Here is a 56564-nt window from a genome sequence, read left to right as displayed (position 1 = left end):
TCTACCGCTGGCGCGGCGCGAACGTGGACAACATCCTGAACTTCCCCATGCAGTATCCCGGGGCCCGGGTGGTGAAGCTGGAGCAGAACTACCGCTCGGATCAGATCATCCTGGAGGCGGCGCACTCGGTCATCGAGAAGAACGAGCGCCGCATGCCCAAGAAGCTCTGGAGCGAGCGGCCTCGGGGCGAGACGCTGACGCTGCTGCTCAACCGGGACGAGCGCGCGGAGGCGCAGGAGGTCGCGCGCCGCATCCTCGCCGTGCAGCGCGAGGGCTTCATCAAGTTCTCCAGCATGGCGGTCTTCTACCGGACCAACGCGCAGAGCCGCGTGCTGGAAGAGGCGCTGCGGCTGGCGCGTGTGCCCTACACGCTGGTGAGCGGACGCAGCTTCTATGACCGCGCCGAAGTACGGGACGCCTCCGCGTACATGCGGTTGATGGTGAACCCGCGCTCGGATGCGGACCTGCTGCGCATCATCAACACGCCGGCGCGCGGCATTGGCGACACCACGGTGGAGCGGTTGACGGACTGGGCGAACACCCGCGGGGTGAGCGTCTACGAGGCCCTGGCGACCCCGTCCGAGATTCCTTCGCTGAACTCCACCGCGGTGAAGCGTCTGGCCGGCGTGCGCCGGCTGTTGGAGTCGCTCCATCACTTCGCGCAGACCGCCAAGGACGCGGCGAGCGCGGTGGACCAGATGCTCCAGGAGACGAAGCTCGTGGAGACGCTCGTCGCCGAGGGCAGCGATGAGTCCGAGACCCGAGCGGAGAACCTCCGCGAGTTCCTGGGCGCCGCGCAGGAGTTCGACCTGAACCGGGCGGCGGCGATGGTGGCGCTGGCGGAGGCGGCTCAGGCCGCGGATGCGCAGCCGGTGCCGCCGGAGTTGGACGCGGCCCCGCTGACCGCGGACGTGCCCGCGCTCCAGGCCTTCCTCGAGCAGATCAGCCTCGTGGGCGAGGCGGACGCCGAAGTGGGCGAAGGGCGCGTGGCCCTCATGACGCTGCATGCGGCGAAGGGCCTGGAGTTCGATGCCGTGTTCCTCACCGGCATGGAGGACGGGGTCTTTCCTCACTCGCGCGCGCTCAACAGCGAGGACCCGGAGACCGGCGAGGAGATGGCCGAGGAGCGGCGGCTCTGCTACGTGGGCTTCACCCGCGCGCGCAAGCGGCTCTTCGTGAGCCTGGCGCAGTGCCGCTCCCTCTTCGGTGAGCTGCGCTACAACCCGCCCAGCCGCTTCCTTCGCGACGTGCCCCAGGCCTTGTTCGGCATGGAGGAGCGCGAGATTCCTCAGCCTCCGCGCGCGGTGCCGGTCGCGCCGCGCAAGCGCTCGTGGGACGAGGACGACGGGCCTCGCGTGGATCGCTCCTACTCGCAGACCTCGGACATGGATGGCATTGGGGGCGACGTGCGCGGGATGCGCGTGCGCCATGAACAGTTCGGCTCAGGCCGAATCGTGTCCGCCGAGGGCAGTGGCCCCAACGCGAAGGTCACCGTGGAGTTCGGCGGCAGCGTGGGCCTCAAGCGCGTCATTGCCCGGTTCCTGATGCCGGGGTAGCGGCGCGGGGGCGTGAGGCCGTCATCCACACGCCCGGCCTCGGGCGCAGGGTGATGGCCGGTGCCGGCACGAACGGGTGGCCGGGGGCGAGGTCCAACCTCAGCCTCGACACCAGCGTGGCCAGCACGAGCACCATCTCCATCAGCGAGAACTGGTTGCCGATGCACTGGCGCGGTCCACCGCCGAACGGGAAATAGGTGAATCGGGACCGCTCGCGCTCCAACTCGGGGAGGAAGCGGTCCGGGTCGAAGCCCTCCGGGTTCTCCCACAGCCGCGGATGCCGGTGCGTCACCCACGGGCTGACGAGCACGAAGCTGCCCGCCGGGATGTGGTAGCCGCCAATCACGTCGTCTTGGAGGGCCGCGCGCGAGCTGATCCACGCCGGGGGAAACAGCCGCATGGACTCGTCAATGATGCGGCGGGTGAGAGCCAGCTTGGGGAGGTCCTCCACCGTGGGGCTGCGTCCCTGAAGCACTTGGGCCAGCTCGGTCTCCAGGCGGCGGCGGACGTCGGGGTGGCGAGACAGCAGCACCATCGTCCACGACAGCGCGCTGGCGGTCGTCTCATGGCCCGCGACCATCAGGGTCATGACTTCGTCGCGCAGCTGGGTGTCGCTCATGCGCTCCTGGGTGTCTTCGTCGCGCGCCTCCATGAGCATGGCGAGCAGGTCGTGGTGCGTCCCCGTGTCCGCGCGACGGCGCTCGATGAGTTCGCGCACCACGCGGTCGAGCATGTCGAGGTCCCGGCGCATGCGCAGGTGCGAGGGCAAGGGCAGGGCGCGGGGAAGTGGCAGGAGTTGGGTGAGCCGCGCGTTGGCGAACGCCTGCACCCGCGCGAGCGCCTCGCCGATGTCTCGCGACACCGAGGCGCCGATGTCCGAGCCGAAGAGCGTGCGGCTGGTGACGCTCAAGGTCAGGTGGTTGAACTCCTCCGCCACGTCGAAGGCGGCTCCTGGTGCACACCGCGCGTCGAGCCGCGTGGCCAGCTCCTCCGCGGCCTCCACCATGGTGCTCGCGAAGCTGGCGAGCCGCTGGCGATGAAACGCGGGCTGCGCGAGCCGACGCTGCCGCAGCCAGAAGTCCCCCTCGCTGGTCAGCAGGCCCTGGCCGAGCAGCTCGCGCACCACGGCGAAGCCTCGCGTCTGCTTGTTGTAGTTGCGCACGTTGTCTTGGAGGACGTGGCGCACGCCGTCCGGATGGGCCACCAGCGTGACGGGCTTGGGGCCCAGCCAGAAGCGCACCACATCGCCATGCTCGCGCACCTGGGCGAGGAAGTAGTCGAGCGGCGCTCGCCGCAGCGCGCGCATGTTGCCGAGCAGGGGCTCCGTGCGGGGCCCGGGCGGAGGGGGAGCAACGGACGCGGCGGGAGCGTGGGCGGAGGCGGTGGACATGGAGGAGTCCCATCCTCCGCCTCGGGCTTGCCCGGGAGCCAGGGCCACCCGGTGCGCCCCCGCACGATTGCTTATGTGAGCCGTCGCTCCATCTCCAGTTGGTCCAACCCCGTGCGCGTGAAGCCGAGGTTCGGGAGGACCGGGAGGGCGAAGTCCTCGGGGACCAACGGGGGCACGTAGAGCCGTCGTCCCGGGTGGAGTGCCTGGAGCGCGTCCACCATGCGCCGCCCCCACCCATGACGGCGGGCCTCGGGGCTGACGAAGAGCATGCGCAGGGACAGTGTCTCCGGTGCGCTCGCGTCCACCATCGCCCACGCCTGGGCGGGCGTGCCGAGCGCGTACGGCACCAGGGTCTCGTTCGTGGAGATGAGGCTCTCGGGCGTGAGTTGCCAGGGCCACTCGCGCTCGGGCTCCGCGCTCAAGGCGCGCGCGAGCTGGCCTGCGTGCATGGCCGTCAGCGCCATCGTGGACTCCGCGGCCCGCGGGGTCCGCTCCCAGCCCGCGAGGCGCCGCAGGACCTGGAAGCCCGCGCGCTCGTACAGGCGGCGCGCGGCCTCGTTGCGCTCGAAGACCTCCAGTCGCAGCCGGTCGGCGCCCCACGCTCGCGCGGCGACGATGGCCGCGTCCATCAGCGCGCGCCCCATCCCCGTGCCGCGAGCCTCGCGCACGAGGCCCATCGCGGCCACGCGCGCGGTGTCTCCTCGGCGGGCCAACAGGCAGAGTCCTTGCGGCGTCCCGTCCCGCATCATGATGAGGCTCCGCGCCAGGTCGATTTGCTCGCTGCGAACACGCGTCGCGAGCTGGGCCGGGGGGACGCGGATGGGGATGAGGTAGCCCTCGAAGGACGCCTCGAAGAGGGCCGCGAGAGGGGCCAGGGCCAGCGAGCCCGCGTCACGGGTCGTTACGTTCATGGATGGTGCTCCAGGGCGGGCGTGTGGATGTGCTCGGGGCGGATGCCCATGCCGACGAGCCGGGCGGGGACACGCCGCAGGGGAGGAATATGACGCAGCAACCACAGAGGCCAGGGGAGTCTTCCCGTGGCCTCACCCTTCAGCACCGGGCCGATGACTCGGTCCTGGATGAGAACCTGGGCCCGTTGCGTGAGCCGCGCGGGGAGTTCCCGGCGGAGCTGGACCTGGCGCAAATGCTCCACGCGCATGGCGCGGTCGCGCAGCGGCGTCGCGAGCAGGTTCGCGGTGGCGACCGCGTCCTGCACCGCGAGGTTGACGCCCACTCCGCCCACCGGAGACATGGCGTGGGCCGCGTCCCCGATGCACAGCAGCCCCGGCTGGTACCACGTGGACAGCCGGTTCACCTGGACCGTGAGCAGCTTCACGTCGTCCCAGGTCCGAAGCTCGTCCACGCGGTCCGCGAGAAAGGGCGCGAGCCGCGCGAGCTCGGCGCGGAACGGCTCCAGCCCGCGTGCGCGAAGCTGCTCGGCCGTGCCCTTCGCGATGACCCGGCCACACTGCCATTGGTCCGTGCGGTTGATCAGGATGAAGAACTGTCCTCCCTCGAAGCGTCCCGCGGGGTCGACGGGGTCGCTGGGCCGGCGCGAGACGCGGAACCACAGGACGTCCATGGGCGCGCCCAGTTCTTCCACGGCAAGGCCCGCCGCTTCGCGCACCAGGGAGCCCCGGCCATCCGCCGCGACGACGAGGTCCGCGCGAACCTCCATCGGACCTGTTGGCGTGGTGGCGCGCACGCCCACGACCGCGTCACCCTGGCGCATGAGTCCGGTGGCTTCCGCTCGCAGGCGCAAGTGAAAGCCCGGGTACGCCGCGGCCTTGTGCGCGAGGAAGTTCAAGAAGTCCCACTGGGGCATGAAGGCGATGAAGCGCGCGTGCGTGGGCAGGTGCGTGAAGTCGCCAATCGCGATGTCGTGCGGACCACTCTGGAATCGCAGGGTGGTGGCCTGTTGGTGGGGCAGGGCGAGGAACTCCTCGAGCCAGCCCAGCTCGTGCATCAACTCCAACGTGGAGGGATGGATGGTGTCGCCGCGGAAGTCGCGGAGGAAGTCCGCGTGCTTCTCCAGCACCACCACGTCGACGCCAGCGCGCGCGAGCAGCAGGCCCAGCATCATCCCCGCGGGGCCTCCACCCACGATGCAGCACCGGGCCTCCGTCGTCTCGGTGGTCATGTCCTCGCCCCCTTGTGCGTGTGCCCGGCACCATCCCACGGGTGAGGCGCGGTCACGGCTCGGGTACGCGCAGCTTCCAGGACAGCACGCGCCCGTCCTGTCCGAGTTGGAACACTTGCGCGCCCTGCACCACGGGGCGCGTGCGCAGCGCCGTGTCCGTGCGGAGGCTGAGCGCCACGTCCCACGCGGGCGCCTTGAGCACGACGAGCCGGCCCTCCCGGTCGTTCGTGGGCACCAGCAGCAGCGTCCCGAACGCAGTTCCCACCTGCGTGACGAGCGGAGCGGGCAGCGCCACCCGCGCCACCTCGTGCCCGTCCGAGGGCGCCATGCCTACGAGCTGCGCCGGGCCCGCGCCCACCCAGACCGTGCTCAAGAGCCGCGTGGGTGGGCCGGTGAGCGACTCCGCCACCTGCCGAGTCCAGCGCGTGCTTCCGTCCCGAAGCGACAGCGCCACCACCTGTCCGGCGCGGGTGCTCACGTAGAGCCCGCCGGGCTCCACCTCCAGCCCCAGGACACCAGTGAGCGGTTGCTTCCAGCGGACCGCGCCATCCTGGGCGGACAGGGCCACGAGGCCCGCATCGCCGAGCGCGAGGAGGAGCCGTCCCTCGGCCATCACTGGGGCGGGAAGTCCACGCGTGGGGTCCAGTCTGGCCTCTTCGGCCTTGGGCGCGGGGATTCGCCACCGCAGCTGGCCCGTCTCCACGGCCAAGGCCCGCACGGCGCCGTCCGGGGCGACGAGATACACGGTGCTACCTGCCTCGTCCGTTGCCGGGGCGGTGAGGACGGGGGGCTCCCCCGTGAGGCGCCAGCGCTCCGCGCCATCCGCGAGGGCCAGCCGCACCACGTCCCCGCTCACCGTTCCCACGATGACACTGTCTTGCGCGAGCACCGGACGGGTTGCCACCTCCCGACCCAGGGCCACCCGCCATCGCACGGCCCCGGCTCGGTCCAGGCGGACCACGGCGCCGGCCTCGTTGGCGGCGATGACGCCGTCCTCCACGGGGAGGAGCCCCGCGCGGGAGGAGGCATCGGTGGAGGCCCGAAAGACCGGCTCCGCGGGCTGCTGGCAGGCCATGACGGCCAGCGTCAGGGCCAGCGCGAAGTGCCGGGGTGTGCATGGACAGACGCGGGGCGACATGGTTTGGAGGATGGCGCAAGGAAGGAACTTCGACCATGCCCACCATTCGCGACGACGACATCCCCAACGCCACCGGAATCCCCTCCTCCGCCCGGCGGACCGACATCACCCCGCCCCCCACGCTGGCGGTGACCGAGGAGCTGCTGCACGCGCTGCCCAAGACGGACCTGCACTGCCACCTCGATGGGTCCATGCGCCTGAAGACCATCCTGGAGCTGGCCGAGCAGCAGAAGGTCCGGCTGCCCGCGGACACCGAGGACAGCCTCGCGCGCGCCATCCACATGGGCCAGGTCTGCAAGAGCCTGGAGGAGTACCTGGTCGCGTTCGACGTGACGCTGTCGGTGCTCCAGACGGCCGATGCGCTCTACCGCGCGGCCTATGAGCTGGCGGTGGACGCGGCGGCGGAGAACGTCCGCTGGTTGGAGGTCCGCTACTCGCCCGCGCTGCACCTGCAGAAGGGCCTGAAGATGACCACCGTCATCGACTCCGTGCTGGAGGGGCTGCGCCAGGCGAAGAAGGAGACCGGCATCAAGTGCGGCGTCATCGTCTGCGGCATTCGCCACATCAATCCGCAGACGTCCATGCGGCTGGCGGAGCTGGCGGTGGCGTACAAGAACCGGGGCGTCATCGGCTTCGACCTCGCGGGCGCCGAGGCGAGCTTCCCCGCGAAGGACCACCTGGACGCCTTCCGCCTCATCCTCAAGAACAACGTCAACTGCACGGCGCACGCGGGCGAGGCCTACGGGCCCGAGTCCATCTCCCAGGCCATCCACTCGCTGGGCGCGCACCGCATTGGCCACGGTACGCGGCTGCGTGAGGACGGGGACCTGCTCAACTATGTGAACGACCACCGCATCCCCATGGAGGTGTGCCCCACCTCCAACGTGCAGACCGGCACCGTGCCGAGCCTGGATGCGCACCCGCTGAAGTTCTATTTCGACTACGGCCTGCGGGTGACCATCAACACGGACAACCGCCTCATCACCGACACCACCGTGACGAAGGAGCTGTGGGTCGCGCACAAGTCGCTGGGCCTGTCGCTGGAGGACCTGGCCACCATCATCGTCTCCGGCTTCAAGAGCGCGTTCCTCCCGTTCCGAGAGAAGCAGGACATGCTCCGCATGGTGAACCAGGAGATTGCCGCGACGTTGGCCGCCTTCGAGAAGCGCCCGAAGTCCGTGAAGCAGCCGGCGTGATGACCTAGCGTGTCCGTCCAGGCGGGCCGGGTGGGGCGCTTCATTCCGGAGCGCGCACCCCGGCCCCGATGGGGAGGGACACGAGATGGACCTGGAGCTGAGCGGTCGAGTCGTGTTGGTGACGGGAGGCTCGGATGGGCTGGGCGCGGCGACGGCCCACCGGCTCGTTCAAGAGGGCGCGAAGGTGGCGCTCTGTGCCCGAGGGGTCGAGCGGCTGGAGGCCACGGCCGCCGCGCTGCGAGCCCAGGGCGGAGAGGTGCTGGCGGTCCCCGCGGACGTGGCGCGCGCCGAGGACATCGCGCGCTTCGTGGACGCCGCGCACGCGCGCTGGGGCCGCGTGGATGGGCTGGTGAACAACGCGGGCACGGCGGAGGCGAAGCCCTTCGTGGCGGTCAGCGACGCCGAGTGGGAGGCGGATCTCCAGCTCAAGTTGTTCGGGGCGAGCCGCGCCGCGCGCGCGGTGCTGCCTCACCTGCAGGCTGCGGGAGGTGGGGCCATCGTCAACGTGCTGTCCATCAAGGCGAAGGCGCCCGGCCAGCACAGCGCGCCGTCGTCCGTCACGCGCGCGGCGGGCATGTCGTTGACCAAGGTATTGTCCAAGGAGCTGGGCGCGCAGGGCGTTCGCGTGAACGCGGTGCTGGTGGGGATGATCGCCAGCGCTCAGTGGGAGCGACGCGCGCAGAAGGCGGGTCAGCCCCTGGCGGTGTTCGGAGCGGAGAAGGCGCGCGAGGCGGGCGTGCCGCTGGGACGACTCGGGCGCTCGGAGGAGTTCGCGGACGTGGTCGCGTTCCTGTTGTCCGCGCGAGCCAGTTACATCAGCGGCGTGGCCCTCAACGTGGACGGGGGGCTGTCTCCGGTGGTGTGACTCGGGGCGGGCGGCGGCGCGGTCGGCCCGAGTCCGCGTGCCACTCGGTGGCGACCTCGCGCAGGCGGGCGATGGCGTCGCGCAGTCGGTGCAGTCGCTCGGTGGGGGCGTACGTCACCTCGGGGGGAACCACGTCCTCCACGAGGCGATGCACGAAGCCTTCGGATTCCAGCATGCGCAGCCGCTCGGTCAGTACGCGCGCGGAGATGCCCGAGACGCGGCGCCTCAGCGCGCCGAAGCGCTGCGGGCCTTCGTCGAGCAGCGTCCATAGGATGTACATGGTCCAGGGGCCACCCAGCATCGACATCAGCAGGTTGACCGGGCACGCCTGCTCGGGCGGCGCGAGGTTCTTGAACACCGCGGGCATGCCGTTACTTTAACGTGCCTGCTTCCCCGGCACCGCGCGCGTGCGCGACACCCGGGAGATGAACGCACACGCAACATCGGAAGCCCTCGTCGCGGTCGTCACCGGAGCCAGTCGCGGAATCGGGAAGGGCGTGGCCCTCGCGCTCGGAGCCGTGGGCGCCACGGTCTACGTCACCGGTCGCCCGCGCGAAGCAGGAGGCGCCGCGCCGCCCGGCGCGCTTCAGGAGACGGCCGAGGCGGTGACCGCCGCGGGTGGGCGTGGCATCGCCGTGGGGTGTGATCATTCCGACGACGCCCAGGTTCTCGCGCTGTTCTCGCGGGTGGGGGAGGAGTCGGGTCGGCTCGACATCCTGGTGAACAACGCCACGGCCCTGCCCGAGTCGCTCTTCTCGCCCGAGCCCTTCTGGCAGAAGCCACTGGATGTCCTGGCGGTGCTCGATGTGGGGCTGCGCTCTCACTATGTGGCCAGTGCGCTGGCCGCGCCCTTCATGGTTCGCCAACGCGGCGGGCTCATCGTGAATGTGTCCGCGTATGGCTCGGTGAATTATCTGTACGGGCCGGCCTACGGCGCGGGCAAGGCCGGGCTGGACAAGATGGCGGCGGACATGGCCGTCGAGCTGCGCCCGCATGACGTGGTGGCCGTGTCGCTGTGGCCGGGGCTCGTCGCGACGGAGCGCTACACGCGGCTCGTGGAGGACAACCCTCACGCGTTCCCGCCGGAGCTCCGCCCCGAGTCGCCTGAGTACACGGGCCGCGTCGTCCACGCGCTGTTCCGCGACCCGGCTCGGATGACCCTCTCGGGCCAGACGCTCATCGGCGCCGAGCTGGGGCGACGCTATGGCGTGTCCGACGTCCAGGGTGGGCAGCCACCGTCCTACCGGGAGTTGCTCGGCGCGCCGTGGACGAAGCCTTCGCGTCAGACTCCGGACTGAGCTGCGTCCCTGCGCGCCGACGACGGCCCCGTGCCGTCCGGCGACCGCGGCTGCTGACCCGAGGTCCTCCTTCTCATTCGCCACGTCCCCCCGAAGCCCGTCCGCGGGCGCCGGGGTCAAACCTGAGCAGGGTCATGCAGCCGAATCTCCGTCGGCTTCTCCGGGCACTCGCCCGCGAGGGGCTCGAGGTGACCTATGACGGCCACCTCTATTCCGTCCGTCTTCTCGGCGACGCGCACGCGCCTCCCGCCGAGGTCCTTCTTCCTCCGGACCTGCCCGTCGAGGGCAAGGCCTTCAAACAGCTCGCGCAGCTCGCCGCCCTGAAGCATCCCGGCGGCGGCGAAGTGCTGCGCGTGCGCGCCACGCCGGACTTCCATCCCGGTGACTCGGGCGTGGCCATTGGCTCCGTCCTGCACACGCGCGGCCTGGTGGTGCCGGGCGCGGTGGGTACCGACATCAACTGCGGCATGCGGCTGCACGTCGCGGACGTCTCCGTGGAGGACTTCCTCGCGGAGCGCGACGCGTTCGTGGAGCGCATGAAGGGGCACTACTTCTTCGGGACGCGGGACGTGGCCATGTCCTCGCGTGCCTCCGAGGCGCTCCTGCGCGAGGGGCTCCCGGGCTGGCTCGTGGAGACGCTGGACGCGCCGCTGGGGTGCGCGGGCCGCGCGGACCTCTCGCAGCTCGACCAGGAGCTGGCGCGCGTCCACCTGGGCGGTGCCCTGCGCGGAGACCCCGCATGGGCGCCGGATGCGCTCACCCGTGAGGGCATCGTCCGCGACGCGGGCCTCGCCACCGTGGGTGGGGGCAATCACTTCGTGGAGGTCCAGCGGGTGGAGGCCGTGGAGGACCGAGCGCGCGCGTGGCGGTGGGGTGTGCGCGAGGGACAGCTCGCGTTCATGATCCACTCGGGCAGCCGGGACGTGGGCCGCCACGTGGGCATCGCGTGGCAGGAGCGGGCGCGCCGCGCGTGGCCCACGGGAGTGCCCTTGCCGGACAGCGGCATCCTCCCGCTCGCGGACGAGGCGCAGGTGGCCGCGTACCTGACGGCCGAGGCCACCGCCGCCAACTACGCGTTCCTCAACCGCCTGCTCCTGGCCGAGCTGCTGCGCCAGACGCTGCGCGAGCTGTTCGGTGAGGTGGAGGCGCCGCTCGTCTATGACGTGCCGCACAACCTCACGTTGCCGCACGAGGGCGGCTGGCTGGCGCGCAAGGGCGCGTGTCCTGCCGGGCTGGAGCAGCCGGTCATCATCCCGGGCTCCATGGGCGCGACGTCCTACCTCATGGTGGGGCGGGGCAATGCCCCGGCGCTGGAGTCCGCGTCGCATGGCGCGGGCCGGGCGCGCTCGCGCTTCGAGATGGCGCGGGGGGGCGCGGACCACAGCGAGTCGGCGCTGGGCCTCACGGGCGTGGACTGCATCTCGCTGCGCGCCGAGCGCCGCGTGGAGGAGGCCCCCGCTGCGTACAAGCCCATTGGTCCGGTGGTCGCCTCGCAGGTCGAGGCGGACATCGTGGGAGAGGTGGCTCGACTGCGGCCGCTGCTGACATTCAAGGCCTGAGTCATCGGGGACGCGTCTATTTGCTTGGCGCGTCCCCACCTTCGCGGTCTTGAATGGTGCGCCGCTCGGACCCTTCCTGTCCGACGCGCGCCTGCACTGGATGCAGCGGAGGACGCATGACGGACAACTTCGGGGCGCCCGTGGAGCCTGAGATGGGGCCGTCGCGCCTGGATGCGAGCAACGCGGTATCCATCCCCGCCATCCTGCTCATGGTGCTCTCGGGCCTCACCATCCTCTGGTCACTGACGACGCTGCTGCACCCCACGAACCCCGCACAGGTGGATGACATCCTCCGGAACGCGCCCAACATGACGCCGGAGGGCGAGCGTGTGCTTCGCGCCATGCTGGGAAAAGGGCTCCAGCTGCTCTCGGTGGCGTTCTGGGCGGGACTCAACGGGCTCGTCTTCTTCGGGGCCCTGAAGATGAAGAACCTCCAGAGCTACGGGCTCGCGATGACGTCCGCCATCCTCGCGTGTGTCCCGTGCTGCGGGCCCTGCGGCTGTCTGGGCCTCATCCCGGGCATCTGGGCCCTCGTCGTGCTCAACAAGAATGAAGTGAAGGCCTGTTTCAGCTGAGGCTCGTCTCGGGGGCGCGCGGCGTCATCGCGCGCGTCTCCTGTGGGAGCGCGGCACGCGGCCGAGGCTTGTGCATGCGCACGCACGCCAGCCGCACCTCGGCCGTGAGGATCCGCCGCGCCGCGCACAGCGGCGTGTAGCCGCGGTGCTGGTAGAAACCTTCCGCGTTGAGGCTCGCGTCCAACCGCAGCTCGGCCACGCCCGCGAGCCACGCGGTTCGCTCGAGCGAGCCCAGGAGCAGGGTGCCCACGCCGCGCCCGGATTCCTCCGGGGTGACGTACAGCGCCTCCAACTCGCCGGACACGACGTCGAGCTGACCGAAGCCCACGGGCTGTTCGCCTCGCTCCGCCACCAGCACCGTGCGGTGGCCCTCGGGGAGCAGGTAGCCCTCGGGCTTGAGCTGCCCCACCCACGTGCTCACTTCCCGTGGGGAGTAGGCATCGCAGCATCGCAGCACCACGGCTCGGGTGTGGATGCGCCACAGCGCGCGCCGGTCCTCCTCGCGCGCCAGCCTCAGGTGGATCCTCGACATGCCCACGGCGCGCCTCAGGCCACCTTCATGCCCTTGGGGATGACGACCACGCCGCCCGGTGTGACGTGGAAGCGCCGCTTGTCCTCCGCCAGGTCGTAGCCAATGGTCATCCCGGGCGGAATCTCCACGTTCTTGTCGATGATGGCGCGGCGGATGCGGCAGCGCCGCCCGATGGTGACGTTCTCGAAGAGGATGCTGTCCTCCACCTCCGAGTAGGAGTTGACGCGCACCTTGGGGGACAGCACCGAGCGGTTCACCTCGCCGCCCGAGATGATGCAGCCCTCCGCCACCAGCGAGTCCATCGCGTGGCCCACGCGCTTGTTGGCGCGGTCCGCGAACACGAACTTCGCGGGCGGATAGTTGTGGGACTGCGTGTGGATGGGCCAGCGGTCGTTGTAGAGGTTGAAGATGGGGTCCACCTCCACCAGGTCCATGTTGGACTGGAAGTAGACGTCGATGTTCCCCACGTCGCGCCAGTAGCCGCGCTCCTTGGCCTCCTGGCCCCGCACCTCGTTCTGCGCGAAGTCGTACACGTAGACGGGCGCGCGCTTGTACAGCTCGCTGATGATGGACTTGCCGAAGTCGTGCGCGCTCGTCTCGTCCGCGGCGTCGCGCACCACCTCCTGCACCAGCACCTCGGTGGTGAAGAGGTAGTTGCCCATGGAGGCCAGGCACATCTTCGGGTTGCCCGGCATGGGCGGCGGCGTGCGCGGCTTCTCCAGGAACTGGCGCATGCGGCCGTCGGGGCCCACGTCGATGATGCCGAACTCGCTGCCCTGCTCGATGGGCACGGGAATGGCGGCCACCGTGCACGCGGCCTTCTTGGCCAGGTGGAAGTCGAGCATCTGGCGCATGTCCATGCGGTACACATGGTCCGCGCCGAAGACGAAGATGACGTCCGGTTCCTCGTCCGTGATGATGTTGAGATTCTGATAGATGGCGTCGGCGCTGCCCTTGTACCAATCCAGCCCCGTCCGCATCTGCGCCGGCACCGCCTCCACGTAGTGCCCGAGGAAGGCCGTCATCCGCCACGCGCGTGACAGGTGGTTGTTGAGCGAGTCGCTCTTGTACTGCGTCAACACCTTCATCCGGTACACGCCGGAGTTGGCGAAGTTGGAGAGGACGAAGTCGATGATGCGGTAGCGCCCTCCGAACGGGACGGCCGGCTTCGCGCGCTCGCGGGTGAGCGGCTCCAGGCGCGTGCCCGCGCCCCCCGCCAGAATCATGGCCAGCTGCTTGGACATAGGGGCGGGCACGTTAGCCGCGCGCTTTCGGGCGACAACAGGCACGCCCGCTTCCTTGGAAACCTTCGTTGAGTGTCCAACCGCGACCCTGCGTGGGCCCTACCCATGTGGGAGGAGGAAGGCATGGGAGGCGCGCCGGGCTTGCATGGCTTCCCTGGACACACCCGTGGTAGCGTGCCGGCCGATGTCTGGCGACCAAACGCGAGTCACCAAGATCAGCAGCCTCGGTGTTCCCAGTGAGCGCACCGACAGCTGCCTCGTGCAGATCCACGGACCGGAGCTCGGGAAGAAGTACGTCCTGGAGGACGCCGAGTTCACGATTGGCCGAGACCAACAGAACAACATCGTGGTGGAGCTGGACAACGTGTCCCGCCGCCACGCCCGCATCCTGGGCCGCGGGGGGCGGATGTTCGTGGAGGACCTGGGCTCCACCAACGGCACCTACCTGAATGACCAGGAGGTGTTGCAAGCCCACCCGTTGCGCAGTGGCGACCTCATCAAGGTGGGGGGCTCCATCTTCAAGTTCCTCGATGGTGACAACATCGAGACCCAGTACCACGAGACCATCTACACGCTGACCATCGCGGATGGCCTCACGGGCATCAACAACAAGCGCTACTTCCTGGAGTACCTGGAGCGGGAGATGGGCCGCTCGCACCGGTACCAGCGCACGCTGTCGTTGATGATGTTCGACATCGACCACTTCAAGCGCATCAACGACGTCCACGGGCACCTGGCCGGGGACTACGTGCTGCGCGAGATGGCCCAGTCCATCAAGCGACTGGTGCGTCGCGAGCAGTGCTTCGCGCGCTACGGCGGCGAGGAGTTCGCGGTGGTGATGCCCGAGGACGGGCCGGACAAGGCGCGCCTGTTCGCGGAGAAGATCCGCCGCCTCGTGGAAGAGAAGGTCTTCATCTTCGAGGACAAGGAGATCCCCGTCACCATCTCCATCGGCATCGCGGAGATGTCCGGTGACATGAACGAGCCCACGCCGTTCATCAAGGTGGCGGACACCAACCTGTACAAGGCCAAGAAGTCGGGCCGCAATCGGGTGGTGGGGTGAGCGTGGCCGCGTCGGATGCAGGCCCCTCGGTGATGGCGCGGCTCCTGCTCGTCGTGTTGGGCGTGGTGTTCCTGGGCGCCGCGTGGGCCTGGAGCCAGCGCGAGCACAACCCCACGGCGGGCCGTCTGGTGGAAGCGGCCCGCCGCTGGTCGCCGTAGCGCCTCAGGTGCCGTCGCGCAGGTCGCCCAGCCGGCCCTTGGTGCCCGGCAGGCTCTGCGGCGGCATCTTCCCGTAGATGTACTGGACGGTGTCGAGCAGCGTCTCGTGCGTGTCGCGCGCGCGGAAGCCCAGCTCGCGCTCGGCCTTGGCGGCGTCCAGGTAGAACCAGTGCTCGCCGATCTCGATCTCCTGCGGATCCAACGTGGGCTTCGCGCCGCGCAGCTTCGCCCACTGCTCCAGGAGCTGCCCGCCCAGCACGTTGACGCGTGAGGGCAGCTTCAGCCGAGGCGCGGCCACGCCCGTGAGGCGCTCCAGCCGGTGGAAGAAGTCCGTCATCGTCATGTTCACGCCCATCAGGTGGCGGCCGTACACCTCGCCCTGGGTGAGCGCGGCGACGAAGCCCTCGGCCGCGTCGCGCGCATCCACGAAGGAGATGCCGCCGCCCGGCATGGCCGGAATCTCGCGGTTGAGGAACTTCACCACCGTCCACGTGGAGGACAGCCGGTCATCTCCCGGCCCCATCAGCAGGCTCGGGTTGAGCACCACCAAGGGGATGGCGTGCTTGCGGCAGTACTCCAGCGCCAGCTTCTCCTCGTAGATTTTGGAGAGGTAGTACGGCCACCGCGCCACCACGGTGATGGGGTAGTCGTCCTCCTCGTTGCGCACGCACTCGTCCTCGGACACCGCGATGGTGCCGGAGGTGGAGCCGAGGATGACGCGCTGGATGCCCGCCTCGCGCACGTCGCGCAACAGCTCGCGCGTGCAGTCCACGTGCAGCTCGAACATCTTGCGCGCGTCCTTGGCCTGGAACGAGACGAGCCCCGCCAGGTGATAGACGCCCTCCACGCCGGCCAGCGCGCGGCGCACGGCGTCGCGGTCCTTCAAGTCACCCGGCACGAACTCCGTGCCCGCGAACGCCGGGCCCGTGGGCCGCGTGCGCCCGATGAGCCGCACCTGATGCCCCGCGGCCACCAGCCTGGGCACCAGGTGAACGCCCAGGAACCCCGTGCCTCCCGTTACCAGCAGCTTCACGAGTCCTGTCCCTCCGTCATCGAGCGCGAGTCCACGCGCTCCAGGTTCAGCACGCGGCCATCCCGCAGCGACCGCACCGCCTCCTCCGCGATGCGCGTCACGTACCGGTAGCCCTCCGAGCGCGCCATGCCCACCGTGCGCGCCTTCAGGCCCGCGTGATCCAACGCCGGCCCCACGTGCACCTCCAGCTCCTTGGCCTTGGGGAACATGGAGCCCTTGGGCAGGGCCTCATACGAGCCCTTGATGTAGAGCGGCAGCACGTCCACGCCGTACGTCAGCGCCAGGTAGCCCAGGGTGGGCTTGAACTCGAGCAGCTCACCGGTGGGCGAGCGCGTGCCCTCCGGGAAGATGAGGACGTTGTAGCCCTGGCGCAGCGCCTCGCCCGCCACGCGCAGCGACTCGCGCAGCGAGCCCTGCCGGTCCATGGGGATGAGGTTGGTGAAGTTCTCGAACCACGCGCGCTTGAGGGGCGTGTCGAAGAAGTAGTCGCGCGCGGCGAGCGACACCACGCGCTCGCCCTGCTCGCCGAGCACCACGCGCACGAGCCCCGCGTCCAGGTGGCTGGCGTGGTTGGCGATGACGAGGAAGTTGCGGTTCTGCGGGATGAAGGGCTTGCCCGTCACCTTCACGTCGAACACGCCGCCGTAGAGCACCTTCTGCCCGAAGGAGAGCAGCTGCCGGCCCACCGTGGCCACGGCCTCGGGGACAGGAATCTCCACGTCCTCCGCGCGCTCGTTCTCCTGGCGGATGTCCTTGGCGCGCACTTCCTTGGCCGGGCGCCGGCCGGAGCTGACGACGAGCTTGCGCAGGTCCTCCACCGTCTGCACCTGGGTGAGGTCCTCCACCGCGGGCAGCGGCACGCCCGCGCCCTCGAGCGCCACGGACAGCTCCGTGAGCATGAGCGAGTCGAAGCCCAGGTCGCCCATGAGCTGCGCGTCCGGGCGCACGTCGCCCACCGGCTTGTGGCAGACCTCGGCGATGAGCGGGAACAGCCAGTCCGCCACGCCGCCCGTCGCCGCCTGCGCCTTCTCGCGCGCCTTGCCCGCGCTGGCCGCCATGCGGTCCAGCCGCTGCAACTCCTCCACCACCAGCTTGCGCTTCACCTTGCGCGTGGAGGTGCGAGGCAGCTCGCCATCCCAGAAGCGCAGCACCTTCACGCGGCGGTGGAACGGCATGCCGCCGCTCACCTTGCGGAAGTGCTCGTCCAGCTCGCGCCGCACCTCCTCGCGCGGACGCTCGCCGTAGTCCGGCACGCACAGGCACGCCACCTTCTCGCCGCCGGCCTCGTCGGGCAGGCCCACGATGGACAGCTCCTTGATGTGCGCGTGCTCCTGGTACAGGTCCTCCAACTCGTCCGGGTAGACGTTCTTGCCGTTGGCGTCGACGATGACGTCCTTGGCGCGGCCCACCAGGTACAGGCGCCCGTCGTCATCCAGGCGGCCCAGGTCACCGGTGTGCAGCCAGCCTTCCTTCACCACGGCCTCGGTGGCCTCGCGGTCTCCGAAGTAGCCCGCCATCACGTTGGGGCCCTTGGCGAGCACCTCGCCAATGCCGTCGGTGTCTGGGTTGAGCAGCTTCACCTCGATGCCGGACAGCGGCTTGCCCACGCTCCCGGGCGTGCGCTTGTTGCCGGGCTCGGAGACGGACAGCACCGGCGCGGCCTCGGTGAGGCCATAGCCCTCGCGCATCGTGAAGCCCAGCTCGTGGAAGGCCTTGTGCACTTCCTCCGACAGCGCCGAGCCGCCCGACACCAGCACCTTCATGCGCCCGCCGAACTTGCGGTGCACCGGCCAGAACAAGAGCTTGCCCAGGTTCAACGAGCTGCGGTTGCGCAGCTCGCCGTTGGCCGCCATCAACGCCTTGAGCGCCTGCTCCACCACGGGCGGGCGGCTGGCCATCTCCTGCGTAATCTTCCGGTGCAACAGCTGCCACAGCGCCGGCACGCCAATCATCGCGGTGACGCGGCCCGTCTCGAACACCTCGCCCAGCCGGTCCGACGTCAGCTCGTCGATGTACGTGATTTCGGCGCCGCGCGAGAACGGCGTGAGGAAGCCCGCCGAGAACTCGAACGTGTGGTGCAGCGGGAGCACGGACAGCACGCCGTCGCCCACGCCCACGTTGAACTGGCCCGCGAGCTTCGCCACCAGCGAGGCGAAGTTGCGGTGCGTGAGCATCACGCCCTTGGGCGTGCCCGTGGTGCCAGACGTGAAGATGATGCTGGCCACGTCATCCGCGGACGCGGACTTCTTCACCGGCCCGATGCGATCCGGATGCGCCGGATCTCCCGTCATGGCCTCCGCGAGGCTCGCCACCGCGACGCCATCCCCCAGCGCCGCGAACAGGCCGGGGAAGTCCTCCGCCGTCTGCTCGGACACGAGGCACAGCTTCGCCTGCGCGCGCTTCGCGATGTTGACGACCTCGGCCTCCGTGAGGGCCGGATCCACCGGCACCACGGTGGCGCCGGCGCGCAGGATGCCGAAGTAGCTGATGGCCCACTCGGGCCGGTTCTCGGACAACAGGAGCACGCGGTCGCCGTGCTTCACGCCATGGGCCAGCAGGTAGCTGCCCACGCGCGCCGCATAGCGGTGCACCTCGCCGAAGGTGAAGCGCTCCTCCTTCTCGTTCGCCGCCATGCGGAACGCCACGCGGTGGCGGTACGCGTGCACCGTGGCCTCGAACAGCTCCAAGAGGTCGCGGTGGGCGTGGATGACGGTGCGCTTCTCCAGCTCGTCCTCCAGGCCGGGGAACACCCACTTCTCCAGGCCGGGCAGGTGCGTGCCCAGGAAGTACTCGCGCCAGTCGATGCGGTCCGGGCTCCAGCCAATCCGCGCGCGGTCCGCGCCGACCATGTTCTCGTAGACGGAGCGCGTGTTGTCGCAGCGGAAGACGTACCGGTTCTCCCACAGGAAGGGGAGGAACAGGTCGATGAGGCCCGTGAGGCTGGTGGCTTGCTCCTCCACGTCGTCCAGGGCGACCTTCGCCTTGTCCAGGAGCGCGTTCACCGTGGGCGCGCCCCACGTCGGGCGCAGCTCATCGATGGACTTCTTCAGGAAGCGGGCGCCCTTGGCCAGCATGGGCGCGCTGAGCAGCTGGAACTCCTGCTTGCTCACGGGCTGCGGCTCGATGCGCGCGCGCAGCGCGTTCATCAGCGAGTTGCCCGTCTCCTTGTTCCGGTAGAAGCGGCGGCGGTACAGGCCCACCAGCTCCACGGAGCGGCTCGCGTAGAACGGGTTCACGTCACCCGAGGCGAGCTGGTACACGCGCCGCTCCTCAACCTGGAGCGAGTGCGCGGTGATGCCCAACGTGGCGCCCGCCACCTGATCCACCGGGATGATGTCCAGGATGGTGTGGTCGCCGGCGGGGATGCCGCGCTGGCCCTTGATGCCCGCGAAGGCCAGCGGCGCGGAGGTGGTGAAGCCCTCGTTCCACCCGGGGAAGGGGAAGTGCGCCGCGCTCTCCACGATGGAGGGCCGCACGATGGCGTAGCGCAGGCCCGGAGTGCCGGCCATCACCTGCTCGCCCAGGGACTTCGTGTACGTGTACGTGTTGGGCCAGCCCCAGTGCTGCGCGCGCTCCATGCCGGCGCGCACCAGCTCGCCCGTCAGCCACAGCTTGCGCTCGCGGCCCACCGCCAGCCGCAGCGTCTTCTCGTCGGTGGCGTCGCGGCCTTCCTGCTCCAGCCGGTCCAGCGCCTTCTTGCGGAAGGTGGACGTGAGGGCGCGGTCATCGGCCTGCTCGCGCAGCCGCGCGACGATCTTCTCCGCGTCCGCCAGCTCCTGCTCCAGGCTGAAGTCGCGCCCGTCCAGCTCGCCCCGCTTGGGGAAGTAGCCGCGCACTTCCTCGTCCTCGAAGACGAGCCCGTCGCGGTTGCCCGCCACGAAGGCGGTGGACATGTGGATGAGCGGCACCGCCCACTTGAGCGCCAGCTCCACCGCGTTCTTCACGCCGTGGGTGTTGACGTTGAGACCGACTTCCAGCGACGGGTTGAAGGACACCAGGCCCGCGCAGTTGACGATGGCGTGCACCTTGCCGTGCAGCTCCGTCACCTGGGTCTCGGTGAGGCCGACCCAGGGGTCGGTGATGTCGCCGTCGATGACCTCGCACTTGGCGCGGATGAACTCCAGCGCGCCCGCGTCGCCCAGGGCGTCGCGCAGCGGCTGGAAGGGCTCGCTGGGAGCCACCTTGTCGAAGAAGCGGCGCTCCGCGGACGCGGCGCTGCCCTTGCGGACGAGGACGTAGACCTTGTCGAGCACCTGGCCGTAGTGGGACAGCAACATGGACAAGGTGACCTTGCCCACGAAGCCCGTGGTGCCCACGAACACCAGCCGCTTGCCGGTGAACGCCTCGGTGACGTTGAGTTCGGGAAGGGGGGAGCCCATGACCGTGCGCGACTCCCTCACTTCACGTCCACCATCACCGTGGGCGCGATGCGCAGCAGGCTGATGGTGGCCGAGCGACCCATGAAGCCGCGGGCCTCTTCAATGGCCTCGGCGAGGGTGTCCGTGCGGTCCATGCCCATGAGGGCAGGGACGTGGTTGTTCTCCGCGCCCGCGACGATGACCTTGCCGGCCTGCTGGCGCCCGTTCTCGCCCCAGTACCACATGTAGAAGGGGTGCACGCCGTGGTAGGCGTTGCCCTTGCGGTACAGGTGCACGTAGCTGGGGTTCTCCGCGAACTCCTTCTCGTACTTGTGCTCCAGCTTCATGGAGTCCCGCGTCTCCGGCAGCAGCCGGTGGAAGAACTCGATGTAGCTGGGGTGCTGCACGGGGTCGAACTCGTCGTAGGCCGGGTGCAGGAGGATGAGCACGCCGCCCTTCTTCAAGAGGGGCACGCCGCGGTTGAGGTTGTAGAAGTAGCCCAGCCCCATCACCTGCACGAGCAGCGGGTTGAGCAGCGAGTTGACGCTGTACGGGCTGATGAACGGGATGGGGAAGATGACGATGTCGCTCTGCCCCTCCACCGGCACCACGTACTGCTTCCAGCTCGTCTCCAGCGTCTTGGCGTGGGTGGGCTCGGTGGCGCCGGCGTACACGCCCGTGACGTCATAGGGCGCGGGGATGGCGTTGAGCACCTTGCGCGCGGCCGCGCGCGGCAGCTTGGACAGCGTGTAGCGCAGGGCCTGGAACTTCAGCCGGTCCGCCTCGGTGTAGTCCTCCTCGCGCTTGGCGAGGAAGTCCGTGGGCGCGCCGAACATGCGGTTGTTCAGCGTGGTCTCGATGTGGAAGACCTTGAGGGTCTGGTCGATGACCGTCCCGATGCGCGAGTTCTTCGTGTACAGCGCGCTGGCCTTCGGCTCCATGTAGCTGTCGGAGTCGCGGATGGTCTTCGGGTTGTGGTGGTGCCGGAGCGACGCGTAGTTCGTCACGCCGGTGCCCATGGACTTGTGCCCGCCGTTCATGGGCACGAAGTTCACGTTCACGTAGACGATGAGGTCGCTCTCCGCCACGCGGCGGTTCACCGCCACCACCTCGCCGTGCGACGTGCGCTCCAGCTCGGTGATGCCGTCGGGGTCCTCGGCGTCGTGGTTGTAGTAGCGGTCCGGGTAGTAGGCGTCGAAGATCTTCTCGCCCACCATGCGCTTCATCTCGCCCTCGGTCATCCGGCGATGGAGCGCGTTGGCGATGACCAGGTGCACGTCATCCACGCCGCTGTCCGCGCACAGCTCCAGCACCACCTCGAGGATGGACTGGCGCACGTCCGGGGTGACCATGGGGGGCAGGGGGACGCTGATGTCGTCGATGACGCACGTCAGGCGCATGCCCGGGCGGAGCAGCGCGTGCAGCGGCTCCATGCCCTCGGGGTGGTTGATGGCCCAGCGGATGGCGGCCTTCACGTTGGGCACGCCGGCCATGGGCGGGCGCGGGAAGATGACCCGCGTTCCCACGGGCAAATCCTCCTGGAGGAAGCCTTCGCCGTAGAAGAGCGCCCGAGGGGGGCTGCCCTTCTCCGTGATGACCACCTGGCTTTCCTCGTCGTACAGCTTCTGGAGCGTCTTGAGCGGGCGCATGAAAAGAGGGGGAAAGGGGGAGGTGTTACTTCAGGTCCAGGATGGGCCAGTTGTAGGCGCGCGCGAGCGAGCGCAGCCGCAGGTCCGGATTCACCGCGGTGGGGCGACCCACCACCGCGAGCATGGCGTAATCGGAGGCGCTGTCCGAATAGCCATGGCACTTGTTGAGGGCCAGGCCCTCGCGCTCGCAATACGCGCGGATGGCGTTGGCCTTGTTGGCGCCTTCGATGATGGGCGGAATCACCTTGCCGGTGGCCTTGCCGCCCACGTACTGCATCTTGTTGGCGATGACGTCATCGCAGCCCAGGTGGCGGGCCAACGGGCGCATGGTGAAGTCCAGCGCTCCGGTGACGAGCACCACCTTGCAGCCGCTGCGACGCGCCTCGTCGATGAGGTCCTGGGACTGCTCGAAGAGGGCGGGCTTGAGGACGTCCTCGAACATGTCCTCGGCGATGGTGACCAGGCGGTCCTCGCTCAACCCGGCGTAGTACCGGTAGAAGAACTCGTTGAACGCCTTTCGGTTGACCATGTCCATCACCCCGAAGAGCGGCGCGCTGAGCGCCGTCGACAGGGTGCGGCCCGCGATGCCTCGCAGCGAACCGCGGTTCATCGCGTAGTACGCGTAGACATGGACGACGTTCGTCCGGACGAGCGTCCCGTCGACATCGAAGAAAGCTGCTTTGGCGGGCACTTTGGCGAGCATGTGGCGTCGGGCTTCCTCCCATCCCCGGGGGGGTGAGGTCAACGACGCCGGCAGGGCACGGGCCCCCGTGGTGCCCCACGGCGACTCGGACTACAGCCATCCCTGCGCGCGGTACCACTCGGCGCTGCGGCGGATGGAGTCCGCCAAATCGCGCCGAGGCCGAAACCCGAGCAGGCGCTCGGCCTTGGCGCCGGAGCACGTCCAGGCAGGGGCCGTGAGCTGGCGCGCCAGCTTGCGGTTCAAGGGGAGCTTGCGCCCCGTCACCCGAGTGATGCCGTCCGCGGCCGCGGCCAGGGCCTTGAGGACCGCGGGGCTCATCCGCACCGTCCGCGGCGTGACGCCCAGCGCCTGGGCGCCCAGGTCCTCCACCTTCTCCAGGGACAGGGCCTCGGGGCCCGCGCAGAAGAAGGCCTCGCCCAGCGCCTCGGGCCGCTCGCCCAGGAGCAGCAGCTGGTCCACCACATCCTCCACGTCCACCATGGTGAGCGGCCGGGGCCCCCCGGTCAGCTCCAGCCGGATGCCCCGCTGGACGAGCTTGAAGAAGGCGAGGTTCTCCTTGTCACCGGGGCCCAGGATGCGCGGCGGGCGCGTGGCCGTCACGGGCAGGCGGTCCGAGTAGGAGAAGGCGATGCGCTCGCCCTCGGCCTTGCTCTCGCCGTACCACTCATAGGGCTGGAAGGGGTCCTCCTCCACGTGGGGCCGGCTGGAGGTGGAGGGGCCGTGCGCGGCGAGGGAGCCGCAGAACACCAGCCGGGGGCGCGTGCCGGTGGCCACCATGGCGTCGCAGAGCAGGCGTGTGGCGTCCGCGTTGACGCGCATGAACTCATCGCGCGTCGCGGCGCGGCGGATGCCAGCCAGGTGGAAGACGACGTCCCGCCCGGCCACCGCGCGGGCCAGGGAGGCTGGGTCCGTCACGTCCCCCTCCACCCGCGCGTAGGGGATTCCTTCCAGGCCCGAGGCGTCCGTGGTGCGCCGCAGCAGACAGGCCACGGTGTCGCCGCGCGCGGCGAGCGCTCGCGCCAGCCAGGTTCCCAGGAAGCCTCCGGCACCAGTGATGAGGGCGTTCATGGCGCTGTTTCATCCGAAAAAGCACATCCCGTCCACTGGGAGGCGGGCGCATTTCCCCGAGGGAGCGCGCCCGCTGGGGCCGGAATGGCGGCCCCGCTCGCGTCGAGGCGGCAAAATCCCGTCGGAGAACCCGCTCCCGGGCCGAGTTTTCGGCTCGCAATGCGTTGCGCCGAGCATTCTCCGAGGGAAAAAGCACGGAAGACGGCTGTTTTTCGGGCTCGGCCGTGTTACTACGCCGCCATCGGCTCTCGCTTGATGAGGAAAGCAGGCCGTGCAACGTCCCCTTCGGAGGGGAGGAGACTGAAGACGAATGGCCGCTAAGAAAGCTGCTGCGAAGAAGACGACCGCTGCTGCCAAGAAGCCCGCCAAGCCTGCCGCGCGCAAGCCCAACGCGTCGTTCATGAAGGAGATGACTCCTTCGGCCGCGCTGGCGGAGATTGTCGGAAGCAAGCCGCTGCCTCGCACCGAGGTCGTCAAGAAGCTGTGGGCGTACATCAAGAAGAACAGCCTGCAGGACGCCAAGAACAAGCGTCAGATCAACGCCGACGACAAGCTCAAGCCCATCTTCGGCGGCAAGAAGAACGTCACCATGTTCGAGATGACCTCGCTGGTGAACAAGCAGCTCAGCTGATTTAGCCGGACCCGCGAGGGTCGCCTCGGCTTCTGTATCTTGAGGGCTCGCCCGCGTGAATGCGTGGCGGGCCCTCTGCTTGTCGGCAGTCATCTCGGGCCCCTGGAGCGTTGGCTGGACGTCGGAGTCCGCCCGCGTGGCTGGCGGGCGCGGCGCTGCGGCCCTACCTCTCAGCCGCATGTTGCTCGACGGGCTGGAAGAGGAGGGGCCCCCATCCGCCACAGGCGCGCGCCACGCCGAGGCGGGGGAGGCCTTGGCCAGAGGGCTCTACGCACGGGTCCAGGAGGTGCTGGCGTCACGCCGCGCGCCGCCCCTGTCCACGTACCGCGTGCAGTTCCATCAGGGGTTCACCTTCGAGCACGCCCGCGCGGTGGTGCCGTACCTGGCGCGGCTGGGCGTCAGTGACCTGTATGCGTCGCCCTACTTGAAGGCGACACCGGGCAGCCCCCACGGGTACGACTGTGTGGACCACCAGCAGCTCAACCCGGAGGTGGGCACCTCCGAGGACCACGCCGCGCTCGGCGCCACGCTGCGCCAGCACGGGATGGGGCAGGTGCTGGACGTGGTGCCCAATCACATGGGCATCGAGCGGGACAACCGCCTGTGGTTCGACGTGCTGGAGAACGGACCGGCATCGCTCTACGCGCGGACGTTCGACATCGACTGGCGGCCGGTGAAGGACGAACTGCGCGACAAGGTGCTGCTGCCCATCCTCGGAGACCAGTACGGCATCGTCCTGGAGCGCGGTGAGCTGCACCTGTCCTTCCGCGACGGAGCGTTCTTCCTCCACTACTACGACCACCTCCTGCCGGTGGCTCCGCGCCAGTATGGGCGCATCCTCCGGCAGGGCCTGGAGCGGCTGGAGGCGCGGCTGGGCGCGGACGCTCCTCCGCTCGTGGAGCTGCTCTCCATCCTCACCGCCATCGAGCACCTCCCGCCGCGCACCGAGCTGGAGCGCGCCAAGGTCATCGAGCGGCACCGCGAGAAGGAGGTCATCAAGCGGCGGCTGGCCGCGGTGGTGACCGCCAGCCCCGAGTTGGCGGCGTACGTGGAGGAGAACGTCCGCGTGTTCAACGGGAGCCCGGGCAACCCGCGCTCGTTCGACCTGCTGGACGCGGTGCTCGCGCGGTGCAGCTACCGGCTCGCCCACTGGCGCGTGGCCGGAGAGGAGATCAACTACCGTCGCTTTTTCGACATCAACGGGCTGGCGGCCATTCGGGTGGAGGACCCGGACGTCTTCCTGGAGGCGCACCAGAGAATCTTCCAGTGGCTGGGCGAGGACCGCGTCACCGGGCTGCGCATCGACCATCCGGATGGCCTGTTCGACCCGACCGCGTACTTCCTGGACCTGCAAGAGGGCTTCTTCGTGGAGAAGGCGCGCGCGCTCTTCTCGGCGCGGGGCAGCGACGACGAGGCGCGCTGGCCCGCGGTGGAGGCGCGGCTGCGCGAGCTGTGGCGAGCCGAGGTGTCCGCGCGGCCCGACAGTCCGCTGCGCAAGTCGCTGTTCGTCGCGGTGGAGAAGATTCAAGGCGGCCGCGAGCGCATCCCCGAGTCCTGGGCCGTGCACGGCACCACGGGCTACCGCTTCGCCAACGCGGTGAGCGGCCTCTTCGTCCACCCCGCGGCGGAGTCGCACCTGACGGAGACCTATGAGCGCTTCATCGGCGGGCGGCAGGACTTCCCCGAGCTGGTGTACGAGAAGAAGCGGCTCATCATGCGCGACTCCATGTCGAGTGAGATCAACGTGCTGGCGCACGAACTCAACCGCATCTCGGAGCTGAACCGCCGCACGCGCGACTTCACGCTCAACAGCCTGCGCCGCGCGCTCATCGAGTTCATCGCGCTGTTCCCCGTCTACCGCACCTATGTGGACGGCTGGCGCCCCGAGCTGGACGCGCGCGACGTGCAGTACATCGAGTGGACGATTCAGCGGGCCAAGGAGCGCAACGCCACCACCAACGCCTCCATCTTCGACTTCCTGCGCGACATCCTCCTGCGCCGCTACCCGGAGCACGTGGCCGAGCCGGAGCGCGCGGGCATGCTGCGTTTCGCCATGAAGTTGCAACAACTCACCGGGCCGGTGATGGCCAAGGGGCTGGAGGACACGGTCTTCTATCTCTACAACCGACTGGTGAGCCTCAACGAGGTGGGCGGCGAGCCGGAGCGCTTCGGCGTGCGGGCCACCACCTTCCACCTGCGCAATCAGGAGCGCGCGGAGCGCTGGCCGGCGAGCATGCTCACCACCAGCACGCACGACACCAAGCGCAGCGAGGACGTGCGCGCCCGCATCCACGTGCTCACCGAGCTGCCCGAGGAGTGGCGCAAGCGCGTGCGTCGCTGGGCCCGGCTCACCGCGCGCTTCGTCGTGGAGCTGCCCTCGGGCCCCGCGCCGGGTCCCAACGACGTGTACCTCTTCTTCCAGACGCTCGTGGGCGCCTGGCCCATGGGGCCGGTGCTCGCGGGCCCGGAGCGAGACGACTTCCAGCGCCGCGTGCGCGAGTACATGGGCAAGGCCATCAAGGAGGCCAAGGCTCGCACTTCGTGGACCAACCCCGACAGCGCCTACGACGACGCCATGGCGCACTTCGTGGACGGCTGCTTCGACCCTCGACGGGGCACGGCCTTCCTGGAGGACGTGGAGGCCTTCAAGCGCCGCATCGAGCGGGCGGGGCAGCACAACGCGCTGGGCCAGCTCGTGCTCAAGCTGGCTTCGCCCGGCGTGGCGGACACCTATCAGGGCTCCGAGCTGTGGGACCTGTCCCTGGTGGATCCCGACAACCGGCGACCCGTGGACTTCGCGGTGCGGGCGCGGCTGCTCGCGGACCTGGATGCCGCCGCGGAGGCGGACCGCCCCGGGTTGTGCGCTCAGCTCACGCGGGACCTGGATGACGGCCGGGCGAAGCTCTACCTCCTGGCCGAGGGCCTGCGCTTGCGACAGCGGTGGCCCGCGCTCTTTCGCGCGGGGAGCTATCGCGCGTTGGACCTGGCTGGTCCCCGGGCTCAGGCCAGCGTGGCCTTCGCTCGCGAGCACGCGGCGGGCGTGGTGGTGGCCTGTGCGCCGCGCTTCACGCTCTCCGCGCTGGAGTCGCCGGGCGGGCTGGCGGGAGCCCACGACGGCACGTTCCTGGACCTTCCCGAGGCATATGCGGGCATGATGTTCCGCAATGTCTTCACGGGGCGGCGGGTGCGGCCCGAGCGTGGGTCGGGTGGCGGCGTGCTGCCCCTCGCGCCGCTGCTCGCGGAGTTCCCGGTGGTGCTGCTGGAGCCGGAGAGGAGCGCGGGATGAGGAGGGCCGAGGTGCTTCCAGGGAGACCGTACCCCCTGGGCGCCACGTATGACGGGAACGGGGTCAACTTCGCCGTTTGCAGCGAGCACGCCCGGAAGGTGGAGGTCTGCCTCTTCGACCCCGCGAATCCGGCGCGGGAGCTGCGCCGCTTCCCCTTGCTGGAGATGACGCACCACGTGTGGCACGGCTACGTGCCGGACGTGCGCCCCGGCGCGCTGTATGGCTTGCGCGTGCATGGCCCCTACGAGCCGAAGAAGGGCCTGCGCTTCAACCCGCACAAGCTCCTGGTGGATCCGTATGCGCGCGCGCTCCACGGCCGCGTGGACCCCACCGCCCCGCTGTATGGCTATGCCCCGTCGCCTCGCGCCGAGGACCTGGAGCCGGACCTGCGCGACGACGCGTGGGGCGTGCCCAAGGGCGTGGTGCTGACGGACGACTTCGACTGGGACGGGGACCGGCGCCTGGAGACGCCGTGGCACAAGACGGTCCTCTACGAGCTGCACGTCAAGGGCTTCACGAAGCTGCACCCGCGCGTGCCCGAGCAACTGCGCGGCACCTACGCGGGGCTGGCGCACCCAGCCGCCATCGAGCACCTCAAGCGCCTGGGCGTCACCGCCGTGGAGCTGTTGCCCATCCACGCCTTCATGGACGAGCCCTTCCTGTCGCAGAAGGGGCGCACCAACTACTGGGGCTACAACACCCTCAACTTCTTCTCTCCGGACGCGCGCTACAGCGCCTCGGGCTCGCGCGGCGAGCAGGTCGCCGAGTTCAAGGGGATGGTGAAGCTGCTGCACCGCGCGGGGCTCGAGGTCATCCTCGACGTCGTCTACAACCACACGTGCGAGGGCAATCACCTGGGGCCCACGCTGTCCTTCAAGGGCCTGGACAACGCCGCGTACTACCGGCTCGCGGAGAAGGACCCTCGCTACTACATGGACTTCACCGGGTGCGGGAACTCGTGGAACGCCACGAGCCCCAACGCCTTGCAACTGGTGGCGGACTCGCTGCGCTACTGGGTGGAGGTCATGCATGTGGACGGGTTCCGCTTCGACCTGGCCACGACGCTGGGCCGGGACCGGCAGGGCTATGACACGCGCGCGGCCTTCTTCCAGATTCTCCACCAGGACCCGGTGCTCAGCCGGGTGAAGCTCATCGCGGAGCCGTGGGACGTGGGCGACTACGGCTACCAGGTGGGCAACTTCCCGGTGCTGTGGAGCGAGTGGAACGGCAAGTACCGCGACACCATTCGCCGCTACTGGAAGGGCGATGACCGGCAGGCGGCGGAGATTGGCTACCGGCTCACGGGCAGCTCGGACCTGTATGCGTTGTCCGGGCGCAAGCCCACCGCGAGCGTGAACTTCGTCACCGCGCACGACGGCTTCACGCTGCACGACCTGGTCACCTACAACGACAAACACAACGAGGCGAACGGCGAGGACAACCGGGACGGCGCCAATGACAACCACTCCTGGAACTGCGGGGTGGAGGGCGAGACGAGCGACCCGAAGGTGAACGCCCTGCGCGAGCAGCAGAAGCGCAACTTCCTCGCCACGCTCTTCCTGTCCCAGGGCGTTCCCATGCTGGTGGCCGGGGACGAGATGGGCCGCACCCAGCACGGCAACAACAACGCCTACTGCCAGGACAATGAGCTGGCGTGGGTGAACTGGGATTTGAACGACACCCAGCGGCAGCTGCTCGACTTCACCGTGCGGATGGCGAAGCTGCGGCGCGAGCAGCCGGTGCTCAGCAAGCGCCGCTTCTTCCGCGGCGCGCACATCTGGGACAGCGAGCTGAAGGACCTCGCGTGGTTCCGGCCCGACGGCAAGGAGATGCGCAAGGACGACTGGGAGAAGCCCTACGTGCGCTCCCTGGGATTCCTGCTGGGCGGAGACGCCATCGCCACGCCGGATGACGAGGGCAACCGCATCGTCGGTGACACGCTGCTGGTGCTGATGAACGCGCACCATGAGCCCATCACCTTCCTGTTGCCCGCGCTCGAGTGGGGCGCGGACTGGGAGCTGGTGGTGGACACCGCCGCATGCGGCGAGTCACAGCGCACGCACACTCCCGCGGGTGGCCGGGTGCAGGTGGGGGGGCGCTCCGTGCTGGTGCTCCGGCGCCCCGCCACGGAATGGGAGTAGCCACCCGGCACGCGCTGCGTTACGGAGGGGTCGACGCCGGGGGCCGCCCGCCACTAGGGTGCGCTCCGGTTCGTTCAGGGCCAGGAAACGCACGTGCATACGCCTTTGTCCATCTGGGTGGGCTTCAACGTCTTCGTCCTGGCGATGCTCGCCCTGGACCTGGGGCTGTTCCATCGCAAGGAGCACGTGGTGACCCCCAAGGAGGCGGGGGTCTGGACACTCGTCTGGGTGTCGCTCAGCCTCGCGTTCGCCGGCGGCATCTGGCACTTCTCCGGGAGCACCCACGCCACGCAGTGGCTGACGGCCTACGTGGTCGAGTACGCGCTCAGCGTCGACAACCTCTTCGTCTTCCTGCTCGTCTTCAGCTACTTCCGCGTGGCGCCCGAGCATCAGCACCGCGTGCTGTTCTGGGGCATCCTCGGCGCCTTCGTGATGCGCGCCTGCCTCATCATCGCGGGCACGGAGCTGGTGCGGCGCTTCCACTGGATCCTCTACCTCTTCGGCGCGTTCCTGGTCTTCACCGCGGTGAAGATGCTCGTCTCGGATGACGACGACGAGGCGGACCCCGAGGCGGGGATGGTGGTGCGCGTGGCGCGGCGCGTGCTGCCCGTGGCGAGCCAGGGGCAGGGCAGTCGCTTCTTCCTCATCGAGGATGGCCGCCGCAAGGTGACGCCGCTGTTCATCGTGCTGCTGGTGGTGGAGGCCACCGACCTGCTCTTCGCGGTGGACTCCATCCCCGCGGTGCTGGGCTTGAGCGGCAACGCCTTCATCGCCTACTCGTCCAACGTCTGCGCCATCCTGGGCCTGCGCTCGCTGTTCTTCGTGGTCTCCAGCTTGATGGACAAGTTCCACTACCTGAAGCTGGCGCTGAGCGTCATCCTCGCCTTCGTGGGCGTGAAGATGCTCATCGAGTTCTTCGACATCCACGTCTCCACCGGCCTCTCCCTGGGCGTCATCGCGGGGACGCTGGCGCTGGCCATCGGGGCGTCCTTCATCTGGCCGCGTCCTCCCGAGCCAGAGTCCACGTCACCGGAGTCCACGTCTTCGACGGAAGCCGAGCAGGAACGGAAGCGCGCGAAGAGCTAGGCCCCCGGGCCGGTCTTTTCCTTGCGTCTCGGCGGCGCGCCGGCCAAATGTGGAGACATGTCTTCCTCCGCCACCACTGACGGCATTCGCATCACCGTGCGGCCAGCCTTCTGGCCCGAGCGCAGCGCGCCCGAGTCCGGCCAGTTCGCCTTCACCTACAAGGTGGAGATCATGAACGAGGGCGAGGCGCCCGCGCAGCTCCAGAGCCGCCACTGGGTCATCACGGATTCGGAGGGGCGGGTCGAAGAGGTGAAGGGCGAGGGAGTGGTGGGGCGCCAGCCGAAGCTGGGGCCGGGCGAGCGCTTCGAGTACACGAGCTGGGCCATGCTGCGCACGCCGTTCGGCACCATGCGCGGCACCTACGCGATGGTGCGTCCGGACGGCACGCACTTCGACGCGCGCATCGCGGAGTTCGCTCTCACGCTGCCCAACGCGCTGCACTGAGGCCCGCGCCCCATGGCCATGCCAAGCGCGAAGCGGGGCCTCCTGCTCATCAACCTGGGGACGCCTGACGCGCCCGAGTCCGGGCCGGTGCGGCGCTACCTGCGCGAGTTCTTGAGCGACCCGCGCGTGGTGGACATCCACCCGGTGGGACGCTGGTTGCTCCTCAATCTCTTCATCCTGCCGTTCCGCCCCGCCAGGAGCGCGGAGGCCTATCGCAAGGTGTGGATGCCCGAGGGCTCGCCGCTGCTCGTGCACAGCAAGGCGCTGACCGCCGCGGTGGCCGAGCAGCTGAAGGGCGAGTACGAGGTGGCGCTCGCCATGCGCTATGGCAATCCCTCGCTGCCGGACGCGGTGGCGGCGCTGCGCGAGCGCGGGGTGACGGACTTCACGGTGCTGCCGCTGTACCCGCAGGAGGCCACGTCGTCGTCTTCGTCCTCGCTGGCGCGCCTCTACGAGGTGATGACCGAGGGCTGGGACGTCCCCAACGTGCGCGCGGTGCCCGCGTTCTACGACGCGCCGGGCTTCCTCGATGCGTTCGCCACGGTGGCGCGGCCGGTCATCTCCGAGGCCCGCGCGGACCATGTGCTGTTCAGCTTCCACGGGCTGCCCGAGCGGCACATGCGCAAGAGCGATCCCTCCGGGAGCCACTGCCTGGCTTCGTCGGGGTGCTGCGACACGCTCACCGACGTGAACCGCCACTGCTACCGCGCGCAGTGCTACGCGACGGCGCGCATGTTGGCCGAGCGGCTGGGGCTGAAGCCGGAGGGCTACACCGTGTCGTTCCAGTCGCGGCTGGGGCGGACGCCGTGGGTGAAGCCCTACACGGACGAGGTGCTGCCAGAGCTGGCCGGGCGCGGCGTGAAGCGGCTCGCGGTGATGTGCCCGGCGTTCGTGGCGGACTGCCTGGAGACGCTGGAGGAAGTGGGCCTGCGCGCGCGCGAGCAGTTCGTCGCGGCGGGAGGAGAGTCGCTGACGCTCGTCCCCTCCCTCAACGCCCACCCCGCCTGGGTGGACGCGGTGGTGCAACTGGTGCGTGAGTCGGACGGCGCTACGGCGCGGCCGGTTGAGCCGCCGCTGGCGGCGGGGTAGCAGGAGCGGCCGGCGCGGCGTCCAGCGCGGTGAGGCGCACCTTCTGCGTGCCCGCCGGGAGCTGCGCGGCGGCGCGCGCGGGGCCCTTCGTCACGGTGGCGAAGGTGCCCTCCCACGTGCGCCAGTGCCCCGCCTTCACCAGGAACTCGCCACGGGCGGTGACCTTCACGTCCACCGCCACGTCCTGTGAGCCCGCGGTCTTCTTGCCCTCGTCGGAGCCGGGGCGTGCGTCGGGGGGCTTGTACCCGGGCGGGACGATGCCGGAGAGCTGCTCGCCCAGGTCGTACTCGATGACGGCCACCTGCTCGCCGTTCTCCGCGGGCGTCAGCGCGGTCAGCTTCACGCGGTTGTGGCGCTCGCCCGCGCTGCGGTGGAAGTCGCGGCCGAAGACGTCGGGGACCACCAGCTCGGTGGCCAGCGACCACGTGTCGCCCACGCGGACCGCGTCGCGCGGCAGCTCCAGCAGCAGCGTCGCGGTGTTGCGCGTGGCGCCCTGGAGCCCCTCCAGCACGAAGCCGCGGTCGCTCAGGCTGGCCTCATCCGGCGCGCCGCTCGCGGGCGTGATGCGCAGCAGCGCGTCTCCGCTGCTCGTGCGCTCCAGCAGATAGGTCAGCTCGGTGGGCGTCATCAGCGGCGCGGGCTCGGGGGCCTCGGCCTTGGCCTTGGGGTCGCGGCCCTTCTTCTTGTCGGCGCGCGAGGGCGGCGCGGCGGGCTCGGAGGCGGGGGCGGCGGCCTCCGGCGTGAACGACAGGCGGAAGGCTCGGGGCTCGCCCTTGGCCAGCTTCCAGCGCAGCAGCACGGCGCCCTCGGCGGGGACGACCTCCGCTGCTGCGGGCTTCGCCGCGGGAGCGGCCGTGGCGCCCGCGGGCGTGGGGGGATGGGCAATCGGCTCCATCTTCCCGCGAGGCTCTTCCTTGCAGGCGGTGAGCGCGAGGGCGACGACCAATCCAGACAAGCTTCGCTTCACGTGGGGACGCTCCTGAGCACCGGCGCGGGATATCGAGGGCCCCACGGGAGTTCAAGCCGGCGAGTGGCCGTGTCATGCATTGACGCGGGGCGACGCGGCCGTTTCGTGCGATGGTTCGGGCTCCAAGCGTTGCCCTCTTGCGGCTCATCCCGGCAGGCCGAAGCGAGCGTGTACTTCAATACTTTCAAGGCATTCCAGAGGGCGGGGGACTTCATTTGCGGGCACTTTTGTCGCGTCCTACGGTCTGCCCGCGAAAGCCGAGAGGATCATGACTGTCGAGTACAAGCTCACGATTCGGACGAGCACACGGTGGGGGGCGGGGACGGACGGGACCATCTGCGTGGTCCTGGTGGGGACAGGGGGAGAGAGCGCGTCGCACGTCCTGGACCGGCGCTTTCACAATGACTTCGAGGCGGGTTCGGAGGAGGTCTATTCGGTCTCGGACCGTGACGTGGGGGAGTTGCTGCTGCTGCGGTTGAGCAACTCGGGAGGCGTGGCGGGAGACTGGCTGCTCGACACGGTCCAGGTGTCCTCGGGGGAGCGGCGATGGCACTTCCCCTTCTTCCGCTGGATTCTCAGCGGCACCCACGCGGAGGTGCTGGAGGGAACGGCGAGGCTCCCGCAGCACGCGCGCAGCGAGCGCGAGGCGTCCGCGCGGTTGGAGCAGCTCCAGGTCCGGCACCGGATGTATGGCTGGCGTTCGCCCGAGGCCACGCAGGGGTTGCCCGGCGCGCTCGACCTCGGCGAGGCGAGGCCGCTGCCGAAGGATGAGCTCTACCGGGGCCTGCGTGATGGCAGCTACGAGGTGGTCATCGCCAAGACGCTGGCGGCCATCCAGTTGCATCTGCCCATGCTGGCGAGCGCGTGGAATGGGCTGGTGGACATCTTCGATTTCTTCAAGGGAATCGAATTGCCTCAGCTGTCGCACCGCTGGAAGGACGACCACGAGTTCGCGCGGCAGGCCGTCCAGGGCATCAATCCCATCCATGTCACGCTCGTGCGTGCGTTGCCCGAGGGGATGCCGCTGACGGACGCGGACCTCCGAGGGCTCTTGTCCCCGGGGCTGACGCTGGCGGGTGCGTTCGAGGCCCAGCGCGTCTTCTTGATCGACTTCGAGATCCTCGAGGACATTCCGATGTTCCGGAAGGTGGGGAAGGGGGGCGAGGAGGAGCGCCGCTGGGCGCCTGCTGCTCGGTGTCTGTTGTTCTTGGACGACAGCCAGCGATTGCGGCCCCTCGCCATCCAGTTGGGGCGCGACGCGGCACAGGACCCGGTCTTCACCCCGAACGATGGGGAGTACGACTGGCTGGCCGCGAAAATCTACGTGCGATGCAGCGAGGGCAACACGCACCAGATGGTGTCGCACGCGCTGCGGACCCACTTCATCGCCGAGCCCTTCGTCCTGGCGACGATGCGCAACCTGCCGGACCCGCATCCCGTCTACAAATTGTTGCGTCGGCACTTCCGCTACACGCTCGCCATCAACGACGGCGCGCGCAAGGGCCTGCTGGCCGAGGGCGCGGTGTTCGACGACTTCATCGCCACGGGCGGCCCGGACAAGGGACACCTCCAGTTGGGCAAGAAGGGCTTCGCGCGCTGGACCCTGCGGGACAACCAGCCGCGACGCGACCTGGCCCGGCGCGGGGTGTTGGACCCCTCGGTGCTGCCGGACTATCCCTATCGCGACGAGGCGCTCCCCCTGTGGGATGCGCTGGAGGAGTACGTGGGCGGAGTCCTGCGGCACTTCTACGCGACCGACGCGGACCTCGTGGCTGATGGGGAGATGCAGCACTGGTGGGAGGACCTCACCACGCATGGCCTCCCCGTGGACAAGTTGCCCTGTGTAACGCTGCGCCGCGTGGACGACCTGGTGGAGATTCTCACCACCGTCCTGTTCTCGGTGAGCGTGCAGCACGCCGCGGTGAACTATCTCCAGTACGAGCACTACGCCTTCGTGCCCAACGCTCCGCTGTGCCTGCGCCGCGCGCCGCCTCGCGAGAAGGGGAAGCTGGGGCCGGCGGACATCGCCGCGATGATTCCGACCAAATCCCAGACGCTGTGGCAGGTGGCCATTGGCCGGGCGCTCTCCAGCTTCGGGGATGACGAGGAGTACCTGCTCCACACCGGGGGCTGGCACGAGGAGTACTTCCACGAGCCCGCGCTGCACGCCATTCGCGAGCGCTTCCATGCGCGTCTGGCCGCTCAGCTCGAGTCGTTGAAGGCGCGCAACGCCCAGCGCGACGTGCCGTACACCGTCCTGCAACCCGACCGGATTCCCTGCGGCATCACCGTCTGAGACGCCCTGGAGGCGCCTTGCCGAACCTGTTCTCTCGTGGCGTGTTCAACCTGTTCTTCGGCGCTCGTCGCAAGGCCTTCGCTTCGTTGCCCGGCCCCGCGCCCGGTGTGCTCGGCACGCTGGGGGATTTCCTCGGCGCCACGCCTTGGGATGTCTGCGCGCGCTACGGCCGGGAGTATGGCGGCGTCACGCTCATCTGGATGGGCGCCAGCCCAGGCGTGGTGCTCAACGACCCCTCGCTCATCGAAGAGGTGATGGAGACGCGCCGGCTGGAGTTCGAGAAGGGCGCCATCAGCGATCAGGTCCGCCCGACCGTGACGGACGACACGGTGTTCATCGCGAAGCAGAGCGAGGACTGGGCCGAGAAGCGCCGGGGCGACCCGCTGGAGCAGCCGTGGTCTCCCGAGTGGCTGGCGGCGCAGGTGGGGCCCATGCAGGCCACGGTCGCGCAGGCCGTGGAGCACCTGTTCGCGGCGGGCCCCGTGGACCTGACGCCCGTGCTGCGGCGACTGACGTTCGACACCTTCGCGACCGTCGTGGTGGGCGAGGCGCTGCCCGACTCGGCCTATGACGACTTCATGTTGATGGCGAAGGGGGCGGACGCGCGCATCCAGGCGAAGCTGCCCTTGCGGTTCGTCTCCCTGCCCAAGGGCTTCGAGCGGGCGCGTGAGCGGTTCTATGGCCTGTTCGCGCAGAAGGTCCGCGCCGCGCGGGCGAAGCCCAACCCCCACGGGGTGGACCTGTTGTCGTGGACGCTGCGCCAGATGCCGGACCTGCCCGAGCAGCGGCTGGCGCACCTCTTGGGGACGTTCTTCTACGGGGGCGTGTTCTCCTCGAGCACGACCCTGGTGGGCGCGTTCCACCAGCTCCAGAGGTTCCCTGACGCGGAGGCTCGCCTCGCGGCCGAAGCCGCCGCACTGGGGGAGGGCCCGTGGACCTTCGAGTCGCTCCGGCAGGCGCCCTGGGCGGAGGCGGTGGCGTACGAGTCCATGCGCCTGTTGCCCGCGGTCCGGGTCTTCACGCGCACGCCCGCGGCGGACGCGAAGCTGGCGGGCGTGACGCTGCCGGCGGGCGCGATGATCATGATCTCCAACCAGCACCTGCACCGAGACCCGACGCATTGGGTCCGCGCCGAGGAGTTCGTCCCCGAGCGGTGGCTCGGCGGCGGCGTGGCGAGGGACCCGCTGGGGAGCGGCTACTTCTTCCCCTTCGGGCGGGGTCCTCGCGCATGCGTGGGAGGGGCCTTCGCCGTGGTGTATCTCCAGACGGCGCTGGCGACCATCGCGGCGCGGGCGAGGGTGCAAGTGGACTCCACGGCGCCCTTCGAGGAGGGATTCTTCTTCGGGGTCGTTCTTCCCAAGGGCGTCATCGGTAGACTGCAGGCGCGGCCCCCGCAGTCCCTCCAACCCCCTGGCGACACCCCCGCAGTGGAATCCGCATGACCCTGTTCCGGCATCCCCGAGACCGCATCCCTGTCCTGCTGTTCTTCTGTGCCTTCGCGTTGGACGTGACCGTCTATCTCCAGTCGCGGAGCTGGTGGTTCCCCATCCTGTGGCTCGCCCTGTGGGTGATTCCGAAGGGGTGGATCAGCGCGTGGAACCACCACCACCAGCACGTCCCGATGTTCCGGCACACGCTGCCGAATCGGGTCCTGGAGGTGGTGTTTGCCTTTCAGACCGGGGTGACGTCCCACGCGTGGTTCCTGCACCACGTGCTGGGCCACCACCGCAACTACCTGGACCAGGAGAAGGACGAGTCCCGCTGGAAGCGCAAGGACGGCACCACGATGGGTGAGCTGGAGTACTCGTTCATCACGGCGCTGGTCGCGTATCCGCGCGCCTTCAAGGTGGGCCTGGAGCACCCGCGCATCCTGCGCACCTTCACGGGCATGGCCGTGTTGCAGGTGGTGCTGCTGGGCGCGCTGTTCTGGCATGACTGGTACAACGCGCTCTGGGTGTTCCTGCTGCCCATGTGCGCGTCTCTGTTTGTCACGGTGTGGGCCACGTATTTCCATCACACGGGCCTGGAGGCGACCGAGCACACGCAGGCGTCCTTCAACATCCTGCACAAGGGCTACAACCTGCTGACAGGCAACCTGGGCTATCACACCGCGCACCATGCGAAGCATGGCCTGCACTGGTCGCAGCTCCCGGAGTTGCACGCGCAGCTCGAGAAGGACATCCCCGCCACGCATTACCGTCAGCCGGGCATTCCTTTCGTGTGGACCAACACGGAGGCTCAAATCGAGCCTACCGCCGAGGCCGTGGTCTCCTGACGCTCCGCGGGGCATCGGGGGCGGGGCCATGTTTCGGTCCCGCCTCCTCCCGGCGCGTCAGGCATTGGGTCGGGTTGGACTGGGTCTTCCGCGCGCCGGCAGCTTCCTGGCAGGACGCACCTGTGTCCCATTGAGACGCAAGCGGGGCGACTCCTGGGTTCAGGGCTTGGGCGCGGGGTCTGTGTTGTCTTCTGGACAAATGGTGGCGTGTCTCTTGCTCCAGGGCTTGCGCGGTGGCCGGTCTCGGCCACGACAACCCGCATGGCAGGAGTGGTCGCGATGTCCAAGACGCATTCAGTCCGGCTCGGAATATCGAAGTTCCTCGCGGTATCGGCGGTGCTCACCACGGGATTGCTGTCAGGTCCCGCGCATGCGCAGACAACCCAGACGTTCAACTACACGGGTGGGCTCCAGAGCTTCACGGTGCCCGCGAACGTCTACGCGGTGAACGTGAAGGCCGTGGGCGCTCGCGGCGGCAATGCCTACAACAACGCGGGCGCAGGCGCGGGAGCGCTGCTGTCTGGCACGTTCAACGTGACGCCGGGTGACGCGCTGAGCATCGTGGTGGGTGGACGCGGCGCGGACGGCACGAACGGTGGTGGTGGTGGTGGTTCGTTCGTATGGCGCGGGACGGGCTCTGCGACGGTGTCGTCGCTGATGGTGGCGGCGGGCGGTGGCGGTGGCGCGGGCTGCAATGGCTTCAATGGCTGGGGCGCCGCGCTGAGCACCACGGGGAACGCGGGTAATGGCAGCCCGGGAGCGGCGGGTGGCGCCAACGCGGGCGGTGGCTCGGGTGGTGCGGCGGGCTTCCACGGCGGCGGCGGCGGCGGCGCGGGCCTGACTCAGTCGGGCGGGACGGGCGCCGGTGGCGCGGGCTCGGGCGGTGGCGGCGGTGGCCTCGCCATCAGCTCGGGCGGTAGCGGTGGCACGGGCACGCTCAATGGCAACGGTGGTTATGGCGGCGGTGGCGGCGCGGCTGGCGCGGCCGGCGGTGCGGGTGGCTACAGCGGTGGTGGCGCTGGTGGCGCGTCCAGCAACTGCGGCGGTGGTGGTGGTGGCGGCTCGTACAACGCGGGCAGCAGTCCGAACAATCAAGCCGACCAGGGCACGGGCAACGGCGTGGTGGTGCTCACCTATGTTCAGATGATGCCCATCACCCAGACGTTCAACTACACGGGTGGGCTCCAGAGCTTCACGGTGCCCGCGAACGTCTACGCGGTGAACGTGAAGGCCGTGGGGGCGCGCGGCGGCAATGCCTACAACAACGCGGGCGCAGGCGCGGGAGCGCTGCTGTCTGGCACGTTCAACGTGACGCCGGGTGACGCGCTGAGCATCGTGGTGGGTGGACGCGGCGCGGACGGCACGAACGGTGGTGGTGGTGGTGGTTCGTTCGTATGGCGCGGGACGGGCTCTGCGACGGTGTCGTCGCTGATGGTGGCGGCGGGCGGTGGCGGTGGCGCGGGCTGCAATGGCTTCAATGGCTGGGGCGCCGCGCTGAGCACTACGGGGAACGCGGGTAATGGCAGCCCGGGAGCGGCGGGTGGCGCCAACGCGGGTGGTGGCTCGGGTGGTGCGGCGGGCTTCCACGGCGGTGGTGGTGGCGGCGCCGGCCTGACTCAGTCGGGCGGGACGGGCGCCGGTGGCGCGGGCTCGGGCGGTGGCGGCGGTGGCCTCGCCATCAGCTCGGGCGGTAGCGGTGGCACGGGCACGCTCAATGGCAACGGTGGTTATGGCGGCGGTGGCGGCGCGGCTGGCGCGGCCGGCGGCGCGGGTGGCTACAGCGGTGGTGGCGCTGGTGGCGCGTCCAGCAACTGCGGCGGTGGTGGTGGTGGCGGCTCGTACAACGCGGGCAGCAGTCCGAACAATCAGGCGGATCAGGGGACCGGCAACGGCGTGGTGACGATCTCCTATCTCCAGCCCGTCTAAATCGCCTGGCATTGCTTGGGCAGGCGCCGCGTGTCACCGCGCGGCGCCTGTCCTGGTGTGAACGAATCCAAGCCGGTCACGGTCGCGTCGAGCCGCGCAGGAGTCGCGGTGGCGACGTCGTCGCCCGCGTCAGCGGAGGCCCTGGTCCTCCACGATGAGCTTCCAAGGCGCGTCTCGCGTGGTCTGGCTCAGAGGCCAGATGCGGAGGTAGTAGGTGCCGGAGCTCTTGCACAGATAGGTCAGCTCCATTCCGACGCCCGGTTTGAATACGCCGCTCTCCACGGAACCCTCCGCCACGGGAGTGCTCGCGGCGTCCAACAGGACCGCGTTGATGACGCCCGTGCCTTCAGTTCCGCGCATGGAATAGAAGTGACCCGCGAGCGCGCTGAAGGCGAAGAAATCCTGGTCACCGTGGGTGTCCATTCGGAACGAGGCAGGGGTGCCCACGCTCACGGGCGTCGCGGTCGCGATGGAGTCGCCGTGGTCGTCCGCGACATCCCGGAGCTGACACGAGAGCCCGGGGCCCGGCGTCAAGCCGCTGATGGACACGAGATAGTCCGCGTTGCTCTTGGCCAGGAAGGAGACCTGGGTGGGGATGCCCATGTTGACGGTCGTCCAGTCATAGGCGACCTCGGATGTCCCCCTCAGCTCCACGCCTCCTCTGAAATGATCCGCGGGCGTGGTGCAGCTGAGAATGTATCCGTGCCCCGCGATCGCGTGGATGAGCAGGACATCCACATCGCCCAGCTCCAGTGCGCTCACGGAGACCGGGGTCGAGTCGGACTGGATGACCGTGGCGGTCGCTGGGGTGTCGCCATGGTCGTCGATGCCCACGTCTTCCAAGCGATAGGAATACGCGCCCGCGGGGGGCTGTGAGGGCCCCGGCTTCGCTTCCAGGAACCAGCGGCCCGGAGCCACCTTGAAAGTCAGGGCCGCTCCGCTGGCCATGTTGTCCGCCTGCTGTTCGCCCGCGCTGTTGAGCAGTCGGATGGCGCAGGTCGCCGTGCCGGGGCCGCTGCACGAGAATCGATAGACATGCTGGGATTCGGTGACGATGGAATAGACATCCACGTCAATGCCCTGGCTGGAATCGAAGTCACCGGAATGTGCGCCACCGACAGCCAACGGCGTCGCGGTCGACGGCGTTCCGCCAACGTCTCCCTTGGGCATCAACTCGGCATGCGTGCAGTCCAGCCCCGCGGCCTGGTCATCGGCGCCGCATTCGCAGGTGGCCAGTCCTGCATTGCTCACACAGCGCCCGACGGAGCAGGCGAAGTCGGCACAGGCGCCCTCGTCAACGTGGCCACAGCCTCCGACCACCACGAGAGAGAACACAACGAGACCCCAGAGCCAGCGGGTCGAGAGGGGAGTCGTCATGAAGGGAGATCCTCGGTTCGATGGGGCGGGAGAAGCCCCGTCATAGTGCAGCGCCATACGCGGCAACACCTTCATTCTCGGGTTTCTCCGCGGGTGCTTGTTGTCTGTCTTGCAGCCCCACACAGGCCGAAGACGCGGTGTCTCCCTCTGATCTCCGCGTGGGTGTGCGTCCGTCCTACGCGCTCGTGGTTGGACTTACCGCAGGGGCTCAAGGAACCCGATGGGTATGTCTTGCAGGGTGGGTTCGATCGCCACCTCGTGGGCGCGCTGTGGGGCGGGTTGTTCAGCACGCTCGCCATGGGGCGCTACGACACGCTTCAGGTGCGGCTCGGCAAGGGCTTGGGTACGGAGTCCATCCGCGCCCGCGCGTTCCATTTCTGGTTCTTCATGGGCGCGCGGTTCCGCCTGCGCTCCTGAGCGGGCGCTTCAGTGCGAGGGCGTCGGGTCTCGCGGCGCGGCGGCCCGGGCGAGCCGGTCTCTGACCGCGAGCCCCAGGCCTTGCGCCTGAGGCAGACACGCGACCAACACGTCGTGCCCCTGCGCATCGGCCTCGCGCAGACGCGCATAGAGCACGCGCGCCGCGTCGCCTGCGTCCTGGGGCACGTCGAAGCGCGCGACCTCGGGCGGCAACACGAGGTGCGCGGGGCCCAGGACGCCCACGTTCAAGCCGCGCGCTCGCAGCTCGCGCACGCGCTCGGCGGCCTCGGCTGGCTCCGCCAACACCACGCCCGCGCGCGGCGCGTAGTGTGAAGCCAACGAACCGGACACGCGGACTGTCGACGATGTGCGCACCGGGACTTCTCTTCCGAGCACCCGCTCCACGTCCTCCGTGGCCAGTCCGCCCGGCCTCAAGATGGCAGGGGCTCCGGTGCTCAGGTCGACGATGGTGGACTCCACGCCCACCGTGCTCGGACCTCCGTCGAGCACGAGGTCCACGTCGCTCCCCAGGTCCTGGCGGACATGCTCGGCCGTGGTGGGGCTCACCTTGCCGAAGCGATTGGCGCTCGGCGCGGCCAGTCCACCCCCGAGCCGACGCAGCACCTCCAGCGCCACGGGGTGCCCAGGCACGCGCAGCGCCACCGTGTCCTGCCCTCCCGTGACGGCATCTGTGGCTCGCGTTGTCCGCCGCAGCACCAACGTCAACGGTCCGGGCCAGAAGGCCTCGGCCAGTCGTCGCGCCTCGGCGGGCACTTCGCGGGCCCAGGCTTCGAGGTGCTCCGCGCCCGCGAGGTGGACGATGAGGGGGTGCGTGGCGGGCCGGCCTTTGATGGCGAAGACGCGGCGCACGGCCAGCTCGTCCTCGGCGTTGGCCGCCAGGCCGTACACGGTCTCTGTTGGCAGGGCGATGACCCCGCCGCCTCGCAGCAATTCCACTGCACGGTCGAGCTGATCCGGATTAAGCATTCGCGGTCGCAATCTCGCCTCGGGAGGGCACATGGGCAAGTCGCACGTCTTCAGGGCGCGCAGCCCGATGCCGGTTCCAGCGTCCGACCTGTTCCGCTGGCACGCTCGGGAGGGGGCCTTCGAGCGGCTGGTCCCTCCCTGGGACCCGGTCCAGGTCGTGGAGCGCTCGGGCGAGGGCATCCAGACCGGCGCCCGCCTCGCCATCGCGCTGCGCGTGGGACCGCTGCGCTCCCGGCTCTCCGCCGAGCACACCGCCTACGAAGAGGGCGTGCTGTTCCAGGACACGCAGCGGTCCGGGCCGTTCCGCCGCTGGGTCCACACGCACCACATGCGCCCCGGTCCCTCCTCGGGCTCCTCCGTCCTGGAGGACGAGGTGGAGTACGAGCTGCCCCTCGGTGCCTTGGGAAGCGCCGTGGCGGGCGCGCCCGTGCGGCGGCGGCTGGAGCACACGTTCGCGTATCGCCACGCGGTCACCTTCGCGGACCTGAAGCGCCATGCCGCGTTCGCCGCGAGGGGGCCGCTCACGGTGGCCATCTCGGGGGCGTCGGGGCTCGTGGGCTCGGCGCTCGGACCGTTCCTCACCACGGGTGGGCACCGCGTGAAGCGGCTGGTGCGCGGTCCGGCGGATGCCTTGCGCGGGGAGATTTCCTGGGCACCGCAGCGTGGGGAGCTGGATGCTCGGGCGCTGGAGGGCGTGGACGCCGTGGTGCACCTGGCGGGCGCGAACGTCGCGGGGCACCGCTGGACGCCGGAGTATCGGGACCTCATCCTCAAGAGCCGCACCGAGGGCACGCGCGTGCTCTGCGAGGCGCTGGCGAAGCTGGAGCGCAAGCCGCGCGTGGTGGTGAGTGCCTCGGCCATTGGCTACTTCGGTGACCGAGGCGACGAGGTGCTCACCGAAGCCTCCGGGGCCGGCACGGGCTTCCTGTCCCAGGTGTGCCGCGAGTGGGAGGCAGCCACCGCGCCCGCCGAGGACGCCGGCATCCGCGTGGTGCACGCGCGCTTGGGCGTGGTGCTGGACGCTCGCGAGGGAGCGCTCGCGAAGATGCTCCCCGCGTTCCTCGCGGGGGGCGGAGGCCCCATGGGCTCGGGGCGCCAGTGGATGAGCTGGGTGTCCCTGGAGGACGTCCTCGGGCTGCTCCACTTCGCGATGATGACGCCGGACGTGCGAGGCGCCCTCCATGTCGTGTCGCCGGGCGCGGTGCGGCAGGCGGAGCTGGCGCGGACGCTGGGGCGGGTGCTTCATCGCCCGGCCTTCCTGCCCATGCCCGCCGCGGTCATCCGGACCCTCTTCGGGCAGATGGGCGAGGAGGCGCTCCTGTCCGGAGCCCACGCCGTCCCCGAGGCCGCGCTGCGCCATGGGTACGCCTTCACCTTTCCGGAGCTGGAGGGGGCCCTGCGTTTCACGCTCGGCCGGACGCGCGCGGGGCCGGAATACCCGCACTCCTGAGGGGTTGGCGGGCGGCGCTCGGACGGGGGCGGTCCGTCGGCTTGACAGTCTTCAGCCGGGGCGCCAGAAAAACGCCGCTTTCCCCCTCAGTGCGAGGACTCCTGATGATCCAGGTCGAAGGGCTGACCAAGTACTACGGTGAGCACGCGGCCATCCGGGACCTGGCCTTCACCATCGGACAGGGTGAGGTCATTGGTTTCCTGGGGCTGAATGGCGCGGGCAAGTCGACGACGCTGAAGGTCCTGGGCTGTGTGTTGTTGCCCACGTCGGGCCGCGTGGTCATCGACGGGCATGACGTGGTGGGCAATCCGCACGAGGTCCGCCAGCGCATGGGCTACTTGCCGGACGTGCCGCCGCTCTACGACGAGATGACGGTGGGCGAGTACCTGTCCTATGTCGCGCAGCTTCGCGGCGTGGCGGCGAAGGCCACCTCCGCGCGCGTGGCGGAGGCAGAGGAGAAGACAGACCTGCGCGACGTGCATGGCGAGCTCATCTCCACGCTGAGCCATGGCTTCCGCCAGCGCGTGGGCGTGGCGCAGGCCCTGGTGCACAAGCCCGCGCTGCTCATCCTCGACGAGCCGACGAGCGGGTTGGATCCGCGGCAGATCGTGGAGATGCGCCGAGTCATCCGCGGCCTGCGCGGCGAGCACACGGTGCTGGTGTCCAGCCACATCCTCCCCGAGATTTCCCAGACGTGTGACCGGCTGCTCATCATCCACCAGGGCACGCTGGTGGCGCAGGGGACCGAGGATGAGTTGGCCCGGCGCATGGGCGGCGGCGGGAGCATCGAGGTGGAGCTGCGCGGCGACCGCGCGCGCGCCGTGGCGGTGCTTCAAGAGTTCGGCGCGGTGGAGGTGGAGCGCGCCAGCGAGGACATGGTGGCGCTGAAGCTGCGGGCCTCTCCGGACCTGCGTCCGCGCGTGGCCCAGGCGTTGGTGGGAGCGGGGCTCGAGCTGCTGCGCCTGGACCAGGGCGCGGGCCAGCTGGAGTCCATCTTCCTGGGACTGACGCACGGTCAGGAGGCGCGGGCGTGAAGGCCTGGTTGATTGCGCGCCGCGAGCTCGCGGGCTACCTGCGCACGTGGAGTGGCTACATCATCCTCGCGGTCATCCTCGCGTTGAACGGGCTGTTCTTCAACGCGTACGCCTTGGGGGGCGCGAGCAAGCGCTCCGCCGAGGTGCTCTCGGGGTTCTTCTATTACTCCAGCGGCTTCACCGTCGTGGCCGCGCTCTTCATCTCCATGCGCCTGTTGGCCGAGGAGCGACAGATGGGGACGCTGCTGCTCCTGTACTCATCGCCGGTGAAGGACCGAGACATCGTGCTGGGCAAGTTCCTCGCGGGGCTCGCCTTCCTGGCGCTCTACATCCTCTGCACCGCGTACATGCCGCTGCTCATCCTCGTGAACGGCAAGGTGTCGCTGGGGCACGTGTCCGCCGGCTATCTGGGCCTGCTGTTGCTGGGCAGCGCGTCGCTCGCGGTGGGGACGTTTGGCTCCGCGCTGTCTCGCAACCAGCTCATGGCGGCCATCACGTCCGCGGTGATGCTGGTGGCGCTCATCCTCTGCTGGCTGGTGGCGCGCATCACCGAGCAGCCGCTGTCGGAGGTCTTCAGCGCCTTGTCGCTCTGGAATCAGCACTTCCCCCCGTTCCAGTCCGGGCTCATCCACACCCGTGACGTGGCCTACTACCTGGTCGTCACCTACGTGGCGTTGTTCGCGGCCACGCGGGTGGTCGAGGCGCGGAGGTGGCGATGAGCGCGCGCACGCCATCCTCGGGTCTGCCCGTGACGTGGGCGTATGTGGCGGGGCTGCTGCTCGTCTTCGTGGGCGAGCGCATCGTGGGCGCGGGCTCCGCGCGGTGGGCGCTCTCTGGCGTGGGGGCCGCGCTGGCGCTGGGCGCCGGAGCGTGGCGCTTCGCGCGGCTGCGCGCCGCCCAGGGGGAGCGGCGCACCCTCGAAGGCTGGGTGCTGGGCTTGTATGGCGTGGGGCTCCTGGCGCTGGTGCTCTACTTCCTCCAGTCCGATGCGGGGGGCTTGCTCTTGGGGGAGCCGCTCTCGCGTCACGCGCCGCGTCTGGCCGTGGTGCTGGCCGCGCTCCATCCCGCGCTGGGGGTCTGCGCCTTGGTGCCGCTGGCGCTGGTGGAGGTGGCCGCGGCGGCGCTGGTGCGTGCGCCGGTGCCGGAGACGGGCCGCGTGCGCGGCGCCCTGTTCTCCGGCCTGGGGTTGTCCTTCGTGCTCGTGTTTGCCTTTGCCGCCATGTACGTGGCGACGCAGGCGGACGTCACCTGGGACCTGTCGTACTTCCGCACCGCGCGCCCGGGCGAGGCCACGCGCAAACTGGTGCGCGGCCTCAATGAACCCCTCCAGGTGACGCTGTTCTTCCCACCCGCGAACGATGTGGGCGAGGCGGTGCGGCAGTACTTCCGCGACCTGGCGCCAGAGAGCCCGCAGCTTCAACTGGAGCGTCTGGATCAGGCCGTGGACCCGGCGAAGGCGAAGGCGCTGGGCGTCTTCAGCAACGGCACCGTGGTGCTGGCGCGAGGCGACCGGCGCGAGGCCTTGACGTTGGGGCTGGAGCTGGAGCGCGCGCGGGGCCAGCTCCAGAGGTTGGATCAGGAGGTCCAGCGGCGATTGCTCGCGGTGGCGCGCCCGCGTCGCGTGGCCTACTTCACGGCGGGCCACGGCGAGCGCGCCGACTCACGCCCGGTGCAAGGGGAGACGCCGCGTCCCTCCGTGTCGCAGCTCAAGGAAGTGCTGCGCGCGCAGAACGTGGACGTGCGCCCGCTGTCGGTGGTGGAGGGGCTGGGCTCGGAGGTTCCGCGCGACGCCTCGGTGGTGGCGGTGATGGGCGCGGCGAAGGACTTCATGCCCGAGGAGCTGAAGGCCCTGCGCGACTACTGGGAGCGCGGCGGTCGGCTCTGGTTGGCCCTGGAGCCCGATGGGGCGGACTTCCAGCCGCTGCTGGCGGTGCTGGGGCTGAAGTCCGAGCGCACGCAGCTGGCGAATGAACAGGTGTACTTCCGCACCGCGCAGCAGGTGAGTGACCGGGGCAACCTGGGCACGGCGACCTTCTCGTCGCATCCCTCGGTGTCGTCGCTGTCCGCCTTGGGGGGGCAGGCGCCGGTGGCGATGATGGGCGCGGGCGTTCTGGACCTCCTGTCGCCGCTGCCCGCTGGGCTCCGGGTCGACGTGAGCGTGCGCGCGCACAGCGCCACCTTCGCGGACACCAACGGAGACTTCCTCCCGGATCCGGGTGAGGCGCGGCGTGCGTGGCCGTTGGTGGTGGCGGTGGAGAAGCCCGCCTCGGGCGCGGTGAAGGAGGCGGCGCGCGCCGTGGTGATGGCGGACGCGGACGCGCTGGTCGACGGCGTGCTGGCCAACCGTGGCAATGCGTACCTCGCGGTGGACACGCTGCGCTGGCTCACGGGCGAGGAGGCCCTCTCCGGCGCGACGTCCTCCGAGGAAGACTTGCCGTTGCAGCACACGCGGGACCAGGACGTGGCGTGGTTCTATGTGACGGTCTTCCTGGTGCCCGCGGTGGTGATGGCGGTGGGGTTCGGGGTGACGCGACGTCGAGGGCGGCGTGCCCCGCGCGCGACCGGGACCTCGGCCGGAGGTGCGCGATGAAGGCAGCGGGCGTGGCCCTGCAAGGGGCCCTGGCGGTCGTGGCGCTCGTGGCCGCCTTCTTCGTGTGGCAGCGCGAGCCGGAGGGGTCGCCCGGTGAAGTGACGGTGCTGGACGTGCCCGCGCGCTCGCTCGAACGGCTCCGCTACGAGGACGAGGTTCGCTTCGTGGAGCTGTACCGCGACGCGACCGACCGGGACGCGTTCTGGCTGCGCCTGGGCACCAAGCCTGCCAAGCCCATCGCGGGCCCCGCCGCGGCGGACGGCGGTGTGGCGGCGACTCCGCCCCAGCCGTCGGAGCCGGTGCCGCCGCCGCGCGAGCTGCGGGCCAACGACGTGGCGGTGAAGCTGTTCTCTCGGTTCGCGCCCTTGCACGCGCAGCGTTCGCTCGGAGACCTGGACGCGAAGAAGTTGGAGGAGGTCGGGCTGGCGCACAGCGAGCGCAGGCTGACGCTGACCCTGGGAGGCAAGCCGGAGGTCTTCGCGCTCGCCTCGCCCACGGGGGGCTGGGGCACGCCGTATTTGCGCCGTGAATCGGATGGCCGCGTGTTCCTGCTCGGCCCTTCCCTGTTGCCGGACCTGGACGCGGCGGCCAGCCGGTTGGTGGATCGGCGGCTGCACACGTTCGAGGCGGGCGAGTTCGATCGCGTCGTCGTCACCACGGGCGGCGTGTCGCGCGCCTACCAGGCCTCGGGGATGGCGGGCGGGACGGTGCGGTTGGCGCCGGTGGAGACGCCGGACACGCCCGACGAGTTCGCGCGCAACTGGCATGACCGCGTGTGGCGCCTGGTGCCCTTGGACTTCCTGGGACGCGGCGAGACTCCGACGAACGGAGCGCCGCAGCCACAGTTCCAGGTGACGTATCAGCGCGGCGAGCGAATCCTGGGCGAGCTGACGGTGGCGCGCGCCACGGATGGCACCTACTACGCGCGGACCGAGCACGCGCAGGGCTGGGCCCGTCTGCAAGCAGGCATCGAGCCCTGGGTGGAAGAGGCCGCGAAGGTGAGCGCGGCGGGCGTCCACTGAGCTTGCGCCTCAGTCCTCGCCGAGCCGCCGCTGCACGAAGCTGTAGGGTGGCCAGGGGCCCGTGAGGCGGAACGCATAGGCCTCCGTGCGCAGGGCCAGCGCGCGCACGCGGGCCTCGAAGTTGGCCACCTCGTCGCGGTCCACCAGGAACGACGCGTTGAGGAGCATGTGCTCGCCGAGCGGCGGGTCCTCGCGCAGGGACGCGGCCAGGGGCCGCAGGTCCGTGAGCACCGTGGCCATGTCACGCGTGGCGCGCTCGGACACCGCGGCGTCGAGGCGGTGCGCGTGCGCGCCCTCGGGCTCGGCGGGGTGGCGCGCGAGCGCCGGCGCCTCCACCTCCAACTGACGGGCGAGGTGCTCGCGATGACATCGCACCTTGAGGCCCAGCTCCAGCCGGCCGTGGATCATCTCCAAGGCGCGCGACAGGGGCTCACGTGCCGCGCGCAGCACCTCCCGCACGCGCGCGAGCGAAGGCAACACGGTGCCGAAGGCCACGGGCAAGAGGGAGTGCTCCCTCAGCACGGCCTCGGTGACCCGCTGGTGCACGAGCAAGTGCGTGCGCGTGGGCGCGACGCGCGGGCCCGGTGACTCGGACACCAGCGCCGCCATGCCCGCTTCGTGCACGGTGCGCACCAAGGCCGGAGGCGCGCCCAGCCCGATGCGCCCCAGGTCGAGCGGGGCGCTGGCGCGCAGGATGCCGTAGACGTACTGCGGGCACTCTCCCTGGGCGGCATCCTCCTCGCTTGCGGGGTCGATTCCCATGCGGCGCTCGTGGCTCAGCCGACTTGCACGCGGGCCCGGGTGGCCAGCACTCGCCGGACCTCGTCCACCAGCGCGTCCGGCAGACAGGGCTTGGTGACGAAGGCATCACACCCCGCGCCGCGTGCCTCATCGGACTGGCCCGTCATGGCGTGGCCGGTGAGCGCCACCACGGGAATGGTCTGGGTGCGCGTGTCTTGCTTCAGTCGCCGAGTGGCCTCCCAGCCGTCGATGATGGGCAGCGACAGGTCCATGAGGATGACGTCCGGGAGCAGCTCGAACGCCTTGTCCAGCGCCTCCTGACCGTTCTTCGCCTCGGCCACGCGGAACCCGGAGTACTCGAGGTACTCGGCGTACATCTCGCGCGCGTCCTCGTAGTCGTCGACGACCAGCACGAGGGGTTTGGGGGGAGCGGTGGGGAGGGTCATGTCCGTCTCGCACGTCGGGGGAAGTGCAGGGTGAAGGTCGAGCCGTGGCCCGGAGCGCTCTGGAGGGTGACGCGCCCTCCCAGCATGGTGGCCAGGCGCCGACAGATGGACAGCCCCAGCCCCGTGCCTCCGTAGGCGCGCGTGGGCGAGCTGTCCACCTGCTGAAAGTCCTCGAATATCTTCTCCTGGTACGCAGGGTCGATTCCAATCCCCGTGTCCACCACGGCGATGGAGAACGCGTCCACCTGCGCGGTGTATTCGGCCGTGACTTGCACCGAGCCCTCGTGCGTGAACTTCAGCGCGTTGGACAGCAGGTTGAGGACAATCTGCTTCACCTTCTGCCTGTCGCTGTGCACCGGCAACAGGCCCGCGCCCAGGCGCGTGCCCACCGTCAGGTGACTGCGCGCGATGATGGGGTCCATCTCCGCCGTCACTTCCTGCAGAAGCTCGGGGAGGCCGAAGTCCGACAGGTGCAGTGGCATGCGCCCCGCTTCGATGCGGGTGATGTCGAGAATCTCGTTGATGACCTCCAGCAGGTGCCGCCCGTTGGAATCGATGCGGGTGAGGTTGCGCTTCTGGGAGGAGGACAGGTCGCCCGAGACGCCCTGCAACAGCATGTTGGTGTAGCCGAGGATGGCGTTGAGGGGCGTACGGAACTCGTGCGACATGTTGGCCAGGAACTGCGACTTGGCCGCGCTGGCCTGCTCCAACTGGATGGCCTGCCGGCGCAGCTTCTCGTTCTGCTCGGCCAGCTCCGCGGTGGCCACCTGCACGCGGGCCTCCAACTGCGTGGAGACGTCCTTCAAGCGCTCCAAGAGGCGCGCCTTCTCCAGCGCCTCGGTGCGGTCCTGGAAGAGGGTGACCACGCCGGTCAACTCGCCGCTGTCGCCGAGCACCTTGCTGGCCACCGCCTCCATGGGGAGCGTGGCGCCCGCGGCGGGGTCCACCAGGATGAGCTGCCCGCGGCAGCGCAGCGTGGTGCCGCCTCCCAAGAGGCCGGAGAGGAACGCGGAGAACTGCGCGTCATTGGCGCGCACGCGTCGCTGGGCTGCCTCGCCCGCGTCCGGGGGCAGGGCGAAGAGCTTCTCCGCCGGGTCGTTCATCATCACCGTGGCGCCCGCGGGGTCCGTCAGGATGATGGGGTCCGCCACCGAGTCGAGCACGCGGTCCAACCGATGGCGCTCGCTGCGGGCCTCGCGCTCGGTGGCGCGCAGGCGGCGGTAGCTCTCGCCGAGCGCCTGCGTGGCGCGCCCCAGGTCCGTCACGTTGCGCAGCACGCTCACCATCGCCTCGCGGCCGTCCGGACCGCGCACGGGGGTGCTGACCAACTCGAAGTGCAGGTCCGTGCCCTCCACGGGATCCACCAAGGGCACCTCGCGGCGGCGCACCGCGTCCGCGCCCGCGCCCGCCACCAGCGCCGCGGCGAACACGCGCTGGTTGAGCTGCACGGCGCGGCGGCGACCGGGGCGCGAGTCGGGCGCCACCACGAGCAGCATCTCGGCGCGGGCGTTGGCCAGATGTGGCTGGCCCTCCAGGTCCGTGAGGAGGATGGGGTCCGCCACCGAGTCGATGATGCGGCGCAAGAGCCCGTCCGGCTCCCACAACCGCGCGGGCGGCCCGCCGCCATGGAGCTGGCGCGCGAGCTGCGGCCCCAGGCATGACGCCAACCACGGCACGTCGGGCGGCAGCAGCTCCGTAGGCGAGGCCACCACGAGCAGCCCCACGCTGTGCCCACCCGCGCGCGCCAGCAGGGGCACGGTGAAGAAGCCGCCCTGCGAGGTCGGCAACAGGGCCTGGAGTCCAGGCGCCAGGCCCCGCGTGGCGGCGGGACCCATGGGGACGCTGAGCGCGAACGCGCTGTGCGCCAGGGCATGCACGAGCGCGTCCTGCTGCGCGGGCGGCAGGCCATGTGAGGCGAGGCACAGCGGACCGCCGTCCGGAGAGTCGAGCGACAGACAGGCCACGGGGGACAGGTGGGCCTGATGGACGAGCCACTCCACCGACGCCTCGGCGCACGCCTGCGCGCCATCGCACGTCAACAGCCGCTCGGCGAGCGACAGCCGCGCCGGGGCGTCCGGAGGTGCGGCGGAGGGCAGAGGGGCGGTGGCGGCCACGGCCTTACGCTCCGGGGACCGGGTCGAGCGGGGGGGGGCCTCGAACGTCAGCGGCGGTCGTGTGGCGCGCCTTGTCGCACGGCGCTTCCTCGGCGCGCGCGGTGGAGGTGGGCTCCCACGAGGCTCCCGGGTCGAGCCGCAGCCCCCGGTCCAGCACGCGATCCAGCACGTCAACGAGGCTGGCGCTTCCGGTGGTTCGTTCCACGGCCATCCGTGTGCGCTCCTGGGCTCCCGGGGGGCGCGGACCCGGCCCGTCACTCTTCTAGCGCGAGGGACTCCGCCGCCCCAGAGCGGCCCGTGCGCCTGCCGCGACTTGCGAACACCGTGGGCTCGCCACTGTTGGCTCTCGCACACGCCCGGCGCGCCGCGCGTGGACGGGATTTCATTGGCCCCATGTCGAGGCGAGGGCAGCATGGGGTGTCCATGCCTCGTCCTGCGAAGTCGTCTTCCGTCCCGCTCCTCCCCGATGCCTGGTCTCCCGCCGCTCGCCGCGCGCTCGTGAAGGCGGATCCTGTGATGGGGGCCTTGATGAAGAAGGTGGGCCCGCTGCGGTTGGAGCTCACGCCGCTGCACAGCCCCTTCGAGGCGCTCGCGCGCGCCATCGTCTACCAGCAGCTCCATGCTCGCGCCGCGTCCACCATCTTCGGTCGCGTCTGCGAGCGCGTGGGCCACGGCAAGGCCTTCACGCCCGCGAAGGTGCTGGCCACGCCGGAGACCGCGCTGCGCGAGGCGGGCTTGTCCGCCAACAAGCTGGCCGCGCTGTTGGACCTGGCGCGCAAGACCGAGGACGGCACGGTGCCGCCCCTGGCCCGCGTGCGGCGCATGCCCGACGCGGACCTCGTGGACCACTTCACCCAGGTGCGCGGCATTGGCCCGTGGACGGTGGAGATGCTGCTCATCTTCCGGCTGGGCCGCCCGGACGTGCTGCCGGTGGATGACTACGGCGTGCGCAAGGGCTTCATGCTCGCGTACCAGCAGGACGAGATGCCGCGTCCCAAGGCCCTGCTGGAGTTCGGCGAGCGGTGGCGTCCGTGGCGCACCGTGGCGAGCTGGTACCTCTGGCGCGCCACGGAGCTGCCTCCGGAGTCCTTCAAGTGAGGCGAGGGCTCAGTCGGAGGCCGTCGTCACGCGCACGAAGCGGATGTAGCGCCGGTCCGTGCTGACCGCCGCGATGACGTAGCCCGCGGCCCAGCCGCCGTCCAACTCGGACACGAAGCTGGAGATGTAGAGGCGGTTGCTGTTGCGGGAGATCTGCGTGATGTACGCCACGGCCCCGTCCACGTCGTCCGCGGTGGGCATCTGCTGGAACAGCACCTGCCCACGCAGCGTGGTGACCAGGTCCGCGAGGGTAATCGGATAGAAGTCGTCCGACTGCTCGTGGGCGCGCGGATACGCCACGGCGAAGTACGCGTCCTTGAGCGTCTCGTTGTTGGCCACGCCCTGGCCGTTGGGGATGTAGCCCTCCGCGATGCGCGAGGCGCCCGCCAGCGGCCCCGACGAGCCGTACAGCGTCGCGGTGCTCGTGGTGACGAGCGTCACGCCCTGCGGCGCCACCGGGCCCGCGTCGTACAGCTCGTAGAAGTCCCCGAGGTACTTGATGGCCGGGCCGTTGATGCCCGTCTTCCACACGGAGTCCGCCAGCTTCGTGCCCAGGTAGGTGTGCTCGGCGGCATCCACCACGTGGTCATCGCTCTGGAACGCGCTCAGCGCCGCCGTCATCTCGGCGCGGGTGATGGAGGTGCCGCCCGGGCTGGCCGCGGTGCGAGCCGTGGCGACCTGCGCCTCGAAGGCCGGCACGGACACGCTAACACCCGCCATGGCCACCGGAGAGGCCAGCAGCACCGCGCTGGCGACGAGAGAACTCAAAGTCTGGCGCTTCATGTCAGGACCTCGTGCTTGCCGAGCCCAGAAGAGCCCGGGAGGGTGGTAATCCACCCCAAGCTCTAGCACGAGATTATTGCGGGAAATCCGTCAAAACTTGGTGCCGGCTCAACCGCTGCTCGGCTGGGGCGCGGGGGCTGGAGTGGGGGCCGGTGGCGCGGAGCGGCGCAGGGGCTCCAGCAGGGCGAGGAAGCCCACGGAGAGCACGAGCCCGAGCATGAAGACGCTCGCGTAGCCCCAGCCGCCGTGGTGGGCATCCGCGAGCCAGCCTCCGAGGAAGCCGGCCACGCCCTTGCCCGCGGTCTCCACGCTGGCCAGCAGCGTGTAGTGCGTGGCGCCGATGAGCGGATCCACGCGAGACATCATGAAGGCGAACATCGCGGTGGTGAGGGCGCCGCCGAAGAACTCCTCGGCCAGGGTGACGGCGATGACGTTCGTGCCGGTGACGCCGGAGTGGGCCAGCAGCCAGCGCCCCGCGAGCGGCACGAGCCTCAGCGTGCCGGTGATGGCCACCGCCTTGAGCAAGGGCACGCGCGACGCGAGCAGACCTCCCGCCACGGAGCCGATGAGCGACGCCGCGATGCCCCACGTTCCCACCAGGAGGCCAATCTGCGCGGGCACGTAGCCCGAGTCGATGAGGAAGGACTTGTAGATGACGTCCGACATCGTCTCGCCGAGCTTGTACGTGAGGACGAAGAGCAGGAGCCAGCCGGTGCCGGGCATGCGCAGGGCATGGACGATTTCGCCGCGCACCTCGCTCCAGGTGCGCTGGGTTCCGGTGGGCACGCTCGTGTTTTTCGGCGGTGGCTCGCGGAAGGCGGCGACCCAGGCGAACACCGCCAGGCACAACCCGGCCATGGCGAGGAAGAGGCCGGACCAGCCGATGTGCGCGCTCGCCCAGACGAGCAGCCCGCCACCGGTCATCATCCCCAGCTTGTAGCCCACCACCTGCGCGGCGTTGCCGAGCCCCAGTTCCTCCGGCTCGAGCGTGTCCACCGCGAAGCCGTCCACCGCGATGTCCTGCGTGGCGGCGAAGAGGTTCATGAGGAAGATGCAGCCCAACAGGAGCGGCAACGAGCCCACGTTCATGGCCAGCGACGCGCACACGCAAGCGCCCGCGAGCAGGGCCTGCATGGGGAGGATCCACGACTTCCTGCGGCCGATGCGCTCCGAGTAGTAGCGGTCCACCAGGGGCGCCCACAGCGCCTTGGCCATCCACGGAGACGCCAGGAGCCCGAGAAAGCCAATGGCGGCCAGCGAGGCTCCTCGCGCGCGCAGGTACGTGGGCAACGCGTTGACCTGGAAGCCGAAGGGCAGGCCCTGCACGAAGTACAGCGCGCACAGCAGCCTCAGGCGGGACGAGGGAAGTCGCATGTGTCCCCGCAGCATAGAGCCTCTCCCGCCCCATGGCGGTACGGAGGGCGGTACGGGGCCTATACTCGGCCGTTCCCTCCGTGCACGGAGAAGCCCCCATGGCAGAGTCGGTTCCTGGTGCAGGTCACATCGTGGTGACGGTCTCCTCCGAGCACGAGCTGGAGGCGGACCACGTGGATGCCATCGTGGATGTGCGCGCGACCGCGTTCTTCACGGGAGGCGCGGCGCTGACCAACGCGAAGGAGGTGCTCGCGCTGGTGCGCCGGCTGGAGGAGCTGGGCGTCTCGAAGGACGCGTTCTCGCTGGAGGCGGTGCACGCGGAGATGAACGAGGGGTTGCTCACCCGTTCGTCCTCGGCGGTGTACACGCTGCGCATCCGCCTGGACGCGCTGGAGCGCGTGGCGGACGTGCTCGGGGCGTTCACGGGATTGAAGCAGGCCACGCTGCGCGAGCTGCGCTGGGGCTACGCACGCGAGACGGAGGCGCGCGAGGCGTGGCTGGAGGAGCTGGCCCGTGCGGCGCTGCGCCAGGCTCGCCGGGTGGCGGACGGCCTGGGCGCGCGACTGGGGGGCACGAGTCGCTTCGCGGAGAAGGTGACGGTGGTGCAGGCCCCGGTCGCTCACGGCGCCTACGACGCTGGCGCCATCAAGTCCCGGAGCTACGGCGGGGGGCGCCCGGACCTGGGCTTCACCGTGGCGCACCGCAAGCGGATGTTGGTGGAGGCCACGGTGGAGTTCCACACGCTGCCCGCCGCGTCCTGAGGGGCGCGGCGGGGTGGGCGCGCCTCAGGGCGTCTTGGTGGGGTGCGCGGCGTAGTGCATCACCATCTGCTCCAGCCGCGAGAGCGCCTTGTCGAGCGTCTCCATGGACGGCCCGAAGGACAGCCGCACGTAGTTGCGGAAGCGCGAGGTCCGCATGCGGCGCTTGCCGGGGTTCACGTCGAAGAACTCGCCGGGGACGGCGATGATCTTCTTCTCCAGCGCGGCGCGGAAGAAGCCCATGCCGTCATTGAGCGGCGCGGGCAGCCCGGACACGTTGCCCCACACATAGAACGTCCCATCCGGGGCGCGGTCCGTGCGGATGCCCAGCCGCTCCAGGCGCGAGTGGAAGTGGTCGCGCTTCTCGCGGAACGCGTTGTGGATGGCGTTCGTCTCGGCCACCACGGTGTCTTCCTGGAGCAGGGGAATGGCCGCGCGCTGGAGGGGGCGGCTGCCACCGCCGTCGAGGAAGCTGCCCGCGCTCGACACGGCCTCGATGACCTGTTTGGGGCCAATCGTCCAGGTCATGCGCCAACCCGGGTATCGCCAGTTCTTGGTGAGGCCGTCGAAGATGACCACGGGGTCGCGGTTGACGTCCTCCACGTAGCGCGCGGCGCTCTCCACCGGCAGGTGGCCAGGGCGACCGGTCCAGATGTAGTGCGAATAGAACTCGTCGATGAGGAGCGTGCAGTCCTGTTCGCGTGCCA

The 56564-nt window shown here is 69.8% G+C and carries 48 protein-coding genes (2 of these 48 running past the window's edge); 26 read left to right on the top strand and 22 right to left on the bottom strand.

Annotated features, from left to right (window positions below):
- Positions 1-1556 carry the 3' portion of an ATP-dependent helicase gene (locus tag KRR26_RS01540; protein ID WP_120205588.1) on the top strand. The gene continues 766 nt to the left of window position 1, outside the view, so 1556 of the gene's 2322 nt are visible here — the last part of the coding sequence; its start codon lies off the left edge, out of view; the stop codon is at positions 1554-1556.
- Here KRR26_RS01540 and KRR26_RS01535 read toward each other — a convergent pair.
- From KRR26_RS01535 to KRR26_RS01520, 4 genes are all read right to left on the bottom strand, one after another.
- Entirely contained in the window at positions 1528-2946 is a 1419-nt protein-coding gene (locus KRR26_RS01535) for a cytochrome P450 (protein WP_217078950.1), read from the bottom strand. The genes KRR26_RS01540 and KRR26_RS01535 overlap by 29 nt on opposite strands.
- Before the next feature lie 71 nt (positions 2947-3017).
- The gene (locus KRR26_RS01530) at positions 3018-3857 is read right to left on the bottom strand and encodes a GNAT family N-acetyltransferase (RefSeq protein ID WP_217078949.1); all 840 of its coding nucleotides are present in this window, start codon (positions 3855-3857) and stop codon (positions 3018-3020) included.
- Positions 3854-5086, bottom strand: coding sequence for an FAD-dependent oxidoreductase (locus KRR26_RS01525; RefSeq protein ID WP_217078948.1), 1233 nt, complete (start codon positions 5084-5086; stop codon positions 3854-3856). Before KRR26_RS01525 ends, KRR26_RS01530 begins: the two co-directional genes overlap by 4 nt.
- 52 nt (positions 5087-5138) lie before the next feature.
- Positions 5139-6161 carry an outer membrane protein assembly factor BamB family protein gene (locus tag KRR26_RS01520; protein ID WP_328707039.1) on the bottom strand — a complete coding sequence of 341 codons (1023 nt, stop codon included), beginning with the start codon at positions 6159-6161 and terminating at the stop codon, positions 5139-5141.
- A gap of 98 nt (positions 6162-6259) precedes the next feature.
- On the opposite strand from KRR26_RS01520, the gene add reads away from it, so the two are divergent.
- Positions 6260-7420 (top strand): adenosine deaminase, encoded by a 1161-nt coding sequence (gene add / locus KRR26_RS01515; RefSeq protein WP_120205105.1) that lies wholly within the window; start codon positions 6260-6262, stop codon positions 7418-7420.
- Positions 7421-7505: 85 nt separating this feature from the next.
- Positions 7506-8285 carry an SDR family oxidoreductase gene (locus tag KRR26_RS01510; protein ID WP_120205107.1) on the top strand — a complete coding sequence of 260 codons (780 nt, stop codon included), beginning with the start codon at positions 7506-7508 and terminating at the stop codon, positions 8283-8285.
- On the opposite strand, the gene KRR26_RS01505 is transcribed toward KRR26_RS01510, so the two are convergent.
- Positions 8251-8652, bottom strand: coding sequence for a winged helix-turn-helix transcriptional regulator (locus KRR26_RS01505; RefSeq protein WP_120205108.1), 402 nt, complete (start codon positions 8650-8652; stop codon positions 8251-8253). The genes KRR26_RS01510 and KRR26_RS01505 overlap by 35 nt on opposite strands.
- Before the next feature lie 58 nt (positions 8653-8710).
- On the opposite strand from KRR26_RS01505, the gene KRR26_RS01500 reads away from it, so the two are divergent.
- The 3 genes from KRR26_RS01500 (at position 8711) to KRR26_RS01490 (ending at position 11717) form a co-directional block, all read left to right on the top strand.
- Positions 8711-9583, top strand: a complete 873-nt coding sequence (locus tag KRR26_RS01500) for an SDR family NAD(P)-dependent oxidoreductase (RefSeq protein WP_120205110.1) — start codon at positions 8711-8713, stop codon at positions 9581-9583.
- Positions 9584-9717: 134 nt separating this feature from the next.
- Positions 9718-11142 carry an RtcB family protein gene (locus tag KRR26_RS01495; protein WP_120205112.1) on the top strand — a complete coding sequence of 475 codons (1425 nt, stop codon included), beginning with the start codon at positions 9718-9720 and terminating at the stop codon, positions 11140-11142.
- 116 nt (positions 11143-11258) lie between these two features.
- Positions 11259-11717, top strand: a complete 459-nt coding sequence (locus KRR26_RS01490; protein ID WP_233576815.1) for a hypothetical protein — start codon at positions 11259-11261, stop codon at positions 11715-11717.
- On the opposite strand, the gene KRR26_RS01485 is transcribed toward KRR26_RS01490, so the two are convergent.
- Both KRR26_RS01485 and glgC read right to left on the bottom strand, forming a co-directional pair.
- Positions 11710-12249, bottom strand: a complete 540-nt coding sequence (locus KRR26_RS01485) for a GNAT family N-acetyltransferase (RefSeq protein WP_120205113.1) — start codon at positions 12247-12249, stop codon at positions 11710-11712. The genes KRR26_RS01490 and KRR26_RS01485 overlap by 8 nt on opposite strands.
- 14 nt (positions 12250-12263) lie before the next feature.
- On the bottom strand, positions 12264-13493 hold the full coding sequence (gene glgC / locus KRR26_RS01480; RefSeq protein WP_120205115.1) for a glucose-1-phosphate adenylyltransferase: 1230 nt from the start codon (positions 13491-13493) through the stop codon (positions 12264-12266).
- A 184-nt stretch (positions 13494-13677) separates the two neighbouring features.
- Between glgC and KRR26_RS01475 the strand changes: the two genes are divergently transcribed.
- Together KRR26_RS01475 and KRR26_RS01470 are read left to right on the top strand one after the other, a co-directional pair.
- On the top strand, positions 13678-14556 hold the full coding sequence (locus KRR26_RS01475; protein ID WP_120205117.1) for a diguanylate cyclase: 879 nt from the start codon (positions 13678-13680) through the stop codon (positions 14554-14556).
- Positions 14553-14714: a hypothetical protein gene (locus KRR26_RS01470; RefSeq protein WP_199723744.1), complete on the top strand. Its 162-nt coding sequence runs from the start codon at positions 14553-14555 to the stop codon at positions 14712-14714. The genes KRR26_RS01475 and KRR26_RS01470 overlap by 4 nt, the downstream gene beginning before the upstream one ends.
- A gap of 4 nt (positions 14715-14718) precedes the next feature.
- On the opposite strand, the gene KRR26_RS01465 is transcribed toward KRR26_RS01470, so the two are convergent.
- The 5 genes from KRR26_RS01465 to KRR26_RS01445 form a co-directional block, all read right to left on the bottom strand.
- Positions 14719-15747 (bottom strand): NAD-dependent epimerase/dehydratase family protein, encoded by a 1029-nt coding sequence (locus tag KRR26_RS01465; RefSeq protein WP_120205119.1) that lies wholly within the window; start codon positions 15745-15747, stop codon positions 14719-14721.
- Positions 15744-20126, bottom strand: coding sequence for an AMP-binding protein (locus KRR26_RS01460; protein WP_217078947.1), 4383 nt, complete (start codon positions 20124-20126; stop codon positions 15744-15746). Before KRR26_RS01460 ends, KRR26_RS01465 begins: the two co-directional genes overlap by 4 nt.
- A gap of 17 nt (positions 20127-20143) precedes the next feature.
- Positions 20144-21754 (bottom strand): lactate racemase domain-containing protein, encoded by a 1611-nt coding sequence (locus KRR26_RS01455; protein WP_120205122.1) that lies wholly within the window; start codon positions 21752-21754, stop codon positions 20144-20146.
- Positions 21755-21779: 25 nt separating this feature from the next.
- Positions 21780-22445, bottom strand: a complete 666-nt coding sequence (locus KRR26_RS01450; protein ID WP_120205591.1) for an HAD family hydrolase — start codon at positions 22443-22445, stop codon at positions 21780-21782.
- Positions 22446-22547: 102 nt separating this feature from the next.
- Positions 22548-23525, bottom strand: coding sequence for an NAD-dependent epimerase/dehydratase family protein (locus KRR26_RS01445; RefSeq protein WP_217078946.1), 978 nt, complete (start codon positions 23523-23525; stop codon positions 22548-22550).
- Positions 23526-23835: 310 nt separating this feature from the next.
- Here KRR26_RS01445 and KRR26_RS01440 point away from each other — a divergent pair, with 310 nt between their 5' ends.
- The 6 genes from KRR26_RS01440 to hemH all read left to right on the top strand — a co-directional run bounded on the left by KRR26_RS01440 (position 23836) and on the right by hemH (position 32202).
- The gene (locus tag KRR26_RS01440; RefSeq protein ID WP_120205125.1) at positions 23836-24156 is read left to right on the top strand and encodes an SWIB/MDM2 domain-containing protein; all 321 of its coding nucleotides are present in this window, start codon (positions 23836-23838) and stop codon (positions 24154-24156) included.
- A gap of 178 nt (positions 24157-24334) precedes the next feature.
- Positions 24335-27442 (top strand): malto-oligosyltrehalose synthase, encoded by a 3108-nt coding sequence (gene treY / locus KRR26_RS01435; protein WP_217079033.1) that lies wholly within the window; start codon positions 24335-24337, stop codon positions 27440-27442.
- Positions 27439-29583 carry a glycogen debranching protein GlgX gene (glgX, locus tag KRR26_RS01430; protein ID WP_120205127.1) on the top strand — a complete coding sequence of 715 codons (2145 nt, stop codon included), beginning with the start codon at positions 27439-27441 and terminating at the stop codon, positions 29581-29583. Before treY ends, glgX begins: the two co-directional genes overlap by 4 nt.
- Before the next feature lie 93 nt (positions 29584-29676).
- The gene (locus tag KRR26_RS01425; RefSeq protein ID WP_120205128.1) at positions 29677-30669 is read left to right on the top strand and encodes a TerC family protein; all 993 of its coding nucleotides are present in this window, start codon (positions 29677-29679) and stop codon (positions 30667-30669) included.
- Positions 30670-30726: 57 nt separating this feature from the next.
- Positions 30727-31113, top strand: a complete 387-nt coding sequence (apaG, locus tag KRR26_RS01420) for a Co2+/Mg2+ efflux protein ApaG (RefSeq protein WP_120205130.1) — start codon at positions 30727-30729, stop codon at positions 31111-31113.
- A 12-nt stretch (positions 31114-31125) separates the two neighbouring features.
- Complete coding sequence (gene hemH, locus KRR26_RS01415; protein ID WP_120205132.1) at positions 31126-32202, top strand: ferrochelatase; 1077 nt, start codon at positions 31126-31128, stop codon at positions 32200-32202.
- On the opposite strand, the gene KRR26_RS01410 is transcribed toward hemH, so the two are convergent.
- Complete coding sequence (locus tag KRR26_RS01410) at positions 32162-33169, bottom strand: hypothetical protein (protein WP_217078945.1); 1008 nt, start codon at positions 33167-33169, stop codon at positions 32162-32164. The genes hemH and KRR26_RS01410 overlap by 41 nt on opposite strands.
- Positions 33170-33437: 268 nt before the next feature.
- On the opposite strand from KRR26_RS01410, the gene KRR26_RS01405 reads away from it, so the two are divergent.
- From KRR26_RS01405 to KRR26_RS01390, 4 genes are all read left to right on the top strand, one after another.
- Positions 33438-35465 (top strand): lipoxygenase family protein, encoded by a 2028-nt coding sequence (locus KRR26_RS01405; protein ID WP_120205135.1) that lies wholly within the window; start codon positions 33438-33440, stop codon positions 35463-35465.
- A 17-nt stretch (positions 35466-35482) separates the two neighbouring features.
- The gene (locus tag KRR26_RS01400) at positions 35483-36907 is read left to right on the top strand and encodes a cytochrome P450 (protein WP_120205136.1); all 1425 of its coding nucleotides are present in this window, start codon (positions 35483-35485) and stop codon (positions 36905-36907) included.
- A complete protein-coding gene (locus KRR26_RS01395; RefSeq protein ID WP_120205138.1) occupies positions 36904-37740 on the top strand; it encodes a fatty acid desaturase family protein in 837 nt (278 codons plus the stop codon). The genes KRR26_RS01400 and KRR26_RS01395 overlap by 4 nt, the downstream gene beginning before the upstream one ends.
- A gap of 279 nt (positions 37741-38019) precedes the next feature.
- Positions 38020-39666, top strand: a complete 1647-nt coding sequence (locus tag KRR26_RS01390; RefSeq protein WP_217079044.1) for a hypothetical protein — start codon at positions 38020-38022, stop codon at positions 39664-39666.
- Positions 39667-39795: 129 nt separating this feature from the next.
- Here the strand turns inward: KRR26_RS01390 and KRR26_RS01385 are convergent, their stop codons facing one another.
- The gene (locus KRR26_RS01385; RefSeq protein ID WP_217078944.1) at positions 39796-41043 is read right to left on the bottom strand and encodes a hypothetical protein; all 1248 of its coding nucleotides are present in this window, start codon (positions 41041-41043) and stop codon (positions 39796-39798) included.
- A gap of 162 nt (positions 41044-41205) precedes the next feature.
- On the opposite strand from KRR26_RS01385, the gene KRR26_RS01380 reads away from it, so the two are divergent.
- Positions 41206-41460, top strand: a complete 255-nt coding sequence (locus KRR26_RS01380) for a hypothetical protein (protein ID WP_158611433.1) — start codon at positions 41206-41208, stop codon at positions 41458-41460.
- Between the two features lie 9 nt (positions 41461-41469).
- Here KRR26_RS01380 and KRR26_RS01375 read toward each other — a convergent pair whose 3' ends face one another.
- The gene (locus KRR26_RS01375) at positions 41470-42447 is read right to left on the bottom strand and encodes an L-threonylcarbamoyladenylate synthase (protein WP_120205143.1); all 978 of its coding nucleotides are present in this window, start codon (positions 42445-42447) and stop codon (positions 41470-41472) included.
- Positions 42448-42478: 31 nt separating this feature from the next.
- On the opposite strand from KRR26_RS01375, the gene KRR26_RS01370 reads away from it, so the two are divergent.
- From KRR26_RS01370 to KRR26_RS01350, 5 genes are all read left to right on the top strand, one after another.
- A complete protein-coding gene (locus KRR26_RS01370; protein WP_217078943.1) occupies positions 42479-43897 on the top strand; it encodes a TIGR01777 family oxidoreductase in 1419 nt (472 codons plus the stop codon).
- Positions 43898-44001: 104 nt separating this feature from the next.
- Complete coding sequence (locus KRR26_RS01365; RefSeq protein ID WP_120205147.1) at positions 44002-44931, top strand: ABC transporter ATP-binding protein; 930 nt, start codon at positions 44002-44004, stop codon at positions 44929-44931.
- Entirely contained in the window at positions 44928-45650 is a 723-nt protein-coding gene (locus tag KRR26_RS01360; protein WP_217078942.1) for an ABC transporter permease, read from the top strand. Before KRR26_RS01365 ends, KRR26_RS01360 begins: the two co-directional genes overlap by 4 nt.
- Positions 45647-47521 carry a motility-associated ABC transporter substrate-binding family protein gene (locus KRR26_RS01355; protein ID WP_217078941.1) on the top strand — a complete coding sequence of 625 codons (1875 nt, stop codon included), beginning with the start codon at positions 45647-45649 and terminating at the stop codon, positions 47519-47521. The genes KRR26_RS01360 and KRR26_RS01355 overlap by 4 nt, the downstream gene beginning before the upstream one ends.
- Positions 47518-48543 carry a DUF4340 domain-containing protein gene (locus KRR26_RS01350; protein ID WP_217078940.1) on the top strand — a complete coding sequence of 342 codons (1026 nt, stop codon included), beginning with the start codon at positions 47518-47520 and terminating at the stop codon, positions 48541-48543. Before KRR26_RS01355 ends, KRR26_RS01350 begins: the two co-directional genes overlap by 4 nt.
- 9 nt (positions 48544-48552) lie before the next feature.
- Here KRR26_RS01350 and KRR26_RS01345 read toward each other — a convergent pair whose 3' ends face one another.
- The 4 genes from KRR26_RS01345 to KRR26_RS01330 are packed head-to-tail and all read right to left on the bottom strand — an operon-like array spanning position 48553 to position 52055.
- Positions 48553-49305, bottom strand: coding sequence for a GvpL/GvpF family gas vesicle protein (locus KRR26_RS01345; protein ID WP_233576816.1), 753 nt, complete (start codon positions 49303-49305; stop codon positions 48553-48555).
- 14 nt (positions 49306-49319) lie between these two features.
- Positions 49320-49730: a response regulator gene (locus KRR26_RS01340; RefSeq protein ID WP_120205153.1), complete on the bottom strand. Its 411-nt coding sequence runs from the start codon at positions 49728-49730 to the stop codon at positions 49320-49322.
- Positions 49727-51844: a PAS domain-containing sensor histidine kinase gene (locus KRR26_RS01335; RefSeq protein WP_120205155.1), complete on the bottom strand. Its 2118-nt coding sequence runs from the start codon at positions 51842-51844 to the stop codon at positions 49727-49729. Before KRR26_RS01335 ends, KRR26_RS01340 begins: the two co-directional genes overlap by 4 nt.
- Positions 51845-51848: 4 nt before the next feature.
- A complete protein-coding gene (locus KRR26_RS01330) occupies positions 51849-52055 on the bottom strand; it encodes a hypothetical protein (protein ID WP_120205157.1) in 207 nt (68 codons plus the stop codon).
- Positions 52056-52267: 212 nt separating this feature from the next.
- On the opposite strand from KRR26_RS01330, the gene KRR26_RS01325 reads away from it, so the two are divergent.
- Positions 52268-52942, top strand: a complete 675-nt coding sequence (locus KRR26_RS01325) for a DNA-3-methyladenine glycosylase family protein (protein WP_120205159.1) — start codon at positions 52268-52270, stop codon at positions 52940-52942.
- A gap of 9 nt (positions 52943-52951) precedes the next feature.
- Here KRR26_RS01325 and KRR26_RS01320 read toward each other — a convergent pair whose 3' ends face one another.
- The gene (locus KRR26_RS01320) at positions 52952-53725 is read right to left on the bottom strand and encodes a hypothetical protein (RefSeq protein ID WP_120205161.1); all 774 of its coding nucleotides are present in this window, start codon (positions 53723-53725) and stop codon (positions 52952-52954) included.
- A 108-nt stretch (positions 53726-53833) separates the two neighbouring features.
- Entirely contained in the window at positions 53834-55099 is a 1266-nt protein-coding gene (locus tag KRR26_RS01315) for an MFS transporter (RefSeq protein ID WP_120205596.1), read from the bottom strand.
- Positions 55100-55197: 98 nt separating this feature from the next.
- On the opposite strand from KRR26_RS01315, the gene KRR26_RS01310 reads away from it, so the two are divergent.
- The gene (locus tag KRR26_RS01310; protein ID WP_158611434.1) at positions 55198-55860 is read left to right on the top strand and encodes an SIMPL domain-containing protein; all 663 of its coding nucleotides are present in this window, start codon (positions 55198-55200) and stop codon (positions 55858-55860) included.
- A gap of 24 nt (positions 55861-55884) precedes the next feature.
- Here the strand turns inward: KRR26_RS01310 and KRR26_RS01305 are convergent, their stop codons facing one another.
- Positions 55885-56564 carry the 3' portion of a pyridoxal phosphate-dependent aminotransferase gene (locus tag KRR26_RS01305; RefSeq protein ID WP_120205165.1) on the bottom strand. 601 nt of this gene lie beyond the right edge of the window, so the window shows 680 of its 1281 coding nt (coding positions 602-1281); its start codon lies off the right edge, out of view; the stop codon is at positions 55885-55887.

Origin of the sequence: Citreicoccus inhibens (assembly GCF_019039035.1) — a bacterium.
In the GTDB taxonomy this organism is placed as follows: Bacteria; Myxococcota; Myxococcia; order Myxococcales; family Myxococcaceae; genus Citreicoccus; species Citreicoccus inhibens.
The sequence above is the reverse complement of the archived record's forward strand: the minus strand, read 5'-3'. Positions and strand labels throughout refer to the sequence as shown.

What these genes read in the sequence shown, in the direction of transcription:
- KRR26_RS01535 (WP_217078950.1), bottom strand. Translation starts at nt 2,946, where the DNA reads ATGTCCACCGCCTCCGCCCACGCTCCCGCCGCGTCCGTTGCTCCCCCT.
- KRR26_RS01530 (WP_217078949.1), bottom strand. Translation starts at nt 3,857, where the DNA reads ATGAACGTAACGACCCGTGACGCGGGCTCGCTGGCCCTGGCCCCTCTC.
- KRR26_RS01525 (WP_217078948.1), bottom strand. Translation starts at nt 5,086, where the DNA reads ATGACCACCGAGACGACGGAGGCCCGGTGCTGCATCGTGGGTGGAGGC.
- KRR26_RS01520 (WP_328707039.1), bottom strand. Translation starts at nt 6,161, where the DNA reads ATGGCCTGCCAGCAGCCCGCGGAGCCGGTCTTTCGGGCCTCCACCGAT.
- add (WP_120205105.1), top strand. Translation starts at nt 6,260, where the DNA reads ATGCCCACCATTCGCGACGACGACATCCCCAACGCCACCGGAATCCCC.
- KRR26_RS01510 (WP_120205107.1), top strand. Translation starts at nt 7,506, where the DNA reads ATGGACCTGGAGCTGAGCGGTCGAGTCGTGTTGGTGACGGGAGGCTCG.
- KRR26_RS01505 (WP_120205108.1), bottom strand. Translation starts at nt 8,652, where the DNA reads ATGCCCGCGGTGTTCAAGAACCTCGCGCCGCCCGAGCAGGCGTGCCCG.
- KRR26_RS01500 (WP_120205110.1), top strand. Translation starts at nt 8,711, where the DNA reads ATGAACGCACACGCAACATCGGAAGCCCTCGTCGCGGTCGTCACCGGA.
- KRR26_RS01495 (WP_120205112.1), top strand. Translation starts at nt 9,718, where the DNA reads ATGCAGCCGAATCTCCGTCGGCTTCTCCGGGCACTCGCCCGCGAGGGG.
- KRR26_RS01490 (WP_233576815.1), top strand. Translation starts at nt 11,259, where the DNA reads ATGACGGACAACTTCGGGGCGCCCGTGGAGCCTGAGATGGGGCCGTCG.
- KRR26_RS01485 (WP_120205113.1), bottom strand. Translation starts at nt 12,249, where the DNA reads ATGTCGAGGATCCACCTGAGGCTGGCGCGCGAGGAGGACCGGCGCGCG.
- glgC (WP_120205115.1), bottom strand. Translation starts at nt 13,493, where the DNA reads ATGTCCAAGCAGCTGGCCATGATTCTGGCGGGGGGCGCGGGCACGCGC.
- KRR26_RS01475 (WP_120205117.1), top strand. Translation starts at nt 13,678, where the DNA reads ATGTCTGGCGACCAAACGCGAGTCACCAAGATCAGCAGCCTCGGTGTT.
- KRR26_RS01460 (WP_217078947.1), bottom strand. Translation starts at nt 20,126, where the DNA reads ATGGGCTCCCCCCTTCCCGAACTCAACGTCACCGAGGCGTTCACCGGC.
- KRR26_RS01455 (WP_120205122.1), bottom strand. Translation starts at nt 21,754, where the DNA reads ATGCGCCCGCTCAAGACGCTCCAGAAGCTGTACGACGAGGAAAGCCAG.
- KRR26_RS01445 (WP_217078946.1), bottom strand. Translation starts at nt 23,525, where the DNA reads ATGAACGCCCTCATCACTGGTGCCGGAGGCTTCCTGGGAACCTGGCTG.
- KRR26_RS01440 (WP_120205125.1), top strand. Translation starts at nt 23,836, where the DNA reads ATGGCCGCTAAGAAAGCTGCTGCGAAGAAGACGACCGCTGCTGCCAAG.
- treY (WP_217079033.1), top strand. Translation starts at nt 24,335, where the DNA reads ATGTTGCTCGACGGGCTGGAAGAGGAGGGGCCCCCATCCGCCACAGGC.
- glgX (WP_120205127.1), top strand. Translation starts at nt 27,439, where the DNA reads ATGAGGAGGGCCGAGGTGCTTCCAGGGAGACCGTACCCCCTGGGCGCC.
- apaG (WP_120205130.1), top strand. Translation starts at nt 30,727, where the DNA reads ATGTCTTCCTCCGCCACCACTGACGGCATTCGCATCACCGTGCGGCCA.
- hemH (WP_120205132.1), top strand. Translation starts at nt 31,126, where the DNA reads ATGGCCATGCCAAGCGCGAAGCGGGGCCTCCTGCTCATCAACCTGGGG.
- KRR26_RS01405 (WP_120205135.1), top strand. Translation starts at nt 33,438, where the DNA reads ATGACTGTCGAGTACAAGCTCACGATTCGGACGAGCACACGGTGGGGG.
- KRR26_RS01395 (WP_120205138.1), top strand. Translation starts at nt 36,904, where the DNA reads ATGACCCTGTTCCGGCATCCCCGAGACCGCATCCCTGTCCTGCTGTTC.
- KRR26_RS01390 (WP_217079044.1), top strand. Translation starts at nt 38,020, where the DNA reads ATGTCCAAGACGCATTCAGTCCGGCTCGGAATATCGAAGTTCCTCGCG.
- KRR26_RS01385 (WP_217078944.1), bottom strand. Translation starts at nt 41,043, where the DNA reads ATGACGACTCCCCTCTCGACCCGCTGGCTCTGGGGTCTCGTTGTGTTC.
- KRR26_RS01375 (WP_120205143.1), bottom strand. Translation starts at nt 42,447, where the DNA reads ATGCTTAATCCGGATCAGCTCGACCGTGCAGTGGAATTGCTGCGAGGC.
- KRR26_RS01370 (WP_217078943.1), top strand. Translation starts at nt 42,479, where the DNA reads ATGGGCAAGTCGCACGTCTTCAGGGCGCGCAGCCCGATGCCGGTTCCA.
- KRR26_RS01365 (WP_120205147.1), top strand. Translation starts at nt 44,002, where the DNA reads ATGATCCAGGTCGAAGGGCTGACCAAGTACTACGGTGAGCACGCGGCC.
- KRR26_RS01355 (WP_217078941.1), top strand. Translation starts at nt 45,647, where the DNA reads ATGAGCGCGCGCACGCCATCCTCGGGTCTGCCCGTGACGTGGGCGTAT.
- KRR26_RS01350 (WP_217078940.1), top strand. Translation starts at nt 47,518, where the DNA reads ATGAAGGCAGCGGGCGTGGCCCTGCAAGGGGCCCTGGCGGTCGTGGCG.
- KRR26_RS01345 (WP_233576816.1), bottom strand. Translation starts at nt 49,305, where the DNA reads ATGGGAATCGACCCCGCAAGCGAGGAGGATGCCGCCCAGGGAGAGTGC.
- KRR26_RS01340 (WP_120205153.1), bottom strand. Translation starts at nt 49,730, where the DNA reads ATGACCCTCCCCACCGCTCCCCCCAAACCCCTCGTGCTGGTCGTCGAC.
- KRR26_RS01330 (WP_120205157.1), bottom strand. Translation starts at nt 52,055, where the DNA reads ATGGCCGTGGAACGAACCACCGGAAGCGCCAGCCTCGTTGACGTGCTG.
- KRR26_RS01325 (WP_120205159.1), top strand. Translation starts at nt 52,268, where the DNA reads ATGCCTCGTCCTGCGAAGTCGTCTTCCGTCCCGCTCCTCCCCGATGCC.
- KRR26_RS01320 (WP_120205161.1), bottom strand. Translation starts at nt 53,725, where the DNA reads ATGAAGCGCCAGACTTTGAGTTCTCTCGTCGCCAGCGCGGTGCTGCTG.
- KRR26_RS01315 (WP_120205596.1), bottom strand. Translation starts at nt 55,099, where the DNA reads ATGCGACTTCCCTCGTCCCGCCTGAGGCTGCTGTGCGCGCTGTACTTC.
- KRR26_RS01310 (WP_158611434.1), top strand. Translation starts at nt 55,198, where the DNA reads ATGGCAGAGTCGGTTCCTGGTGCAGGTCACATCGTGGTGACGGTCTCC.